This window comes from Macrococcus sp. GL_134 (genome assembly GCF_057834705.1).
In genome coordinates this window covers 1,672,476-1,730,146 of record NZ_CM174409.1, presented here as the reverse complement: position 1 = coordinate 1,730,146, position 57,671 = coordinate 1,672,476, and the positions used below count along the sequence as shown (strand labels likewise).

Sequence of the window (57,671 nt, the reverse complement as noted above, 5' to 3'; positions counted from 1 at the left end):
AGTGGAAGCCGTCTCCTTCACTATAAGCACCAGGGTCAAGCCATGAATGGATTCGACCGAGCTGATACGTCTGTATACCTAGTACTTTTTCGACCCAGTCAGGGCGATAAATAATCCCTGCGATCAATGTCGTTCCGACTGCTGCGACACCGATTAAAAAAGGAGCAAGAATGCGCCAGCTGACGCCTGACACAACGACTGTTCCTAAGATAATCGCGAGCAGAACAAGAGTGGTTCCTAAGTCATTCTGCAGTAGAATGAGTCCCATCGGTAAAATCGAGACTGCAAAGATTTTGACGAGCAGCACCGCATCTGACTGGATGGTTTTATTGAATGTAAAGCGGTTATGCCGGTAAATGACATTTGCTAATGCGAGCATGAGGATAATCTTCATGAACTCAGAGGGCTGCAGGCTGATAGGGCCGATTCTGTACCAGCTCTTCGCCCCGTTGATGATCGGTGTAAATGATGATTCCGGCAGTACGTACAGGCCGAACAGCGCCAGATTACCCGCCAGATAAATCGGCCATACCCATTTTCTTAAAGTGTGCGGACTGATGAACATTAATGTCAATGCAATAATGAAGCCGAGGACATAATAAAAGCCCTGTCGTTCAGCAAAGTTTGTCTGATACTGCTGACCTGCCATCGCCGACATAATGACTGTCATACTCACAGTGCCAAGCATGATGAGCAGTATTAACAGCCACCAGTCTATCTTCTCAAGCCAGTTACGTTTGCGTGTTGAGACCATGAATAGCTCCTTACTATAGATAATGGTTATATTATACCTTATGAGATATGAAGTTTGAAATGTAGTTATGATAAAATAATGCATCACAACTTTTATCGTGATAATATTACTATATTAACATGTTGGAGGAAGATTATGTCTAAAGAAAATATTTGTCTTGTTTACGGCGGTAAAAGTGCTGAACATGACGTTTCTATATTAACTGCTCAATCTGTCATCAATGCGATGGACAAAGAAAAATATGCGATTGATATCATCTATATCACTAACGATGGTGAATGGATTAAAGGCGACCCCGTAACAGCAGATGTTGAAGATGCGGAATCGCTTCGTCTGACAAAAGCTGCTGACGCGCCGATCACTCATTTACTCCGTCAATCGGTGGACGGTGGAACATATGATGCGATTTTCCCGCTGCTTCATGGACCTAACGGTGAGGATGGAACGATTCAAGGTTTATTTGAAGTGCTGGACCTCCCTTATGTAGGTAACGGTGTACTTGCAGCTTCTAGTTCAATGGATAAGCTCGTAATGAAGCAGTTGTTTGCGAACCGAGGGCTGCCTCAGCTGCCATACGTCAGCTTCCTGCGCAGCGAGTTTGAAACATATCGCAGCAACATCATTGAACTCGTCAACACAAAATTACAATATCCCGTGTTCGTCAAGCCGGCGAATCTCGGTTCGTCAGTCGGCATCTCTAAATGTACGAACAAGGAAGAGCTGGTACAAGGTATTGAAGAAGCCCTTCAGTTCGACCGTAAGTTAGTCGTGGAACAAGGGATTGAAGCACGCGAAATCGAAGTTGCCGTACTTGGCAACGACCATCCTGAGACGACTTTGCCGGGAGAAGTGGTCAAAGACGTCAGCTTCTATGACTACAAAGCAAAATATCAGGACGGCAAAGTTAAGCTCCAGATTCCTGCTGACCTGCCGGATGATGTAGCAGAGACGCTGCGCAACATGGCGGTCGAAGCATTCAAAGCGACGGACTGTTCAGGACTCGTACGCGCAGACTTTTTTGTGACAGAAGACCATACGATCTATATCAATGAGACGAACGCAATGCCGGGCTTCACGAAGTTCAGCATGTATCCATTGTTATGGCAGAATATGGGGATGTCATACAGCGACCTGATCACTCGATTGATTGAGCTCGCTAAAGAACGCTATGCAGACAAGAAAAAAATCAAATATAAAATGGACTGACTTATATGATTAAACGTAAATTATCAGCAATTGCAGAGATGGCCGGCGGTTCGGTCGATCAACAGTTCGGCGCTCTTGAAATAGCAGGTGTCGCCATTGATTCAAGAAAGATAGCAGACGGCGTATTGTTCGTCCCTTTTAAAGGAGAGCATACGGACGGTCACCGGTTTGTAGAACAGGCGATAAAGAGCGGTGCAGCTGCGAGCTTCTGGCAGCGTGGTGTTGAAGAGCCGCCTGCCGGTCTTCCGCTCATCTTCGTCGATGACTGCCAACAAGCACTGCAGCAATTAAGTTCCTGCTACCTTCAACAAGTGAACCCGAAAGTCATCGGTATTACAGGTTCAAACGGCAAGACGACGACTAAAGATATGGTCAGTACGGTATTATCACAAGACTTCAAAGTCAAGAAAACAATCGGCAACTACAATAATGAAATCGGCCTGCCGTTAACCATCTGTCAGTTAGATGATGATACTGAAGTGTCCATTCTTGAAATGGGAATGTCCGGGTTCCGTGAAATCGCCTTGTTGTCCACCATTGCACGACCTGATGTTGCGGTCATTACTAATATCGGAGAGAGCCATATGCGGGACTTAGGGTCACGTGAAGGCATCGCTAAGGCGAAGTTTGAGATTACTGAAGGGCTTAATGGATTGTTCATCTACGACGGTGATGAGCCGCTGTTGAAGCCGCACGCAGAACATTATGACGGTGACAAAGCGTCGCTCGGCTTAAATGACGATAATATGCATCAGATCACATCAGTTAATATGACCGACGGCAGCATTCATTTCAAGGTGACACCGGGTGAGACGGTGTTCACAGTGCCGATGCTCGGCATTCATAATGCCCGCAATGCTGCTATCGCAATCGTCATCGGCCGTTATTTCGGTCTGACTGACGACAGAATCAATGCTAATCTGCAGCATCTTGAAATGACCGGTATGCGGATGGAACAAATCAACGGGCCGCATGGTAGTCTGCTCATCAATGATGCTTATAACGCGAGTCCGACCAGCATGAAAGCAGCGATTGATACAGTGGAGAACATGACGGGTGACAAATATATCGTGTTAAGTGATGTTCTTGAACTCGGGCCGGATGAAGAAGCGTATCACCGAGAAGTCGGCAAGTATTTTGAAGGCAGACATATGACTGTACTGACGGTAGGCAGTGCCGCCAAATATATTCATGAAGAAGCGGCAGCATTCACTGAAGCGCATCATTTTGAAGACAAAGCAGCGATTGCCGACTATTTAAAACCACGATTGCACAAAGGCGTGTCCGTGCTCTTTAAGGCAAGCCGCGGGATGGAACTTGAAACAATCATTGAAAATATTTTACAATAAATTTGTAAGCGTATACGAACGTTAGCTGTCCACTGATGGGCAGCTTTTTTTTGTTGCTGGAACGCAATAAACAAAGCTCGGTCATTTGCTATTCACTCGTACAGATGGTAGTATAGAGAAGTTAACGCGTGAGCATAGTGAAAAATCACACATAAATGTTTAGTAACAAGCGAATAAAAGGAGAAAATAATTTTGCAAAAATTTAGAGAATTAGGTATCAGCGAACCTACCATCAATGCGCTGGAAAAACTAGGATTTACAGATCCTACACCTATCCAGTTGGATAGTATTCCCCACACAATGGCGGGTAGAGACGTACTTGGTCAAGCACAGACAGGTACAGGTAAAACAGGTGCATTTGGTATTCCGCTGATCGAGAAAGTAAAGAACAATGAAGGGATTCAAAGTTTAATCCTTGCACCGACTCGTGAACTTGCTGTCCAAGTAGCTGACCAGCTAAAAGCATTTGGCCGTGGACAAGGGATTCAAGTCGTGACGATTTTCGGTGGGATGCCGATTGACCGTCAAATCAGAGAATTAAAGAAAAAACCTCAGATTGTTGTCGGGACACCAGGACGTGTTATCGACCACTTGAACCGTCGCACATTGAAGACTGACCAGATCAACACATTGATTCTTGATGAAGCAGATGAAATGATGAACATGGGCTTCATTGATGATATGCGTTTCATCATGGACAAATTACCTAAAGAAAACCGTCAGACTTTATTGTTCTCAGCAACAATGCCTAAAGCGATTCAAGAACTTATTCAGAAGTTCATGAAAGATCCGGTCGTTGTTAAAACAATGACGAACACAGATTCTGATCCACAGATTGATGAGTATTACACAATCATCAAAGAACTTGAGAAATTTGATACATTCACAAGCTTCCTTGATGTTCACAGCCCTGACCTTGCGATTGTCTTCGGTCGTACGAAACGTCGTGTGGACGAATTGACAAGCGCGTTAATTTCAAAAGGTTACCGTGCAGAAGGACTTCACGGTGATATCACACAGGCGAAACGTCTTGAAGTGCTCAAAAAATTCAAGAACGATGCCATCGATATTCTTGTCGCAACAGATGTTGCGGCACGTGGACTTGATATTTCAGGTGTTTCACACGTCTATAACTTCGATATTCCACAGGATGTTGAGAGTTATACACACCGTATCGGACGTACAGGCCGTGCCGGTAAACATGGTATGGCGATTTCATTCGTCAACCCGATTGAAATGGATTATATCCGTCAGATTGAAAAACAGAAAAATCGCACGATGAAAGCTCTTCGTCCACCAACACCTGGTGAAGTCATGAAAGCTCGTGAAAGCGAAGTTAAGAAAAAAGTGGCTGAATGGGTAGCAAAACCTTCTGAAGAACGGGTTCAATCAATCGCTGCGAATTTAGTTGAAGAATATGGTGACGTTAAACTGGTTACTGCATTGCTTCAAGAATTAATCCAGTCAAACAATGACGTGGACGTTCAGTTGACATTCGAAAAACCACTTGGCCGTAAAGGTGGAAAATCATCTTACGGACGTCGCGGTAATAATTCAGGTGGCAGCCGCAACTTCAAATCAGGGCAGAAACGCCGTGACAGTAAGGATGGCGGTCGTCGTAAGTCTTATGACCGTGGTGCGGGCTCAAGTAAACCTAAAACATTCAAAGGCCGTACATTTGCGGACCACAAAAAATAGTCTCATTTCAAAAAGTTAAATGCCGATAACAGGCGTTTAACTTTTTTATTTTTGTTATAATTTAACTTAAGGAGGGATGACATGCGATCAATTCAAGAAATGCGTAAAGAACCAGTCACTGTTATTGAGCTTAAACGCTGCCATTATTTAATGTATATGCTTCTGCTCTATATACCAGTAGTGGCGATGCATTATTTTATTAATCATTACGACTGGACGTTATGGCTCTTAGCACTGTATGCGATACCGCTGTTCGGCATGCTGTTCATGCTGCTCGCACCTGGCGTTCGTTATCGGCATACGGCATTCTATATTCATCCGTTGATGATAGAAACGATGCGCGGTCTCTATTATCACAAGCGCACTGTAACACCGCTTGACCGTATCCAGCATGTGAAGATCACACAGGGGCCGATTGCCTCAAGATTCGGGCTTGCCAAAGTGACGTTGGTAACCAGTGGTGATCAGCTGAATCTTCCGTATGTGTCGACTGCTGAAGCAGAACGGCTCGCCCGCCTCATCATTGAACGCATAAAAGAGGTGACGGCCTATGTCTGAGCCTCAAAAACTGCATGTAGTCACTTATTTATCCAAAACAGTGAAAGCCATCAAAGATAATTTGTTTACGATAGCGATTGCCTTATTTCTTTCATTCAGAGATGGCTTTGATTTTACGAACTGGTGGCAGCTGACATTTCCTCTTGTGCTGCTGTTATTAACTGTCGTTTCTATTTTGACAGCGGTCATAGAAACTATTAAAACGACTTACTGGATTGAAGACGACAAGCTGGTCATGAGGAATGGTGTGTTTAAGACGACAGTCAAAGAACTCTATATTTCGCGGATTCAGTCTATTGAAGTGACGAAGACCATCGTCAATCAAATATTCGGTGGTGTTGTCCTTGATGTCAAGACGCCGGGTGACGGCATTAAGCTGGATAGTATAGCAGAAACGTCGGCACATGCACTCACTGATTATCTGGAGTCACGTAAACAGACGTTATTGACTGATGACAACGACATGGAACAGGAGGAGAGAGTTACACCTTCTTTCCGCGAAGTCTATGCATTGAAATTAAAAGACATCATGTTAATGAGTGTGACGAGTGGAGCGATGGGGACCGTTCTTGCGGTCAGTTTCGGTCTCTATACACAGCTGGATGAAGTATTTGACTTAAGCGGCCGTATAGAGCCGATTGAACAGCTGGTTGCAGAGAGTTTAGTATGGCTGATCGGTGGTATTATAATGATTCTTATCATCAGCTATCTCATCGGTATCATCATTACTGCGCTGAAATATTATAACTACCAGCTGACTTATGATGGTGAACGTCTGAAAATCACACACGGTCTATTTGAGCGTAAGGAAAAACTAGTAGTCGTCGAGCAAATTCAGGCCGTGACGGAAGAGAAGTCGTTCTTAAGACAGTTGTTCGGATATACATCGTTCAAAGCAACGATTACGAGCGACGCAAAAGATAGGGAAGAACTGCTTGGCACGGTTGAAATTCTGCCGTTTATTAAACGAGATGAAGGACTGGAAGTCATGCGTCATCTCGTGCCGGATTACCGTTACGAAGAAGTGAACAGAATCATTCCGAAGCGTTCATTCAGACGTTATGTCCAGTTCTACTGGTTGTTCATCATCGCACTGACAGCTGTCGTTCAATACTATTGGTTTGATAAGTCGTGGATCATTGGACTGATTCTTATAGTCATAACTGGATTATCTGCCTGGATGCGCTGCCGGTTCTCCGGCTATAGAATCGATGATAATCAGATTACAATACGCAGTGTCGGGCTGTTGACCAGTAAAACAGCGCTGATTAAAGAAGACAAGCTGATCGCAGTTAATATTCGGGACAATGTCTTCCTTGAAAAGGCGCGGCTGGCGACTGTTGAAGTGAAACATTCAGCAGGTGCGCTCAATGCATCGAATACGCTGAAGATAGTGGACTTTAATGATGCGGCCCGTATTTACGCTTGGTTCATGCATCAGGAAGGAGCGGAATATGAAACACGTTAATCCTTCAGCAGTCCGTGTGTGGCAGATCACTAATAGTATCGCTGCCTCAATCGTACTGCTTGTGACGACCGGCATATGGCTGCTTAAATATTTTTACTTCGACTGGATTCCGATGTGGGTCATCTATATTCTGCTCGTAGAAGTAGCCGTTCAGGTCATCTGGTTTGTCCTCATTGAACCTGTCATCACCTATAGGAAGTACCGTTATGACATCAAGGACGACGAACTGATTATTCAGCAAGGTGTTTTTATCAACAAGACATCAATCATTCCGTTCACCCGGATTCAAAATGTCGAAACGACAGTCGGCCCGATTATGAAGCGCTACGGGCTGAAGACCGTGGATATTACGACAGCGGGCGGCGGCGCTTCTATTCATTTGATTGACGACGATGAAGCAGAACAGATTAAACATGATATTGCGCAGGTAGTCAAGCGTCTTGAGAGGAGAAGATGGCAATGATAGCAGGGATCGGAACAGATGTTATAGAAATTGAGCGTATCAGAAACTTGATGAGCGAGAAATTCATCAAGCGGATACTGCATCCTGAAGAGATCGAGCTCTTAAAAGACATGTCACATGACGACCGCCGGGTGAGTTTCACGGCTGGTAGATTTGCGGTGAAAGAAGCCTATTCAAAAGCCTATGGAACAGGTATCGGCAGCAAGTTCCGCTTCAATGAAATCTGCTGTTTGAACGATGAGAAAGGTAAACCTTATATTGATGATGACCACTACAAAGTGCATGTGACCATCGCCCACTCAGCAAGCGTCGCAACAGCATTCGTCGTACTGGAAAAACTATGAGTCCGAGTCATTTTCTCTTAGTTGATAAACTATGTTAAAATCTATGTAATTCAATTTGAGGTGAGGACATGACCACAAAATATTATCGACCCAGTTATATCAATGTTGATCTAGATGCTATCGCTCAAAACTTCAAAGCAGTACAGCGGCTGCATCCTAATAAAACCGTTATGGCTGTCGTCAAAGCCAATGCTTATGGGATGGGTGCTGTACAAGTGGCTGGCCATCTGATGGAACAGGGCGCGGAGTTTTTTGCGGTGGCCACGCTCGACGAAGCGATTGAGCTGAGAATGCATGGCATTAAAGCCAAAATTCTGATCATGGGCATCATTGAACCGAAAGATATCAGCAAAGCAGTGCGTCACCGGGTAGCATTGACTGTTCCAGGACAAGACTGGCTTGATGAGGCACTGTCATCTTTAGAAGATGGCAATGATAAGCCGCTTTGGCTGCACGTGAAGATTGATACCGGCATGAACCGGATTGGTATTCATACAGCGGCTGAATACCGCGACGTCGTTGCAGCGATTAAACAGCACCCACAATTAGTATTTGAAGGCGTGTTCACACATTTCAGCTGTGCAGATATAGACAGTTCGGCGACCGCTAAGGCGTATGACCAATTCATGACGATGGTGAAGATGACAGATGAGCCGCCTTTTATTCACTGTCAGAATTCTGCTGCTGCACTGCGCTATGATATGTCAGAATGCAGTGCGATCCGCTTCGGAATTAGTCTGTACGGCTATTATCCATCACCATTCATCAAAGAAAAGACACCTCTGAAGCTTCAACCGGCCATGCAGCTCGTGAGTACTGTGAGTTTTGTCAAACAGCTGTCCGCAGGAGAAAGTGTCGGCTACGGAGGCGTTTATACAGCGCAGGATGACGAGACGATTGCGACGTTACCGATCGGCTATGGTGATGGTTTTCTGCGTAGTATGGAAGGCTATACAATCAATATTAACGGATCAGACTGCCCGATTGTCGGCCGTATCTGTATGGATCAGTTGATGGCAGTTGTACCGCCGGGCATCAAAGTCGGTGACAAGGCGATATTGATTGACCACCATAGTGATGGCCAGTCTATGGAACGCGCTGCTGCCCAACAGCAGACCATCAGCTATGAAGTGATGTGTAACCTCAGCAGAAGGCTTCCGAGAATTTATCACACGAATGGCTCGCAAGTTGTTTATAATGAATTACTCAAATAAATATAGTTTTTATGATATTCATTTGATATGATTATGTTAATTCGTTGTTTGAATGGAGGATAATCATGAAGAAGTTTGAACAATTATTGGCAGAAGGATATCAATCAATGGCTGAACTGAACTTGATGATTTCTTATGAGCAATTTGCACTGGAATGTGAGGCAAGCGAACAGAGTGATCGCTGCTGCGCTTCTGAAGATGGTGAATAAATGAAACGCGGTGATGTTTATTTAGCAGATTTATCGCCTGTCAAAGGATCGGAGCAGGGTGGCAAGAGACCAGTTGTCATTATACAGAATGACGTCGGGAATAAGTTCAGTCCAACCGTGATTGTTGCGGCTATAACTGCAAAGATAAATAAAGCGCGAATCCCGACTCATGTTGAGATTGGTGGAACCAACCATCAATTAGATAAAGACTCAGTCATTCTACTTGAGCAGATCAGAACAATCGATAAGAACAGATTGATAGATAAGCTCACTGTGCTGTCAGCTGAGAAAATGGGTGAAGTTGATCATGCGCTGGAAATCAGTCTTGGACTGCAGGGTCATGATCAAGAATAATGGTGTCATGTTAAATGTCTGAGACTTTAGGAGACTAAAGTCTTTTTCATTGGAATGAGTTAGGGGGTACTAAATGAATCATATAGATACGCTCGTAGAGAAGTACAATATTATTTTTGATAAATATATTGCTTCGAAGAACGAAAAAGATCTGGATGGTCTTCAGGATTTGAGCTTTGAAGCCATCGAGAACGACGTTTCTCCGGAAGAAATCGTGTCACTGCACAAAGATTTGATGCTGGAGAAAGAACTGACTGCTGAAGAAGCGAAGTACTCTATGGACGTACTGCTTGAAATGATTATAGGGTTTGGTTTTTCTTACCGTGATTACAAAGCACTTGTCCGCAAGATGGAAGCGCATGACAAAGAGATGGATGTCGCTGTCAGTCTGCAGTCAATGATGCTGAAGACATCGATTCCTAAGCTTGACAGCATTGAAATCGGAGCGATCAGTGTGCCGGCTCAGCGGGTTAACGGGGATTACTTCAACTTGATTGACCATAGAGATGGTACGATGAGTTTTGCTGTGGCCGACGTCATTGGCAAGGGAATTCCTGCAGCGCTTGCGATGAGCATGATCAAGTTCGGTATGGATTCCTATGGTCATTCGCAATTGCCGAGTGACGGCTTGAAACGACTGAACCGCGTCGTTGAGAAGAATGTCAATCAAAATATGTTTGTCACCATGTTCTACGGACTATACGAAGAAGTAAATAGTAAGTTTTATTACAGTTCCGCGGGTCATGAACCAGGCTATATTTATCGTGACAACAGTGATACATTTCAGGAATTGTCGGCACGAGGCATCGTACTCGGAATCAATCCTTCAACGCGCTATGATCAGGAAGAGCATCAGCTGGAGATAGGTGATATGATCATCGTCTTTACGGATGGATTTTCTGAAATACGAAGATTGAACGGAGAATTTGTCAGCACAGAAGAACTGCTTGAGATCATCCGTGAATACAAACATCTGCATCCACAGGATATTGTGCAGGTGGTTTATGAAGAACTGCTGAAACAGCAGGATCCGAAAAAACGGGATGATTTAACGATACTCATCATTAAGAAGATTCAATAACTGTTATAAGTTTATAACAAAGTCTGCCGGGTATAACAAATAGATTATAGAAACTGCAAAGTTAATTAGGAGTGTATAAGATGAACTTGACTATTGAGACAACTGAACATGAAACCTACTATAATATAAATGTAGCAGGGGAACTAGACGTATATACAGCACCTGAACTACTAGAAGTACTGCAGCCGCTTCGCCAAAAGGGCACACATGATATCCATCTTAACATTGAAAACGTCAGCTATATGGATTCTACAGGGTTAGGATTATTTGTAGGGACTCTCAAAGAATTAAACAAACATGACCATGAGCTATTTGTTCTTGGTGCTAACAGCCGTATTGAGCGTCTGTTTGACATTACCGGTCTAAAAGAGTTGATGCATGTGAACGATGGAACGGGGGTTGAGTGATGTCAAATTATGATTATGTTGAAATGCACTTTCCGGCATCAGCTGAGTATGTAGGTTTAGTCCGCTTGACATTATCAGGTATTTTGAGCAGAATCGGGGCTTCTTATGATGACATCGAAGACTCAAAAATTGCGGTTTCTGAAGCAGTGACTAATGCAGTGAAACACGCGTATCAAGATGAAGTGAAAGGTGACGTACTAGTAGGTTACGTCATTTTTGAAGACAAAGTAGAAGTCATTGTGTCTGATTCAGGGCAGAGCTTTGATTATGAGAAGGCTAAGGCAGAACTGGGACCATATAATGAAGATGAAAATGTCGACTTTATTCGTGAAGGTGGCTTAGGCTTGTTCTTGATTGAATCTTTAATGGATGAGGTCAATATTAAAAAAGATGCAGGTGTAACAATCAGTATGACGAAGTACATCGCAGGGGAGCAGGTGCAACCTGATGGCGAAAGACTTAGCAGGCTATAATAATGTAACGCCAGAAGAAATCAATGCCTGGATTAAATTGTATCAAGACACTCAGGATGAAATGGCTCAGACTACTTTGGTGGAGCATTATCAGAAGCTCGTTGAGTCACTGGCTTACCGCTATTCAAAAGGGCAGAGTCATCACGAGGATCTTGTGCAGGTCGGTATGGTCGGACTTCTCGGTGCTATTAATCGGTTTGACGTATCGTTTGAACGGAAGTTCGAAGCCTTTCTTGTGCCGACAGTCATCGGTGAGATCAAACGCTACTTACGCGACAAGACATGGAGTGTCCATGTGCCGAGACGTATTAAAGAAATCGGCCCTAAAATTAAAAAAGCAACAGATGAACTGACAAATTCATTAGGACGTTCACCGAAAATCTCTGAAATCGCAGCCTTTCTGGAAGTCACTGAAGAAGAAGTGCTGGAAGCGATGGAAATGGGACAGAGCTATAATGCGTTAAGTGTCGATCATTCAATCGAAGCGGACAAAGATGGCTCTACGGTCACTCTTCTTGATGTCATGGGCAGACAGGAAGAAGGCTATGAACTGACTGAGAAACGAATGATTCTTGAGAAGATCATCCCTATTCTATCAGATAGAGAACGTGAAATTATTCAATGTACCTTTATCGAAGGCTTAAGCCAGAAAGAAACAGGTGAAAAAGTCGGCTTGAGTCAGATGCATGTGTCACGGCTGCAGCGCACAGCCATTAAAAAATTGCGCGATGCAGTTCAGACGAGCGAATAAATTCAGCATGTGTCGATGAGACACATGCTTTTTTATGTTACACTCGTTATGAATCAAGGAGGTCATTATGGAACAGCATATTATTAAACTGATCATCGACAAACTGTCCTTCAAAGAGGAACAGATAAAAGCAGTGCTGGCACTGCTGGAAGAGAAGAATACAGTGCCCTTTATCGCGAGATACCGGAAAGAAGCGACAGGTGGACTTGATGAAGTGGCGATCAAAGAGATTGAAACGGAATACATGTATATGGCTGCCCTGCAGAAACGTAAAGACGAAGTGATCCGTGCTATCGATTCGCAGGGACTGCTGACTGAAGAATTAAAAAAAGATATTCTTCGCCAAGTTAAATTGCAGCGTGTGGAAGATTTGTACCGCCCTTTTAAACAGAAGAAGAAAACCCGGGCAACAGAGGCGAAACGCAAAAATCTAGGGCCGCTTGCAGACAGACTGCTGGCATTCAACGATATGGATATTGACGCTGCTGCAAGAGAATTTCTGAGCGATGAAGTACTTACTACTGGCGATGCATTGAACGGCGCAAAGGATATCATCGCTGAACAGATTGCTGACGAACCTAAATATCGCAGCTATATTTTGAAATTTGTACAGGACAACGGTAATATAACCGCTGCAAAAAAACGAGGTGCAGATGATGAGAAAGGCATCTTTGAGATGTATTATGCTTACGAAGAACCAGTCAAGTCCATCGTTCCTCATAGAGTGCTTGCTATTAACAGAGGTGAAGACGCAGGAGTTCTGAAGGTAAGTATCAATGTCGATCTGGACAGGCTGGCATTATACTTACGAAATCAAGTCATCGAACGCCGGACCAATACGATTGGTTTATTTGAAGCGGCTGTTATGGATAGTCTGAAACGCTTGATTATGCCGTCCATTGAGCGTGAAGTAAGAAATGAACTGACGACAAAAGCCGAAACTCAGGCGATTGACATTTTTGCGGTCAACTTAAAAAACCTGCTGCTGCAGGCACCGCTTAAAGGCAAGGTGATTCTTGGAGTCGACCCTGCCTATAGAACAGGATGTAAGCTTGCTGTGATCAATGAGTATGGAACATTTGTCGCTAAATCAGTCATGTATCCGCATCCGCCGGTCAACAAAAAAGATGCCGCTGAAAAAATATTTGTCGACATGATTAAGCAGCATGATGTGGAACTGATTGCAATCGGTAACGGCACAGCAAGCCGTGAAACTGAGCAGTTTACAGCAGAGATGATCAATAAGCATCATCTCGATGTATCTTTTATCATCGTTAATGAAGCAGGTGCATCGGTGTATTCTGCAAGTGAGCTCGCGCGCCATGAATTTCCTGACTTCAAAGTGGAGGAGCGCAGTGCAGTGTCTATCGGCCGCCGCGTGCAGGACCCGCTCAGTGAACTCGTCAAAATCGATCCGAAATCTATCGGCGTCGGCCAGTATCAGCATGACGTGAACCAGAAGGCATTGAACGATGCACTGACGTTTGTTGTTGAGACGGCAGTCAACCAGGTTGGTGTCAATGTTAATACAGCGTCAGCTCCGTTACTGCAGTATGTCTCCGGATTGTCGAGCACTGTTGCAGACAACATTATCCAATACCGCGAATCTGCCGGACCGATCAAACATTCAAAGGAAATTGCGAAAATCCCGCGTCTCGGCAAAAAAACATTTGAGCAGAGTATCGGCTTTCTGCGGATACTTGACGGCACAGAACCGCTTGATACAACCGCGATTCACCCTGAGAGCTACAAAGCTGCCTATACATTACTCGATGAGATCGGTTCTTCTATTGATGACCTCGGCAGCGATTCATTGAAACAGCAATTGAGTCATATAGACAAACAGGCGATGAGTGTTAAGCTTGATATCGGTGTTCCTACTTTGGAAGATATCATCGCTGCACTTGTAGCACCGGGAAGAGATCCCCGGGATGCTTACCATGTCCCGTTGTTAAAGTCAGATGTATTATCAATGGAAGACTTGAAGCAAGGAATGAAACTGTCCGGCACAGTGAGGAATGTAGTTGATTTCGGCGCATTTGTTGATATCGGTGTCAAACAGGACGGGCTTGTTCACATTTCGAAGTTGTCCAATAAATTTGTGAAGCATCCGACAGATGTAGTGAGTGTCGGCGATATTGTTGATGTCTGGGTAGAGCATGTCGACCTGGATAAAGGGAAAGTAGCGCTGACGATGAAGGCGCCTAAGTGACAAACGAAGAACTTCAGCAGCTCGTCGAAGAACTATCCTTGCAGTACTTCGACCGCCCATTCCGCCATCAAGCCGTCTTCAATCATAGACTGAGAACAACAGGAGGACGCTATTTACTGCGTTCGCACCATCTGGAATTCAATGTCAAACAGTACGAAACGTTCGGTAAGGAGGCCTTGATCAGTATCATCAAGCATGAACTGTGTCATTATCATCTTCATATAGAAGGACTAGGATACAGACATCGTGACAAGGACTTCAAAAACTTAAGCTTCAAAGTAGGAGCCCCCAGGTATTGCAGCCCGTTACCTGAGCCAAGAGTTAACTATGAGTATCAATGCACTAAGTGCGGTCAGGTTTATTATAGAATGAGGAGAGTTAATCTCGACAAATATGGTTGCGGCAAATGCCGAGCGAAGTTACAGCTGACACGTAAAGTATAATTTTACGTGTCAGCTGTTTTTGTATTGACTTATCATGCGTTTCGTCTTATGATTATATTCGTTGTTGAAATAAAGGCCCCTTGGTCAAGCGGTTAAGACACCGCCCTTTCACGGCGGTAACACGGGTTCGAATCCCGTAGGGGTCACTTTTAAAAAGTTTTGAAAAAAATAATTAAAAGTGTTGACTTAACAACTGATAAGTAATATAATAAATCTTGTCGCTAAAACAGACAAACATAGTAATGCCGACTAACGCGCGGTCGTGGCGGAACGGCAGACGCGCTAGGTTGAGGGCCTAGTGGGAGTTAATCCCGTGGAGGTTCAAGTCCTCTCGGCCGCACTAATCATTTTAAATAAGCGGGTGTAGTTTAGTGGTAAAACCTCAGCCTTCCAAGCTGATGTTGTCGGTTCGATTCCGATCACCCGCTCCATATAAACTTATTGATGAACATTGAAAACTGAATGACAATATGTCAACGTTAATTCCAAATAAGACTGCGATTTTAATCGCTAGTCGCATTTGCGAACTCGGGCAGCCGAGTTTGTACAATGTCAAGAGTGATTGGCTCAACCAATCAAAGAGCTTTTATCAAACAAACTATTATGGAGAGTTTGATCCTGGCTCAGGATGAACGCTGGCGGCGTGCCTAATACATGCAAGTCGAGCGGACAGACAGGAGTGCTTGCACTCCTTAAAGTCAGCGGCGGACGGGTGAGTAACACGTGGGTAACCTACCTATAAGACTGGGATAACTTCGGGAAACCGGAGCTAATACCGGATAATATGTTTCACCTCATGGTGAAACAGTGAAAGACGGTTTCGGCTGTCACTTATAGATGGACCCGCGGCGCATTAGCTAGTTGGTGAGGTAACGGCTCACCAAGGCGACGATGCGTAGCCGACCTGAGAGGGTGATCGGCCACACTGGGACTGAGACACGGCCCAGACTCCTACGGGAGGCAGCAGTAGGGAATCTTCCGCAATGGACGAAAGTCTGACGGAGCAACGCCGCGTGAGTGAAGAAGGTTTTCGGATCGTAAAACTCTGTTGTAAGGGAAGAACAAGTACGTTAGTAACTGAACGTACCTTGACGGTACCTTACCAGAAAGCCACGGCTAACTACGTGCCAGCAGCCGCGGTAATACGTAGGTGGCAAGCGTTATCCGGAATTATTGGGCGTAAAGCGCGCGTAGGCGGTCTCTTAAGTCTGATGTGAAAGCCCCCGGCTCAACCGGGGAGGGTCATTGGAAACTGGGAGACTTGAGTGCAGAAGAGGAGAGTGGAATTCCATGTGTAGCGGTGAAATGCGCAGAGATATGGAGGAACACCAGTGGCGAAGGCGGCTCTCTGGTCTGTAACTGACGCTGAGGTGCGAAAGCGTGGGGATCAAACAGGATTAGATACCCTGGTAGTCCACGCCGTAAACGATGAGTGCTAAGTGTTGGGGGGTTTCCGCCCCTCAGTGCTGCAGCTAACGCATTAAGCACTCCGCCTGGGGAGTACGGTCGCAAGACTGAAACTCAAAGGAATTGACGGGGACCCGCACAAGCGGTGGAGCATGTGGTTTAATTCGAAGCAACGCGAAGAACCTTACCAAATCTTGACATCCTCTGACAACTCTGGAGACAGAGCGTTCCCCTTCGGGGGACAGAGTGACAGGTGGTGCATGGTTGTCGTCAGCTCGTGTCGTGAGATGTTGGGTTAAGTCCCGCAACGAGCGCAACCCTTATCTTTAGTTGCCATCATTCAGTTGGGCACTCTAGAGAGACTGCCGGTGACAAACCGGAGGAAGGTGGGGATGACGTCAAATCATCATGCCCCTTATGATTTGGGCTACACACGTGCTACAATGGATGGTACAAAGGGCAGCAAAACCGCGAGGTCAAGCAAATCCCATAAAACCATTCTCAGTTCGGATTGTAGTCTGCAACTCGACTACATGAAGCTGGAATCGCTAGTAATCGTAGATCAGCATGCTACGGTGAATACGTTCCCGGGTCTTGTACACACCGCCCGTCACACCACGAGAGTTTGTAACACCCGAAGCCGGTGGAGTAACCTTTTAGGAGCTAGCCGTCGAAGGTGGGACAGATGATTGGGGTGAAGTCGTAACAAGGTAGCCGTATCGGAAGGTGCGGCTGGATCACCTCCTTTCTAAGGATTATACGGAAAAGGAATCCATGAGATTCCTTCGGAATTGACGTCTGACATATTGTATTCAGTTTTGAATGTTTATACATTCAAATGGGCCTATAGCTCAGCTGGTTAGAGCGCACGCCTGATAAGCGTGAGGTCGATGGTTCGAGTCCATTTAGGCCCACCATTAATAGTTTAATATATTCCAGTGATTTGGGGGCTTAGCTCAGCTGGGAGAGCGCCTGCTTTGCACGCAGGAGGTCAGCGGTTCGATCCCGCTAGTCTCCACCATTATTTTAAAATGTACCTTGAAAACTAGATAAGCAATGAAGAAGAAAAAAGATTTTACCAAGCAATACCGAGTGAGTTCATTTTATGAATTCTTGAAATCGCGCGTCTGCATTCATGCAGACATCACATTATTAATAACAGATTAAGTTATTAAGGGCGCACGGTGGATGCCTTGGCACTAGAAGCCGATGAAGGACGTTACTAACGACGATATGCTCTGGGGAGCTGTAAGTAAGCTTTGATCCAGAGATTTCCGAATGGGGAAACCCAGCATGAGTCATGTCATGTTATCCATATGTGAATACATAGCATATGAGAAGGCACACCCGGAGAACTGAAACATCTAAGTACCCGGAGGAAGAGAAAGAAAACTCGATTCCCTGAGTAGCGGCGAGCGAAACGGGAAGAGCCCAAACCAGAGTGCTTGCACTCTGGGGTTGTAGGACACTCAATACGGAGTTACAAAGGAACAGTTTAGACGAATGATTTTGGAACAATCAACCAGAGAAGGTAAAGGTCCTGTAGTCGAAAAACTGTCCCCTCCTGAGTGGATCCTGAGTACGGCGGAACACGTGGAATTCCGTCGGAATCCGGGAGGACCATCTCCCAAGGCTAAATACTCTCTAGTGACCGATAGTGAACCAGTACCGTGAGGGAAAGGTGAAAAGCACCCCGGAAGGGGAGTGAAATAGAACCTGAAACCGTGTGCTTACAAGTAGTCAGAGCCCGTTAATGGGTGATGGCGTGCCTTTTGTAGAATGATCCGGCGAGTTACGATTTGATGCAAGGTTAAGCAGTGAATGCGGAGCCGCAGCGAAAGCGAGTCTGAACAGGGCGAATGAGTATCAGGTCGTAGACCCGAAACCAGGTGATCTACCCATGTCCAGGTTGAAGTTCAGGTAACACTGAATGGAGGACCGAACCGACTTACGTTGAAAAGTGAGCGGATGAGGTGTGGGTAGCGGAGAAATTCCAATCGAACCTGGAGATAGCTGGTTCTCTCCGAAATAGCTTTAGGGCTAGCCTCGCATGATGATTACTGGAGGTAGAGCACTGTTTGGACTAGGGGCCCCCCTCGGGTTACCGAATTCAGACAAACTCCGAATGCCAGATAATTTAATGCGGGAGTCAGACTGCGGGTGATAAGGTCCGTAGTCGAGAGGGAAACAGCCCAGACCACCAGCTAAGGTCCCAAAATATATGTTAAGTGGAAAAGGATGTGGCGTTGCCCAGACAACTAGGATGTTGGCTTAGAAGCAGCCATCATTTAAAGAGTGCGTAATAGCTCACTAGTCGAGTGACGCTGCGCCGAAAATGTACCGGGGCTAAACATATTACCGAAGCTGTGGATTGTCCTTACGGACAATGGTAGGAGAGCGTTCCAAGGGCGTCGAAGCATGACCGCAAGGACATGTGGAGCGCTTGGAAGTGAGAATGCCGGAGTGAGTAGCGAAAGACGGGTGAGAATCCCGTCCACCGATTGACTAAGGTTTCCAGAGGAAGGCTCGTCCGCTCTGGGTTAGTCGGGACCTAAGCCGAGGCCGACAGGCGTAGGCGATGGATAACAGGTAGATATTCCTGTACCACCTAAGATTGTTTGAACGATGGGGGGACGCAGAAGGATAGGCGATCGTACTGTTGGTTATGTACGTCCAAGCATCAAGACTGAGCATCAGGCAAATCCGGTGCTCATCAAGGTTGAGATGTGACGGGGAGCGAAATTATAGTAGCGAAGTCGTTGATTTCACACTGCCAAGAAAAGCCTCTAGTTAGAAATTAGGTGCCCGTACCGCAAACCGACACAGGTAGTCAAGATGAGAATTCTAAGGTGAGCGAGCGAACTCTCGTTAAGGAACTCGGCAAAATGACCCCGTAACTTCGGGAGAAGGGGTGCTTTTTAGGGTGCAAGCCCTGAAGAGCCGCAGTGAATAGGCCCAAGCGACTGTTTATCAAAAACACAGGTCTCTGCAAAACCGTAAGGTGACGTATAGGGGCTGACGCCTGCCCGGTGCTGGAAGGTTAAAAGGAGTGGTTAGCATCTGCGAAGCTACGAATTGAAGCCCCAGTAAACGGCGGCCGTAACTATAACGGTCCTAAGGTAGCGAAATTCCTTGTCGGGTAAGTTCCGACCCGCACGAAAGGCGTAACGATTTGGGCACTGTCTCAACGAGAGACTCGGTGAAATCATAGTACCTGTGAAGATGCAGGTTACCCGCGACAGGACGGAAAGACCCCGTGGAGCTTTACTGCAGCCTGATATTGAAATTCGGCACAGCTTGTACAGGATAGGTAGGAGCCTTTGAAGCGTGAGCGCCAGCTTACGTGGAGGCGCTGGTGGGATACTACCCTGGCTGTGTTGACTTTCTAACCCGCACCACTTATCGTGGTGGGAGACAGTGTCAGGCGGGCAGTTTGACTGGGGCGGTCGCCTCCTAAAGAGTAACGGAGGCGCTCAAAGGTTCCCTCAGAATGGTTGGAAATCATTCGCAGAGTGTAAAGGCACAAGGGAGCTTGACTGCGAGACCTACAAGTCGAGCAGGGTCGAAAGACGGACTTAGTGATCCGGTGGTTCCGCATGGAAGGGCCATCGCTCAACGGATAAAAGCTACCCCGGGGATAACAGGCTTATCTCCCCCAAGAGTTCACATCGACGGGGAGGTTTGGCACCTCGATGTCGGCTCATCGCATCCTGGGGCTGTAGTCGGTCCCAAGGGTTGGGCTGTTCGCCCATTAAAGCGGTACGCGAGCTGGGTTCAGAACGTCGTGAGACAGTTCGGTCCCTATCCGTCGTGGGCGTAGGAAATTTGAGAGGAGCTGTCCTTAGTACGAGAGGACCGGGATGGACATACCTCTGGTGTACCAGTTGTCGCGCCAGCGGCATAGCTGGGTAGCTATGTATGGACGGGATAAGTGCTGAAAGCATCTAAGCATGAAGCCCCCCTCAAGATGAGATTTCCCAACTTCGGTTATAAGATCCCTCAAAGATGATGAGGTCAATAGGTTCGAGGTGGAAGCACAGTAATGTGTGGAGCTGACGGATACTAATCGATCGAAGACTTAATCAATTTTATAGATTATCGGCATTGCCGGTTGAATCTCTTCTTCATGCCTATCTAGTTTTGAGGGTATATTCCCCGTCTGTCTGGTGACGATGGCAGAGAGGTCACACCTGTTCCCATACCGAACACAGAAGTTAAGCTCTCTAGCGCCGATGGTAGTTGGACTGACGTCCCGTGAGAGTAGGACGTTGCCGGGCAGAAATATGATGCGATGAGCCGCACTCGAGACCGTTCAGGTCTCTTTTTTTTGCGTTCTTCCGATTGATCTGTGATAAGGCCGCGACTTTTCAATCAATTTGTCATCAACAATGGCCAAATCATAAGATGTTCAACCCTTCAAGATGTTACAATAGATATTATTAATTAACGTAGGTGAATGTATGAAACTGATAATCAACTCTTTAGAAGAAATGAAAACACTATCATCACATTTGGCGCATCTTGCATCGCCTGATGATGTTTATTTATTGAAAGGTGATCTTGGAGCAGGGAAGACGACGTTCAGTCAGTTTTTCGGTCAAGCACTGGGTGTGAACAAAACAATCAGCTCACCGACCTTTACGATTATTAAAAGCTATTCAGGACGGCTTCCTTTTCATCATATGGACTGTTACAGACTAGAGGATAGTGATGAGGATCTAGGTTTTGATGATTACTTCTACGGTGAAGGTGTGACGCTTGTTGAATGGCCGCAGATGATTGAAGAATTTCTGCCCCCCGGCTATTTAACGTTGACTATTGAACGGATTTCAGATGATTCACGCCAAGTGACTGTTGAAGCGCACGGGGCGCATTACGAAAATTTACTGGAGGCTTTAACTCATGAAATTACTCCATATTGATACAGCGAATCAGCCGTTATCTGTCAGTGTCAGTGATGGTATCGAAGTACTTGCTGAATTCAACAGTGCCAAAAAGATCAATCATTCTATTACATTGATGCCTGCAATTGAATATGTGATGACCTATGCAGGACTTCAGATGAGTGATCTTGAAGGTATTGTTGTCAGCAAGGGGCCGGGTTCTTATACTGGACTCCGCATTGGTGTGACGACTGCTAAGACGCTTGCTTATACACTTAATATTCCATTATATGCTGTTTCATCATTGAAAGCACTCGCGGCTACGGTCAGAATGCATGAATTTCTGCTGGTTCCTGTCATTGATGCACGACGCGACGCGATTTATACGGGGATCTATCGATACAAAGGTATCCATATCGAAACTATTAAGGAAGACAGCTACATGACGATTGATGAACTGAATGATTATTTAAAGGTACAGCATTTACCCTATATGTTTCTTGGTATGGATGCCATCAAGTTGAAAGATCAGTTAAAAGGGCCGTATTTCTACTGTATTCCTAGAAGTGTGGAAATGCGCCGCTTAATTGACACCACACAAGATGCAGTCGATGTTCATACATTTGAACCGACTTATTTAAGAATATCGGAGGCAGAACGCAATTGGCTGAACAATCGGGATTGACTATAAGAAAAATGACTGTCCATGATGTCTCTGCAGTCTACGATATTGAACAGAAGAGTTTTCCGTCCGGCTCATGGACGCAGGATGCTTTCTATCACGAACTTGAGAAAAATGAGTTTGGTCATTATTTTGTCATGACTTTGGATGAACGAGTGATCGGTTACCTTGGGCTGTGGATTGTCATTGACCAAGCACAGATCACGACGGTAGCTATCGATGAATCACTGCGTGGTTATGGATACGGGCAGCTGCTTCTTGAATACGTGATGAACTACGCACGCGAAAGTTGTGAAATGATGAGCCTTGAAGTCCGCGAAGAAAATGTCGCGGCAAGACATGTGTATGAAAAATTAGGATTTTCGTATGGTGGTATAAGAAGAAATTATTACGGTGAAGGCCAGGATGCGAAAGTCATGTGGGTGAGGTTAAGAGATGAATGATATAACAATTCTAGCAGTAGAAACTAGCTGTGATGAAACAGCGGTCAGTGTGGTTAGAAATGGCCGTGAAGTGTTAAGTAATAGTGTGAACAGTCAGATTGAGTCACATCAGCGTTTTGGTGGGGTTGTGCCTGAGGTTGCGAGCCGTCATCACGTCGAAAATATTACGCTTGTCATTGAAGATGCTTTGAACGCAGCGGATGTATCGATGGATGACATCGATGCGGTTGCAGTCACTGAAGGTCCGGGTCTCATCGGTGCGCTGCTGGTCGGTATCAATGCAGCAAAAGCACTCGCCATCAGTCATAATAAACCGCTGATTCCCGTCCATCATATTGCCGGTCACATATACGCGAATCATATTGTAACGCCGTTGACATTCCCGCTTCTGGCACTCATCGTCTCAGGGGGACATACAGAACTAGTTGTGATGCGTGATCATCTTGATTTTGAAGTGATCGGTGAGACGCGTGATGATGCAGTGGGAGAGGCTTATGACAAAGTGGCCCGCACTATCAATCTCCCGTATCCAGGCGGGCCTCAAGTCGATCGTCTGGCGGCTGCAGGGCGTGATACATTGAACTTTCCGAGACCGATTCTTGACGGCTATGACTTCAGTTTCAGCGGCTTGAAGAGTGCTGTCATCAATACACTGCATAACAAAAAGCAGAAGGGGGAAGAAGTGGACCCGGCAGACGTCGCAGCCAGCTTTCAGGCAAGTGTGGTCGATGTGCTGACTCAGAAGACATTCGAAGCACTTGAAGCATATCAAATTCAAGAATTGATTGTCTGCGGCGGCGTTGCAGCTAACAGTGGTCTGCGACAGCGTCTGACTGAAGCAGCAGGAGACCGTATAGTGCTGCATATTCCACCGCTCAATCTCTGTACAGATAATGCTGCAATGATCGGTGCTGCCGCTTATTTCTTATATCTACAGCAGCAGTTCACAGATTTCAGCTTAAACGGCAAAAGTTCAATGGATTTATAAGACATGGAGACATGTCTTTTTTGTTGATTTTCATCATTTGTAAACAGAACATACGTACCTGTACACAAGTTGTTAACATATTGTGTATAAGTTCAGCGCTGTTAGTCATTTTACACGAAAATAAACCGATGAAATTAGTAATAATCTGTGGATAACTAGGATAACTTTGTGGATTGCTTTATTTACCTTATTTAGTTTGTGGATAACAATGTGTACAAAAAAAGAACCGGAAATTACTCCGATTCTTCAAGAATTGCTTCAAGCTCTGCCCATTGGTCCATGGCAGATTCCAGCTTTTCCTGCGCAGCTACCATTTTTTGGTGCAGTTCATAGCTTTTCTGACTGTCATTGAATATATCCGGCAGCGTCAATGTCTGTTCGATATCTGCAATCAGTGCTTCCTGTGCTTCGATATCCTGTTCGAGCTTAAGCCGCGTACGCTCCATCTTGCGGCGCTCTTTTCGCATCTGTTTGTTATCTTCATAGCTGGTCGACTCAATTAAAGCCGCGTCTATTTCACGTTCTTCAAAGGCTTCATGGGCGGCACGTTCTTCTTCTTTTTCGGTGAAGTATGTGTAATCGCCGAGGAATATGGCCGCACCTTCTGAAGTTACATTGAGTACTTTTGTGGCGATACGGTTGATGAAGTAGCGGTCGTGCGATACGAACAGCACAGTTCCAGCATAGTGGATGAGTGCTTCTTCCAGTATTTCTTTTGCATCGATGTCCAGATGGTTGGTCGGTTCATCAAGTATGAGAACATTGTTATTTTCAAGACTGAGTTTAGCGAGCTGCAGCCGTGCTTTCTCGCCTCCTGATAAGTCATTGATGGCTTTCTTGACGTCGTCCTGGACGAACAGGAAGCGGCCGAGTACTGCGCGAATATCTTTCTCCGGCATCGTCGGATAATACTGCCACAGTTCTTCCAGCACTGTATTCGTAGAACTGAATTCTGCCTGTTTCTGATCATAGTAGCCGATAGACACATTGGCACCATATTTAATATCGCCGCTAAGAGCAGGGAGCCGTTTCGCGATTGTCTTGATCAGCGTTGTCTTACCGATACCGTTCGGGCCAATGACAGCAATCGCATCCTGTTTTTTGACGTCAAATGAAATCGGTGCTGTAATCGGCGCATCGTAGCCGACTTCCAGCGCAGTTGCCGTCAATACGTCGTTGCCTGATTCACGGTCTATTCTGAAATTCAAGTTGAGGGAATGGTCATCGAGTTTAGGCGCTTCGATCCGGACCATCTTCTCAAGAACTTTGCGCCTGCTTTTTGCCATGCCTGATGTCGAGGCACGCGTAATATTTTTCTGTACGAACGTTTCAAGACGCTCAATTTCCGCCTGCTGCCGCTCGTATTCCGCTGTCATTTTTTCATAGAAAGCATCACGTTCTACTATGAATTTCGAATAGTTGCCGACATATTTTGTGACGCGGCCGAGTGCTACATCATATACCGTGCTGACCACTTTGTCCAAAAAGAAACGGTCATGAGATATGACGATGATCGCACCTTGATAAGTCAGTAAATAATTTTCGAGCCATGCAGTGGTCTGCATATCCAGATGGTTGGTCGGCTCATCGAGCAGCAGCAGGTCTGGTTCCTGCAGCAGCATTTCAGCGAGTGCAAGACGTGTTTTCTGACCCCCGGAGAAATAATCAATCTTCTGATTGAAGTCATCTTCAGTGAAATTCAAGCCGGTCAGCACCGTTTTGATTTTATGATCGTATTTATAACCATCTTCTGCTTCGAAGGCGGCCTGTAGTTTTTCGTATTCTGCCAGCTTGTTCTGATAGGCTTCACTGTCAGCATGTGCACTTTGACCACTTAAATAATCGGCGATACTCTGTAATTTCTTTTCCATCTCAACAAGATGAAGAAATGGTTTCATCATGGCTTCATACACTGTACCATCAGCATTCAATGTCATCTGCTGCGTCAAATAGCCCATGCGGATGTTTTTCGCGAGCATTAAGTGACCGCTGTCGTAGCTTTCCACACCTGCTAATATTTTCATCAATGTCGTCTTACCGGCACCATTCCTGCCGACTATGGCAACGCGGTCATTGGTTTTTATTTCGAATTTGACATCGGTGAACAGTGTGTCACCTGCAAATGATTTAGTTAATTGGCTTGCCTGTAAAAGAATCATGTTTTCCACCTCTATTGTATTTTACATGAATAATGCGTGAGTGGGAACGTCAAACCATGTCACATAACTTTCACATAGTAAACAGCCGTGCTGCATGGTATAATGAAGTGCTGTGAATTATATCACATATTTATAGAAACTGGGTGATCAGGATGTCCAAAAATGAAATGAAAATTCCTAAAGCCACCCTTAAACGATTACCGCTTTATTATCGATTCGTGGACACATTGTATAATTCCAATGTGGACCGCGTCTCATCCAAGGAATTAAGTGAAGGCCTGCAGATTGATTCAGCGACCATCAGACGGGATTTTTCTTACTTTGGTGAACTCGGTAAGAAAGGATACGGCTATAACGTCTCTTACCTGCTTAATTTCTTCAAGACGACGTTGCAGCAGGATGTGATAACGAAGGTGGCAATCATTGGAGTGGGTAACCTTGGAACTGCTTTAGTCAATTATAACTTCACGGTCAGTGACCGTATGCAGATTGCGGCGGCTTTTGATGCTGATCCAACTGTGATTGGCAAGCAGATAGGCAATATCAACGTTCAAGATATCGAACACTTTGAGGTCAGTATTGTTGAGCAGAATATTCAAATTGTGATTCTCACAGTTCCAGGAGCTGCTGCCCAGTCACTAGCAAATCGAGTGACAAAAGCAGGAATAAAAGGTATATTAAACTTTACACCGGAACGTTTGACAGTACCTGCTGGTATATACGTTCATCATATTGATTTAGGCATAGAATTACAGTCGTTAATATTCTTTATGAAAAATCATTAGGAGGAAGATAGATGTTCTTGATCTCTACATTAGGTTTTGCTTCACCAACGATTCTCGTATTTCTTGGTATCATTGCCTTGATTATATTTGGTCCTAAGAAATTGCCGGAATTCGGCCGCGCTATGGGTTCTTCACTGAAAGAATTCAAAGATGCGACAGACGGCATTATGAAAGACCATGACAAAGACGATAAAGACGTTCGTAAATAAGCTGAAAACGGCAGGTGTTTGCCGTTTTTTTTATGAGGAGGGAGATACCTCAAATGAATAAAGATGATTTAACCATTGTAGAACATTTAGAAGAGTTGAGAAAACGATTGATGATCATCGCTTATTTTCTTGCAGGTGGTGTACTCATCGGGTTCTTTTTCGGTAAAAGAGTCACTAAGTTTTTAACGAAAGATGATCTGCCAAGTGAAATCACATTGAACTATTTCAAAGTGACAGATCCATTGACCATCTATATTACGGTGATCATGCTGATTGCGATCATCATCATTTCACCCGTCATTCTATACCAGTTATGGGCATTTGTATCGCCCGGCCTGCATCCGAAAGAACGAAAAGCGACGCTCAGCTACATTCCTGTCAGCATCGTGCTGTTTCTGATCGGACTGACGTTCAGCTATTTGGTCATCTTCCCGTACATGATTCACTTTACGATTGGTCTCGCGTCTGAAATGGGAGTCAATCAATTGATCGGCGTCAGGGAATACTTCAATGAACTGCTGAAGTTCACCATTCCGTTCGGGTTTGTCTTCCAGCTGCCGATTTTATTGTTGTTTTTGACGAGACTGGGTATTATTTCACCGGCATTTCTTAAGAAAAACCGAAAATATGCTTATTTCATATTGATGGTACTCGCAGCTATTATCGCACCACCGGATGTCATCACGTATATCATCTTTGTGCTGCCGATGATGCTGCTGTATGAAGTCAGCATCCATATTAGTAAGATTGGGTACAGGCAGTTCTTAAAAGGGGAACAACAGCAGCTTGAAGAAGAACTCAATAAAGATTAACCATCTCGAAGCGGGATGGTTTTTTTTTGTCTTCATGCTAAAATGATAATGAGATCACAAGAAGGAGTCATGACAATGGAATGGACGAGAGAGATGCGTTACAGAAAGTTGACCGAAGTACCTGAAGCGGAGTATCAGGAGCTGCTCGAGCAGACAAAGCGTGCACCGTGGCGTCAGCATTATCATATTCAGCCGCCGACAGGACTACTGAACGATCCCAATGGTTTTGTCTATTATAACGGGGAATATCATCTATTCTATCAATGGTTTCCACTAGGTGCAGTTCACGGAGTCAAATACTGGTATCACCTGACTTCACAAGACTTGGTGACTTTTACATCGCACGGGGTGGCACTGGCACCAGACACAGCATTTGATTCTCATGGCGTATTCAGCGGGTCTGCCATCGTGGTAGATGATGAGTTGAACCTCGTGTATACAGGGAACCATAGAACAGCTGACTGGGAGCGGATTCCTTATCAGCTCACAGCGGTACTTAATGCAGATGGTGATTTCATTAAGCGTGAACGCCCGATCATTACAGGTCCGCATAAAGGATATACGGAACATTTCAGAGACCCAAAAGTATGGTATGAAGACGGATACTATGCGGTAATCGGTGCGCAGCGCAGCAACGAGACAGGAACTATTGTAGTGTACCGCTCTAATGACTTTAAGGACTGGGCATTTGTCTCTGAACTGAAGACAGATTATACAGATTTCGGCTACATGTGGGAGTGTCCTGATTACTTTGAACTGGATGGTCATGATGTTGTCCTGTTCTGCCCGCAAGGCATTGATAAATATGAAGATCAGTTCTGGAATATATATCAGTCAGGTTATTTGATAGGTAAGCTGGACAAAGAGAATTTCATTATGACTCACGGCGACTTCACTGAGCTGGATAATGGCTTTGATTTCTATGCGCCGCAGACGACATGCGACAAAGACGGCAGACGGATTCTTATCGGCTGGATGGGTCTGCCTGATACTGATTATCCAACTGATAAAGATAATTGGGCGCATTGTCTGACATTGCCGCGTGAGTTGACGATTGAACAGGGCAGGCTGAAACAACGGCCGCTGAAATCGCTGGAGCGCCGCCGCGGCACTGTCGAGACGGCGGAAGGTTATGCTATGAAACATAACATCAAACTGCATCCGTATGAAGGTCACTGCTATGAGCTGATTGTTGATATTCTGGATAATGAATCGACGGAATTTTATATTGAACTCAGAGTATCTAAACGAGAAGCGACCCGGCTTATCTATAACACATTAGAGCGCCGGTTCACACTCGACCGCACAGACAGCGGTGCTCTCAGCCGGGACGTTGACGGAACTACACGTTCAGTCGTGCTGGACAGCGATCTAAAGCAGCTGCAAATATTTGTAGATGAGTCGAGCATTGAAATCTTCCTGAACGACGGAGAACGGGTGATGACGTCTAGAATCTTCCCATCTGACGATGCAACAGGAATCAGAACATCGACCGAATCAGGGCAAGTGTACTTCAAATTTACGAAATACGATTTATCAAATCCACCTGAGTCATCAAGGAGGTAGCTGGATGTTCTCGGTATGGCATGAGATATCAGAGAAGAGTGTGACCTTTACCCCTGCTGATAAGAAACTGGCAGCTGTCATTATGGTATGTCCGGAACAAGTGATTGAGCTGACCATCAAACAGCTGGCAGAACGTGCAGAAACGAGTGAAGCGGCTATCGTCCGTTTCAGCCGCAAAATAGGGCTTTCCGGCTATCGTGAGCTGAAGCTGAAGCTTGCACGTGAGCTGGACGATACGCATGTCGAACTGAACAATCATAAAGTAATGCTGGAAGACAGTACACAAGTACTGACACAAAAAGTATTCAATAATGCGATCAGTGCTCTTGCTAGAACCGAGAAACTGATGAAGGCTGATGATCTACAGGCGGCAGCAGAATTGATCAGTGGTTCCAGCCAGCTGCTGCTGGTAGAGTCAGCAGAAATGACTGTGATGAGGGATTTCAAAACAAAGCTGATGACACTGAATAAACGGGCAGATGTCGTCACTCATTACAGCACAGCGGCAGTCATCATGGCACACATGAAGCAGGAAGATACAGTGATTGTATCGGTCGCAGTCAATGATGATAGTCAGCGCGCAGTGATAGAACAAGCTGCAGCCAAAGCATTGAATATCATCATGCTCTGTCAGACAGAACAGCATCCGCTGCGGCCATACGCAGACGTTGTCCTCCTTACATCAGCTGAAGAAAATCAGCAGCATATCGCGATGATGAACGGCCGTATCATCCAGTTCGTTGTTCTCGACTGTCTGTACATGAAACTGCGGCAAATGATGTCAGAAACGGTGACCCATTACATATCGGGAATGACCCGTCCCACTCATGCAAAATAAACAGGCAGCCTATCAGGCTGCCTGTTTGACGTCGTACAAAGATCAATTATTTTTTGATGATCAGACGGTTTTCTACTGGTGCGATTTCTTTAGGACCTGGCGCTGAACCAATTGAACCGAATGGCATTTGAGCAATCAATTTCCAAGTTTTTGGTAAGTCGAATGCTTCGTATACTGCTTCGTCGATAACGCCGTCGTAATGCTGCAGTGAAGCACCGAGATCTTTCACAGCAAATGCTGTCCAGATGCCGTATTGGTGCATCGCATTTGTTTGCTGGCTCCATACAGGGAATTTATCTGCATAGTCAGGAGCTTGTTCCTGCATTCCTTTGATGACGCCTGTATCTTCAAAGAATAATACAGTTCCGTAACCTGCTTTGAAGCTGTTGATTTTTTGTTCAGTTGCTGAGAAGTCACGGTCCGGTCCCATGATGTCTTTTAATGCATCTTTTGTTAAATCCCAGAGTTTTTTGTGGTTATCGTTCAAGAGCAGAACGATTCTTGTACTTTGTGAGTTGAATGCTGAAGGCACAAATTTAATAGCTTCTGTTAATACTTGTTCAATTTCTTCATCGGAAATAGGTGATTTTGGTTCAAGATGATAGATTGAACGTCTCTTCTCCATAGCACCTTCTAAATGTTTGTAATCTGCTTTGTCTGTTTTTTTGCTGAATAATCCCATTATAGTCGCTCCTTAGTAGTGTTAGACTGATGCTGCCCTTTCCTGTACATGACTCGGATACCGATACCATTCGGATCTCTTACTAGTTCTGAATTCCCGTCACGTTCAGTTGTTAATCCTAATTCCGTCAATTTATTTTTGAAATACTCAAAATCTTCACCATTCGGGAAGTTGATTTCGTATTTGCGAAGACCTGGATCGGTCAGTTCTGGTGAGTTTACTGCATGACCCCATGTGTTTAAGCCGAGATGGTGATGATAACCAGCGGCACTCATAAATGCTGCTTGTGCACCGTACGTCGTCATAATATCGAATCCGAAGATATCTTCGTAAAACTTGATAGTCTGTGGTAATTCTTTTGTTGATAAATGCACGTGACCCATGATTGTCTCAGGAGGAAGTCCAGCAAAAGCTGTCCCATCATTGGCATCAAGTACTCCTTGATAGTCCATCTCAACAGTGCCCATATCAATATGACCGTTGTCCTGATAAGTCCAGTCAGTTGCAGGACGGTCATGATAAATTTCAATACCATTCCCTTCAGGGTCCTGCAGATATAGTGCTTCTGATACAAAATGGTCACTTGCTCCGCTTAACGGGTACTGTGTCTGAATCAAGTGTTTAAAGATATTACCGAGCGCTGTCCGTGACGGAACGAGAAATGCCATATGATAGAGACCCGCCTGGCGCTCTTTTCGAGGTGCTGCTGTTTCGTAAAGATAAACGAGAGGTTGTTCATCTGCACCGAGCGCTATATAATCCGCCTGACGGTCAAGTACTTTCAATCCAAGGATCTCTGTGTAAAATTTAATGGAATTATCCATAAAGTTAACGTTCAAATGCACGGCACCTATATGAGTGTCAGTGCTGAAATATTTGATGTCCATAAGCACTCCTTGATATATATTTTATACTTGATATATTTATTATACTATATAACTTTGAATTGTAAAGAGGTTAACTCAAATATTTTAAAAAGTTTATTTAAATTTACAATAAAGATGTGTCAGAAGTATATACATTATTAAGAATAGATAACAAAATACCATCTTTATGGAAATAGGTAATTTTATCTTATATAATTGGGATAACCATAAATTGGAGGAATCATACATGCATAAGTTCAACTATAATATTTGTTTAACAGTGCTTTTGTCTGGTGCGCTGGTGAGTTCTACAACTTATGCTGCTGAATCAGAAAAAAACATAACACCGAGTGATACTATGGAGATCGTTGCTACTGAAGTTGCAACAGCCGAGGACAATAATGAAGCTATTGAAGTCGTTTCAACTGAAATTCCAGTGACAGAATCGTTAACAACAGACGAACCTGACAATGACACTGTTACGGAACAGGAGACTTCAGAACTCCCGGAGACTGCAGAACCGGAAACAGCAGAACCAGAAACTGAAGTCGTGACAACACCTGAGGTACAACCTGAGAGCGAAATACCACCGACTCAGCCGGTACCATCTGTGCCGACAGAGTTACCCGTCACTGAACGTCCTACGACTGAAGAACCTCAGACTGAAGAACCATCGACAGAACCACCCGTCTCTAATGAAGCAGTAGAACATCCAGCTGCTCCTACTACCGAAATTCCTACAGTAGAACCACCGGCAGCACATATACCGGAACCGACTCCTGCACGCGAGACGGATAACAAGCATCAGATCAAACCCGGCAAGTTTTCTCCTCATGCAGGAGAGCAGTATTACCGTTCATTAGATGAGAAAGTCAGCCAACTCGTCACGCAAAAAGTAGACAAAATTGACGAAAAGAAATCTAAAGTGAAAGACAAAGACAGTAAGAAAGATAGCAAAAAAGACAAAAAACAGGACAGTAAGCAGAAAAAGATGACAGCACTCCCTGATACAGGTGAGAATGCAGGCATTGCACTGCTCGGTTTCGCCCTGCTTTCAATCGGCCTGTTATTCCTGCGCAGAACAACCGCTGAGAAATAACAAAAACGGAAGTCCCAATAGCGGGACTTCCGTTTTTGTAATTAAAACTGTGAATCATCGATATTGTCAATATAGTCTTCAAGGTAGTTCATAATATCTGATAATGTTCCTTGTTCAAATGGTGAATTCAAATGCGCTTCTTTGACAAGTGCATTGAACGGCAGCGATCCACCTAATCGACATAACTTCAAGTAATCCTGCCATGCTGAATCGAAATCTTCACGGCTGCGTTTAAAGAACTGGAACGCACAGACTTGTGCAAGAGTATAGTCAATATAATAGAAAGGTGAATTGAAGACATGTCCTTGACGGTGCCACAGTGATCCTTCTGATAATGGATAAATACCGTCGTAGTCGCGGTGCGGTAAATATTTCTCTTCAAGTTCTGTCCATACTTGGCGGCGTTCTTCAGGCGTCATCTCAGGGCGTTCGTAAACGCGGTGCTGGAACTCATCGATAGCAACACCGTACGGAAGAAACTGTACTGCATCTCCAATATGCTTATATTTGAATTTGTCAGCGTTATTGAAGAATAGGTCAAGCCATGGGTATGTGAAGAATTCCATGCTCATCGAATGGATTTCACATGATTCGTGTGTCGGCCATAAATAATCCGGTACTTCCTGGTCGCGTGATGAGTAGACTTGGAAGGCATGACCTGCTTCATGTGTCAGCACGGTGATGTCATGATCAGTCGTATTGAAGTTCGCAAAAATAAATGGTGCATTATAGTTGTCGATAAACGTACAGTAGCCGCCTGCTTCTTTGCCTTTTTTCGCTTCGACATCAAACAATTGGCGGGACATCATGAAATGATAGAATTCACCCGTCTCAGGGCTCAGTGCTTCATACATTTTTCGCCCGTTCTCCAATATGACAGCCGGTTCGTCTTTTGGATTTTCATTTCCGCTGAGGAAGAGGATCGGTTCGTCATAATATTTGAGCTTGTCAACACCGATACGCGCTGCCTGACGGTCATATAATTTTGTCGCGAGTGGCACGACATGTTCTCTGATCTGATCGCGGTAACTGCTGACCATATGCTGATCGTAGTCGATACGCTGCATACGCATATAGCCGAGCTCAATAAAGTTATCGAACCCTAGCTTCAAGGCAATGTCATGACGAACTTTGACAAGTCTGTCATAAATATCATCAAATGCTTCGAGGTTGGCACTCATGAACTCCTGCACTTTTAACGCTGCTTCTTTGCGGACAGCACGGTCTGTTGACTGCGTGTATGGCCCCATCTGTGCAAGGTTTAACTGCTTGCCGTCATAGTCGATTTCTGCACTGGCGATGAGCTTTGAGTATTCACTGCTGATTTTGTTTTCCTCATTGATCAAGTCCTTGACTTCATCAGAATATGAATTGACGATGTTATAAGCAAGACTGAATAGCTGCGAACCTAATTGTTCTTCAAGTGCATCTTTGAACGGACTTGATGTCAATGCTTTGAAGTAATCTGCTTCCAGCGCAGCAAGCTGTGCCGCATTGTTATCAAAATAATCACGTTCATCAGAATAGAACTGATCGTTGGTATCAATCGATGCACGAATCATAGCGAGTGAATAGTTCGTATTGATATCGTTGCGGACGTGATTCAATTCTTTGATCACTTCAAGCTGTGCGTCGGCTGAATCTGCAGCGTTAAATTTATCGATCAACGCATCAAATGCTTTTTTAGTCGCACCTAGATCAGGACGAGTGTAAGTGTAATCATTAAAAGTCGTAGTCATGAAAATCCTCCTTTGTTTAGCTAACTTAATCTTACAATATTCGTTCGGGTTTTGAAATGTTTTAAAAACATTTTTTAAAATGTGTCATGTGATATGATGATATGAAAAGGGGATGATATGATGACAAAAATCAATGAAGAATTGGCGGTTAGAACAGCAGAACTGATTCGATTGACACATGATGCCAAAATACCGGTCATGATTTTATTTGAAGGCGTCGCAGCATCGGGTAAATCACGGTTGTCTAATGAACTACTGCTAACACTGGATGCGAAATATACTCAGTTCTATGCCACTAAGACGCCGACTGCTGAAGACCTCCGCATGCCGTTTCTATTTCCTTACTGGAAGAGCCTTCCTAAAAGAGGGGATGTAACGATATATTTCCGGAGCTGGTATGCGAGTCTACTCGACTATGAGGTGCAGGGCTTAAAGAAAGAGCTGTACCAGGGTTACACCATTCTGCTGAAAGAAATCGCAGGCTTTGAGAAGATGCTGTTAAATGACGGCTATGAAATCATTAAATTCAATGTTGAAATCAACGATAAAAAGCGTGAGGAACATATTCAGAAAACTAAGGACAATCCGCTGACACGCTGGAAAGCTGAAGAATTTGAACACGCTATTCCGACAGAAACTTATCTTAAAGGCATGAAAAAATTAATCAAAGCGACAGATGATATTTCACCTTGGACAAATATCACTTATGATGAGCGCAATCAAGCTATCAACGACATGTACGAAGTCATCATCGAACGTCTGGAAGCAGCGCTTAAAACGCATGACGAACAGCAAAAAGAGGCTGTGGACGGCAAGTTCACTGAAGATTTCAAGACCGAGCTATTTGTCGATGCTGAAGACAAAATATCTAAAAAAGATTATAAAAAACAGCTGCCTGAACTACAGGACCGCATGCGTGAACTACAGTATGCACTCTATGATAAAAAAATCCCGCTCATCCTTGTCTATGAAGGGATGGATGCAGCAGGAAAAGGCGGTAACATTAAACGCGTCCGTGAACGACTCGACCCGACAGGTTACGAAGTAAATGCTATTTCTGCACCGACAGAAACAGAGCTCAGCTATCCATATTTATGGCGATTTGCGGTCGATCTCCCGAGAACAGGTCATATCGAAATTTTTGACCGCAGCTGGTATGGACGCGTGCTTGTGGAGCGTGTCGAAGGCTTTGCGAGTACAGCAGAATGGCAGCGGGCGTACGATGAAATCAAAGATTTTGAGGAGAGCCTCATCATAGAAGGGGCGATTGTCATCAAGTTCTTCCTTGTACTGGACAAAGAAGAGCAGCTGAAACGTTTTGAAGAACGTGAGAATACGCCTGAAAAACAATGGAAGATTACAGAAGAAGATTGGCGTAACCGTGAGAAATGGGACATTTATCTGGAAGCGAGTCATGATATGATCAAGAAGACATCAACTGATGACGCGCCGTGGGTGATCATTCCGGCCAATAACAAAAAAGCAGCGCGTATTAAGGCATTGAAGACGATTATTGAACAGTGTGAAAAACGACTCGATATTAAAGATGAGGATAAGAACAAAAAGTAATGACAGCAACTCAAATCTCGTCAAAGGAAGTCCCGGTGGGTTCACCGGGACTTCCTTTGACGAGATTTTTATTAAGCTATGAATAATCTGGCTGCTGCCCAGATGAACTGCGTAGAGATCTTGGCCTTTTCCGCTGCATCTTCAAGCTGTTCACTGAAACCGAGTTGAACCAATACGACAAATGAATTCATTGCCATATGTGCGGCAATCGGCACTATGATCCGGCGTGTCGCTACATATAGTCCGGCAAAGACAAATGCCATCCCCATGTAGATCAACGTATGGTCAAAATCATTGTGAGCAGCTGAAAAGATGAATCCGCTGATGGCACCGGCAATAATGAATGCCGCAAAGCGTGGGAGTTTGATCCATTCGTAGAGTTCACCGAATATCACTTTGCGGAAGACGAATTCTTCTAGAATCGGTCCAACAACTGCAATCAGTATAATGAATACAGGGAACTGCTGGGCGATGGACAGAATGTCAGTCGTATTCTGACTTTCGATCGGCTGCTTCAGAAGATAGACATTGATCATATTCATGATCATCTGTACAAAGAGCGCTAGAAATAGCCCTGCAATCATCCAAGTGATAGTATACCGCCAGTTTTCTTTTGAAGAGCGTTCCAATCTCGTCTCATTGACAATCGCCCGGTTGATGAAAAATACGAGGATGGAAGCGACGATGAAGCCGCCGACAAGAAACGGAATGGTTTTTGCGAATAATTCATCAGATGTAAGGCCGGCATTTCTATATAAGAACACTGGGATTAATGATGACAACTGAGATGCAGCATAAATAAGGACAATTAAAATGTTTGCAAAGAGACGTCTGATTTTCATGGTTTGCTCCTTTAATTCAATATACTGTCTTATTGTACATGATATTTTGTGAGCCGTAAAAAAAATACAGCAAAATAATTGCTTTTTTGACCTTCTTTGATTATTATTTAATTGTTAGCACTTCAAATAAAAGAGTGCTAAGTCATTTTAAAATTCTGAGGAGGAACTATCGTGTTAAAACCATTAGGTAATCGAATCGTAGTTGAAAAAACTGAAAAAGAACAGACAACAGCAAGTGGTATCATCTTGACTGAATCAGCTAAGGAGAAGTCAAATGAAGGCACTGTCGTCGCTGTAGGACCCGGACGTTTATTGGATAACGGAACACGGGGTGAAATGGAAGTTTCAGTTGGCGACCGCATCGTTTATTCTCAGTTCGGCGGTACTGAAGTAAAACTCGGTGAAGAGACATATTTAGTACTTTCAGAAGATGACGTCATAGCAATTGTACAATAATGATTAGAAAATTTCTTAATAGAGTGATGATCAAACAGGAGGAATGACTATAATGGCTAAAGAACTTAAATTTTCAGAAGATGCAAGACGCTCAATGCTTGCAGGTGTTGATAAATTAGCAGACGCAGTAAAAGTGACATTAGGACCAAAAGGACGTAACGTCGTTTTAGACAAAAAATTCGTAGCTCCGTTAATTACAAACGACGGTGTGACTATCGCGAAAGAAATCGAACTTGAAGATCCCTATGAAAATATGGGCGCTAAACTTGTTGCAGAAGTAGCGAATAAAACCAATGAAATCGCTGGGGACGGTACCACAACAGCGACAGTACTTGCACAGGCAATGATTCAAGAAGGCTTGAAAAACGTGACAAGCGGTGCTAATCCTGTTGGTATCCGTCAAGGAATTGACAAAGCAGTCGCAGTGGCTCTCGAAGAATTAAAAGCGATTTCTAAAGAAGTGTCAAGCAAAGAAGAAATCGCACAAGTCGGTGCTATCTCAGCTGCTGACGAAGAAATCGGTCAGTTCATCTCTGAAGCGATGGAAAAAGTCGGTAACGACGGTGTCATCACTATCGAAGAATCTAAAGGGTTCAAAACAGAACTTGAAGTCGTAGAAGGGATGCAGTTTGACCGAGGTTACGCGTCACCTTATATGGTCACAGACTCAGATAAGATGGTCGCAGACCTCGATAATCCTTATATTTTAATTACAGATAAGAAGATATCTTCATTCCAGGATATTCTGCCGATCTTAGAGCAGATTGTTCAAACATCACGTCCATTATTGATTGTTGCTGAAGATGTAGAAGGTGACGCACTGACAAATATCGTCTTGAACCGCCTGCGTGGCACATTCACAGCAGTCGCAGTTAAAGCACCAGGCTTCGGTGACCGCCGTAAAGCAATGCTTGAAGATTTAGCGATTTTGACAGGCGGTCAAGTCATCACTGACGATTTAGGTCTTGAACTGAAAGAAACTTCTATTGACATGCTCGGTACAGCAGCAAAAGTTCATGTCACTAAAGACGATACAACAATCGTTGAAGGTGCAGGCGACTCAAATAATATCGATGCACGTGTCGGACAATTAAAAGCACAGATTGAAGACACATCTTCTGAATTCGACAAAGAAAAATTACAGGAACGTCTAGCGAAACTAGCAGGCGGTGTAGCAGTCATCAAAGTCGGAGCAGCAACAGAAACAGAGCTGAAAGAACGTAAATTACGTATCGAAGATGCACTGAATTCTACACGCGCAGCAGTAGAAGAAGGTATTGTCGCAGGCGGTGGTACAGCATTAGTGTCTATCTACAACAAAGTAGCAGCAGTAGAAGCAGCAGGCGACGTTGCAACAGGTGTGAAAATTGTCTTGAAAGCACTTGAAGCACCAATCCGTCAGATTGCTGAAAATGCAGGTCTTGAAGGATCCGTCATTGTTGAGAAAATTAAACATGCTGAAACAGGTGTCGGTTACAACGCAGCAACAGATGAATGGGTGAACATGATTGAAGCAGGTATCGTCGATCCTACGAAAGTGACACGTTCAGCATTACAAAACGCAGCATCCGTCGCAGCAATGTTCCTGACAACAGAAGCGGTCGTCGCAGAAATCCCTGAAAAAGAAGCAGCACCAGACATGGGAATGGGCGGCATGCCGGGGATGATGTAGTTCAGCATCGTCTTTATACAAAAGAAACCTCTTTTCAATGTCATTGAAAAGAGGTTTCTTTTGATTTACTTAACGATGGTTAGAATTATTCGGAAATGATGAGATACTCACAATTTATAAGGCTGTTTGCCGATTACATACTTAAACAACAGGAAGTCACGTAATAGTGTGCCAATACCAATACAGCAGGCGACGACAATAAATGCAGAGAAAGGAATGAACACTAACGTATCCCTCTGAAATCGTTCAGTGTACGTAAATATCGAATCTAATATAATCGGATGGAACAAGTAAATGAATAAGCGTTGATCTGAGCAGTGGTTTTCGGCATAAATGCTATCAATGTCGTACTGAACCGAAGTATTAACAGAAACATTGCCATCGTAAACAAAATAGTCCCATAATTAAAGATGCTGACCATCAGACGCCGTCATTATACCGCTCTATATCAAGAGGCGTGTTGTCTATTTCCCTGATGACCTGAAAAATTTTGAGCCGCACCACTACGGTACATTCAAATATGAACGCATCATCAAGACGAAATAAATATTAAGCCTGTTGTTCCAGTCCACTTCTTTTCAAGAAGAAGGTCAATATAAATGAAATGAGAATGATAACTGAGGCAACGATAAATGAAAAGTTGATGCCTGAAAGAGTCGCCTGACGCGTCAATTCATCGATGTTATCACGACCGAACTGCCCGATGAGCTGCTGCAGCTTCGTATGCGTATAATTCTGCATTAATGTAATGAGAAGCGCTGTTCCTACAGCCCCCGAGACTTGATTCAACATGGAATTAATGGCAGAACCATGAGGCATCAAGCGGTTGGGCAATGAGTTCAGACCGTTCGTCATCACCGGTGTCATCACAAGAGACATACCGAATGCACGTAAAGAATAGATGGTGATGATATGAGCATAAGACGATTCGAAATTCAGACGACTGAACAAAAATGTCGTCACCGTGGTAATGAAAAGACCCGTCATGGCAAGTTTTCTTGGACCGAGCATATCAAATAATTTGCCGGAGATGGGGCTCATCAGTCCCATAATAATAGCTCCAGGAAGCAGCAGCAGTCCCGTGTCCACCGGACTGAATGCTCTTAAATTCTGTAAGTAAATCGGCATCAGCAGCATACCTGAAAAAAGTGCCATGTTCATGGTGCCGACAATAAGAGAGGCTAATGTAAACATCGAATATTCATACACTCTGAAGTCCAGCATTGGTATTGATAAGTTCAGCTGACGCTTCACATAGTAAAATAATGTGACAAAGCCGACAACTACGGCGACAATGACATCAGGCTGCAGCCAGCCTTTGTTCCCGGCTGCACTGAAACCATATAGAATACCACCGAATGCGAATGTCGATAGAACGATAGACAAGACATCGATGTTAATTGAAGTTGTGTCACTATGTTTCGGCAGCCGTATATAGGCTACAAGAAGTACGATTAATATAATCGGTATGATCATGTAAAACAAGTAATGCCAGCTATAATACTGTACGACAAATCCCGATAATGTCGGTCCGATAGCCGGAGCAAAGAACATCACTAATGTGAATATCCCCATAACAGTGCCTCGTTGCCTTGGAGGGAAGCTGGTCATCATAATATTCATGAGCAGCGGCATCATAATCGCCGCACCAGCAGCCTGGATCATTCGTCCTAATATTAGTATTGAAAATACAGGTGAAAACCCAGCAATGATTGTTCCGGCCAAAAACAGCAGCATAGCGGTCAGGAACAATTGTCTGGCAATGAATCGCTGCATCAAGAAAGCAGTGGTCGGTATGACTATACCATTGACCAGCATATAGCCGGTAGTAACCCACTGGACAGTTGCGGTCGTCACATTGAAATCATCCATGATAGATGGAAGTGCTACGTTCAGAAACGTATTTGAAAGAAAGGCGATAAAGGCGCCTGACATTAAAACAGCAATCAGCTGGTAATCTGGTTTGTTCTGCATATAAGTATCCTCTCTTAGTTTCATGTGAGCCACATATTTTAACTTATTACCATGATAACAAATTTCAGTGGCAAAGGCTGTTAAGTGAGCCGTTCTGGTAAAGAAAGAGGGTTGAAGAAATAAAAGGAAAATGACATGATGGTTTCTTTTATGCTATAATAGAGCCGAACAGGATTCATTCTAATAACACCAAATCCCAGGTCGAGTGCGAGTCGACCTGGGATTTTTTTGTGGTGTTGTCGTCATTATTGATCATTGTTATCCCGGTGATTGAGCCAGTAACCGAAATAAGTGATCGCTATTCCGCTCAAGAGAGCAGGAACCAATCGAACAAGGATTTCATCCATCATAACACCTCCTCCCGCTAAGCATATGACCAGCGAAAGTGACGACACATTCATTATAACATAAAATAGAACACATGTTCGCATAAAATAGTGGTAATTTAATGTTATATCAAAATAAAGAGGCGGATTAATGAATGAATTACTATATTGTAGGAGATATTCACGGATGTTATCATACACTCAAAAAGATTCTTAAACATTGGGATGCTGAGATAGAACAGCTGCTCTTCGTCGGAGATTATATTAACAAGGGGAAGCATTCCAAGGAAGTAGTCGCTCACATTCGAGCGCTTCAGCAGAAATATCCAAATACTGTCTGCATTAAAGGCAATCATGAATACGAGATAGTCAAATATATTGAAGGTGGTACATCACTTAAAGACATGAAAGAAAATTATAGAAATACATTCAAGAAGTATGATCTAAAAGGAAAGCATCGGGATGATGTGCGCTGGATGGGTGAACTGCCATTATTTTATGAGAATGAAGTACTCTATATTTCACATGCGGGTGTTAATTTTTGGGGGATACGAAAATTCAGACAGGATTCGTGGTGGAGTGTACTTAGATTCCGTGGTAAATTGAAGCGGATGAAGAAATTACAGATCATCGGACATACCCCGACGTTAAGCGGACGGCCGGAATATAACGCTAAGTCTCATAGTCTGAATATCGACAGCGGTGCAGGTAATTTTGATTATTTATCGGCTGTACTGATTGGACAGGACGGAAGATTGATTCAAACGTTCAGAGAAGAAGTAGACAAAGACGACCGCTCATAACAGCCGTCTGTTATTCTTGAGGATATTTAGTCTGATAAATATAGCGATAGACAAAGAAAATCATCGTCGTCACTATTGCTGTTGAGATAGGCAGTGTATACGGCGCATCTTTCAGAAGATATTCGATGAGAAACCCAGCTGCTAGTATCACAGCTACGATGATGATTAAATGTTTGTCATAGTTGAATTTTTTGTGAGAATAATTCAGTGTCAGCAGCAGTCCTGCAAAATAACTGGCAAGCGCACTATACATCAGCTGAACTTTGAATAGATTCGTCACATCATTGCTGGCATCGAGTACAAGCGACGCATTGACCATACCGAGCCCTATGAGTATGAAGAAGTGAGCGATAGTGATTGTCATACCGGAAGCATAGTCTTCATCACTAATAAGTCTGTTTGTCTTCATCCAGTAGCAGCCGAATAATGTAATGATGATGATGAATAATAACACATCAGTGATTTTTAAATCACTGAGTTTGAAAATATTGGTCAGACCGATGATCGTTTCTCCGAACATAATGATGGTAAGCAGTGTGTATCGTTCCACCATATGAGGTACATTGACTGCCGACTGTTTTAATGCTTTCCTAAACGGCATAGGGCTGAAGCAGGCAACAGCAAGTGCGCATCCGAACGTGACATACATCCACGGCGATGGGATGAATATCGCGATAGTGGCAAGCACGGCACTGCTGAACATAGTTGTTCCGAAGACAACAGCAGCGAACTGGTCTTCTATATTCGTCTTATCCAGTAGACTCAGAAAAAACTGCAGGCTGGTTGAGAAATAAAGAATGGCGATACAGACATTGACCGGATCGAATACGTCTGAAAAATCTTTCGACAGACTGATTGCAAGGAATATCGCGATGAACATATTGAACATCAGGAACATCACATCTTTTGCTCTGATTAATCCAAAGCGATTTGTGTAGGCAGTTTGATAAGACCATACGGAATAAAATATGAGTGTCATAACTATATATTTCATAAATGCATCCAGAGGAATGTCGCCATTTTCTGCATGTAGTATCGTATGAGAAATCTGTGCGATGGCGTAGACATATACAAGGTCATAGAATAGTTCAGTCAATTCAACGCTTTTTTCTTTTTCATCATGTCTATCGGTCAAATCCTTATTAATAAAATGCTCTTTCATTGAACGCCTCCTGATTTGAGTATAAAAAAAATCAGCGCAAGCTGATTTTTATAGTGTATGGATATCTCTTGGTGTTAATTTCAAAATTCTATCGACATTGATTGCTGATACTTCTTCGCCTTCTTTAATAGCGATAAATCCATTGGTATTGCGGTTGAATTTAGCGATGAAGTTGTTGAATGTAATACTTTCAGTCGTTGTCAGACGTTCAAAGTGGCTCACAGTGACATTGCCTTCCATAACAATATCAATTTTTAAATAGTCATTACTTGCAGTCATTATTCAAACTCCCTTTGTACTTTGTCTTTTTTTCTATACCCTGATTGCTGAAGAATAACACATATTAATGGGGCGGATCGATATCCAGTGTGAGATAATCCCTGATTTCATCAGCCAGTTGTTGCTCGTTAATCTCATCTTCAATGTGAAGGTCAAGGTCCTGTATGATTCCGCTTGTCATCATCAACTGTCTGTTAGCTACTTGTTGTGTGAAATAAGTATCATGACTAACAAAGATAATGGAGCCGGTGTAAGTCATCAACATCTGTTCTACAATTTCCTGCATCTCGATATCAAAATAGTTGGTCGGCTCATCCAATACAAGTAAATTCGCTCCCGAAAAATACAGCATTACAAACGCTAAACGACATTTCTCGCCCATGGATAAGTCCTTGATAATATCGTCCATACGGTCTGCCTTGAATCTGAATGACGCAAGAATCGTCCGTGCTTGACTGATAGTCATATCATCTAATGACAGTACTTCGTCCAATACGGTGCGGTCGAAGTTCAGAACATCCAGTTGCTGAGAGAAATAGCCGATTTTAGTGCCTGGATTAATCCGTATTCGTCCTGTAGTTGGCTGGTACTCATTGACTAAGATTTTAAGTAGAGTGGACTTGCCGCTGCCGTTACGGCCGGACAAGGCGATTTTATCGCCACGGTTGATTATAAAAGTAGCGTCTTTTATAATGTCATAATCTTCAATCGATAAGCCAATCTGTTCAAATGACGCAAGCTGTTTCGCTTCTATAGGACTGCTTGCAATGGAATAATCAGTCCGCTGATCTTTTTTTGAGATACCTTTGAATTGATCCATTTTTTGTTCCAGCTGACGAGACTTCGTTTTATAGCGTTTTGCGATTTTAGCAACTTTTTTCTGTTCTCCGACATCTCTGACACCTGCATGATGGTTGGCCTTATTATGCCATTCTTTCATTTCCTGGATCATTTGTTTCATCCGCTGCTTTTCTTTGCGTTCTTTGTCCAGCTGGAGTTGATTTGATTGCTCTTCAATTTCTTTTTGCTGCCTAAAATCATCGTAATTCAGCTGGAAAGTGCGCACGCCGTCTGCTGTCAGTTCAATGATCTCATGTGCGGTCTCGTTAATAAAAGAACGGTCATGTGATGCATAGATGATGGTCTTCTTAGCCTGCTTCATCCATGATATAAGCCACGTTTTTGTCTCTTTGTCCATATGGTTCGTCGGTTCGTCGAAAATAAAAATCGGCTTATCTTCAATTAGCAAACGTGTCAGTGCGACTTTTGTCTGTTCTCCTCCAGATAAAGTATGGATACTGCGGTCAAGATGTTCTTCAGTTAGACCGAATTTCTTCAACTGAAGTATGATTTGCTGCTCCAGCTCATAGCCGCCTGCTTCGATGTAGTCACTGATTACTTCGTAGTCCTCAGTCATTATCTGCTTGATGCGATATACATCCGGATGTGACATCAATATGAAGTTCAGTACTGTAGTGTTGTCGGTAATAGTCTGCATCAGCATAGCCGCATCAAATCGATTATGGATGAGTTTCAACAAAGTAGATTTTCCAATACCATTGTTACCGATCAACGCAGCATGAGTGCCCGTTGTGATAGTCAGATGAATGTGTTTTGCCAGTCGTTTATCACCAGCAATTAAAGGTTCGTTAATTGTTAACATAAGATTGCCTCCAAATAAAAAATAGTCTCATCACATCATGTGAAGAGACTACGGGCATCATAAATAAGCCGATAACAACGTATAGGCTTCACGATTTAGACAGATTTATCCCGATCATCAATTTCACATGATATGCAGTTCGCATGTGTTTCATGTTATCGGATATCCATCGTCTTAAGTGACGCCTCCTTTTAATTAGTTAGTTACAAATTACCATAGCATCATATGGATGTCAAATGGGTATAGTGTCAATAAAGGAGGTAGTGCGATGCTGAGCAACGGAGAATTGTTTTGGCCGAAGACATTTGATCATACACATTATCCTGCACTGACAGGAGATGAGACATGCGATGTGCTTGTCGTCGGCGGAGGTATGAGCGGTGCTATCACTGCGTTTACGATGGCCCGCGCAGGTTACCGGACGATACTGATCGATCGGGGAATGGTTGCTTCTGAAAGTTCGGCGGCTAATACAGGCCTGCTTCAGTTTATGAGTGACAAGACACTGGCAGATTGTATCAAAGATTTCGGAGAAGAAGAAGCTTTTGAATTTTATCAGTTATCATTTCAAGGACTTGAGTATATTCGTGAATTGTGCAATGATTTACCGGCTGATGTTGAGTTTCAAAATCGTGACAGCGTGTTGTACGCATCAAAAAAACGGCATGACAACAAGCTCCGAGAAGAATATGTGGCACTCAGAAAGTTTGGCTTTAAATGTGATCTGCTGAATAGTCGTCAACTATCAGAGACTTACGGAATCAACCGGTCAATGGGACTTGTCACTCATGGAGATGCAGAAATTAATCCATATGTCTTTATCCAGCGCTTGTTGGACAAGGCAGTGAATACGTATGATTTACATATATATGAACAGAGCGAATTGCTGGACTGGCATGAAGGAAGTGACGGAGTGAATTGTCACATAACAGGCGGTAGAATTACTGCACGGCACGTCATCTATGCCGGTGGTTATGCTGATAACACATTCGTCAAATCAGTGAAGAAGAAGCAGTTTGTCCGCTCATTTGCAGTGGTCACTCGACCTATTGAAGACGGTGCATTCTGGGCTGAGAAAGCGATGATCTGGGAGACTGCGCGACCGTATCTCTACATCCGTCATGTCGAAGGTAATCGAATCATTGTCGGTGGACTCGATGATAACAACAAGCGTGTCCCCTCCGAACGCTTCATCCGCAAGAAATCCCGGCGGTTAGTCCGTGAGTTCAGGAAGTTATTTCCGGACATAGAGATAGCAGCTGACGACTGCTACGGTGCAAGATTTGGTGAAACAACAGACGGAAAACCTTTTATTGGGCGAGTCCCTGATATGTCTCACTGCTATATGCTCCTTGGATACGGTGGTAATGGCACTGTATATTCTGCATTTGGAGCGAAAATGCTGCTTGAAATGATACGCGGGGAAAAACATCCGCAGCATGATATATTTAAGCTTGACCGTTAACCTGATAGAACCCATATCAGGTTATTTAGTGTGCTTCCGATGATCTGTTGTTTCACTCATTTCAAATGAACATAGGGAGGCAGCAGATGATTCTCAAGGACACGACAACAGAATTTATTGTATGAGTTGGCCCTTAACGCAACATAGATCATTGCATCATAAACAATGATATAGACACATCATATAAGAGGAGAGCCGTTATGAGATCGTCGTTATTGAAGGAAATCGAGCAACTTAAAATAGGGGAAGGAGCTTCAGCGATAGGATTCGCGATGTTATGGATAATGATTGCTGTCATTGATGAAGAAGCGCGCGTGTATTTAATAGACCCGATGTTCTTTGTTCCCTTTAGTGCGATCTGCATCACGTTAGCGACAGGCAGCTACTTCTGGTCTATTATGCTTGAACACGTCAAACATCAACGTAAACTTATATTGACGGACAAGCAGAAGAATTATTTCAAGATGCTGCACCTTTTGATTGTGAGTCTGATGATCGGTGCAACAATACTCATCATCATCAATCTGCCTGTTGCATCATCAAGTGTGGGGCTGCTTGTATTGATCTATGGGTTCATGTGGCTCGAATATATCAATTACTTCCACATCAGATTATCTTATCTAACGCCGCGTGAATTCAAACAACTGTTGATACATAAGCCTGCACGTGCGCATCTATCACGCGTGCTCCGGTCAAAATAGCTGTTAATTAAGCATGAATCCGCTAAAATAGTAGTATTGCAAAGGAGAATGTTATGGTTTCAAAAGATAAAGAAACGCTGCATCTTAAAGGTGTGATCAGTCTGATTGATGTCATTCATGACGAACTGACTGGTGAGTTGTCACGGACTACCGGTGAACTGATTGAAGAGCGACGGTTTGCGCTTGCTGAACTCGGTTCAGAAATTTCTGATGATACACAAATTGAATATTCACAAGTATTACCATCGTTAAAAATGCAGGAAGAGCTGCAGGTCAACCGCCAGGATGTGGCGGATAGTCTCGGTAAAATGAAAGAGCGTCCGTACTTCGGAGCGGTGACTCTTACTGACGCTGAAGTGGGGCAAGAAAAACTGTACATCGGACTTAACAGCCTGAAAGACCCATCCACCAATGATCTGATTATCTATGACTGGCGGACGCCTGTTGCAAGTACATATTATGCCAACCATCTTGGCGCAGTGACTTATGATGTTCCTGACGTCGGTCCAAGAACAGTCGATGTGAATGAACGAATTCAACTCGTAATTGAAGACGGGACACTGCTTGACGTCTTCGACTCGGAACTCTATATCGGTGACGACGCCCTCCAGCATCTGCTCGTTGACACAGCGAAAGATAGAATGAAATCTATCGTGTCCACCATTCAGCAGGATCAAAATGAAATCATCAGACAGACGTCTGCCAAAGATATGCTTGTCCTTGGTCCGCCAGGAAGCGGCAAGACGTCCATTGCCATGCAGCGCATCGCTTATTTGCTGTATTTACATCGCCATAAAATGTCGGCGGAGAATATGCTGTTCATCACACCGAACGAAATGTTCGGTGATTACATCGGAGAAGTGCTGCCGGAGCTCGGTGAGGCAACTATTAATGCAACAACGTTCTATCGTCTCAACGATAAACTCGGAACTAGAAATAGTTTTGAGGCATTGTTCGCACATATCGAACGGATGAGGCAGGCATCAGTTGAAGAACAGCATGATTTTACTTTGAAATCGTCACAGCGCCTGCTCGATGCACTTGATGAGACGCTGACGCTTCTTGCAGAACGGCAATTGAAATTCAGAACCGTGCGGATTAAGGAGGAACCCTTTGTTACGACAGAGGAACTGAACACGTGGTTCTATGATAAGTTCAGAACATCTCCTATTGACACTCGGCTGAAGAAAATTCAAGTACAGCTGCTGCCGCGCTATCAGGATGCCCTTGACCGTGCCATTAAAGAACGGACGAAAGCACTGAAAAAAGTCCATACATATATCGGTACGGACAAAGAACTGGAACGTCAGGCAAAACGCGAGAAGACGAAGCAGTTCAAAGCGCTTAAACGTTATATCACGCAACTGCAGTTTGTGAATGTCGAGCGGATTTACTTGGATGTATTGAAACAACTGGACAGTGCGACGCGTCAGCGGACGATGGAATCATTGCAACAGAAGACGCTGAACTATGAGGATATCGCACCGCTGCTGTACCTCAACATTAAGATTAAAGGACTGCACAAAGAACCGAAGATTCAGCACTTGATTATTGATGAAGTCCAGGATTACAGCCCGGTGCAGCTCGCCTGTATTTCAGCTGTTTTTCCGAATGCACGGAAGACGATGCTCGGTGACAAACATCAGATGGTCCACCCGATACCGGTCAATACTCTTGATCATCTGAAAGCAATTGAACTCGTCAAGTCATATCGTTCAACCGTTCAGATTACAGAGTTCACTAAGCAGTTGATCGGCAATGACACTACCGAATCGCTCGGTGTCACAGGTGACGCAGTACGGCAAATGTCATTTGATGCATTTAAGGACGAACTGAAGACACTCGAGTCAGAAAGTGTTGCTATTATCACGAGAGATGCAGCGCACGCAGCTGAGGTTCATACCGCCATCGATCAGTCAGATGTGACACTTTTGACACATGACCAGTATACATTTACAAAAGGTAAGCTCATCATGCCGAACTATATGTCCAAAGGCTTTGAGTTTTCCCATGTCTATATTATCGATTACGACGCGTACGACCAAGTCAAAGATAAGTATCTGCTCTATACGACTGCCTCTAGAGCAACGCGTCATTTAACACTTGTCGGAAAAGAGGGATGACATGCAGCAATCACTGAATCCTATATTCAGCCAGCTCAAACTTCAAGTCGAGAGCATTAAAGAACTGATTCACTGTGTCAGTTTCTTTTCGATGGAACAGGAGATTTATCCAGGCGGACGCACTTGTCTTCAGCTGCTGCATCACCTCGTGCTGATACCTGACGCAGATTACAAGTTAGCACAAGGTGCGACAGCTGAAGAAATCAGCCAGTTTTACTTCTACTGGGAGAAAGAACTGACCACTGTAGAGATGCTCGAGGCGCGGATGGATTTGAGTTTCAGTATTCTGGAAGATGCTTATAAAGACCTGGAACAGGAAGATCTGGATGCAAGGTCTACGAGCTACTGGGGGACGACATATAGTCAGATTGAATGGCTGCTTATGATTCTGGCACATTTAAGTCATCATCGCAGTCAGCTGTTCAGCTTTCTGAAAGTAGAAGGAGAGCATTTAAATTCAATCAAGCTGTTTGAATAACAAAGGTTGTAATTATGGATTTTATTTGACGGAGGTTACTATGCTGCAAGCGATGACGCATGCTTTTCTTCTTGCCATCGGGCTGATTATGCCGCTCGGTGTGCAGACAATATTTGTCTTTAATCAAGGCGCTTCACAGAAACATTTAATGCAGGCACTTCCAGTTGTATGGACGGCGGCTATTATCGGCGTCATCTGCCTGCTGGTTAATCAGCTGCCGGAACTCGTCATATGGTGACCGATAGATTGTGTATTCGACCGCTGGAACAGCCGTGGATTAATGAAATGACGGCAGATTACACGGCACATCAGCGATTGCTGAATCGTGTGGCCAAGCTGTCCATCGATCCTACATTAGCAGATTGGGAGATGTGGATGGTTCAGCTGAAAGACCGAACCTATATCGGAGACATCGCTTTAAAACGACAGCATGATACCGTCGAGGTAGGCTACTTCTTTCAAGAAGATTATCGCAGTCAGGGTTATGCCACTGAAAGTGTAGGCGCATTGCTGAATGAGCTCGTGCAGCATGCCCCTGTTATATTCAAAGCGGAATGTCTGAAATCAAACATCGCCTCGCAACGCGTACTCGGGAAGTTAGGCTTTACAGTAACCCATGAAGATGGCAACTTAATGTATTGGAAAAAATAATGAACGCCTTTGTTACAAAAAAGGCGTTCATTATTTGATTTCTTTATATTAACTTTTGAAGCGGGTGTCATTGTTCGAAGTATGATTCACAGCTCAGTTAAATTATGCATGAGTCAGTCGTTCGATGATTGACTGATAGACTTCCTGCCATAGTTCCGGAGAATTTTTATATGTTTCATGAATCACTTGATGTTTTTCTTTGCTTTTCTCCTCGAACGTCGGATCTTCTTTGTCAGGCAGGTCGCTGCGTAGTTCGGTGACTAAATCCTGTACTTTCTGTGCACGTGGTCCCCAGACAGCAGTTTGATGATGGTCTTCATCAAGGAAGACGAAGATTGGAATTGAACGCGCAGTGCCGTTCGTCAAATATTGATCCATTAAGTCAAGATTTTCATCGCGCAGCACGAAACGGACATCCATTGCTATCTGTTCAGCGATTTTCAATAGAACAGGGATGTTCATCATGGCATCGCCGCACCAATCTTCAGTGATGACAATGGCTTTCAAATGCTTATCTTTAATTTGAGACAACCGTTCATCTTCAGGAAGTTCGAACTGATCATAAATAGCCTGCATGTCTTCTTTGTTTACCTGCATATGATCGATGTATGCTTCTGTTGTCAGTCCGTTCTCAAAATAAGTTTTTAACGTGGTCATGTAAATTCCTCCTTTAACAGTCAAACATATTATAGCAGTGTCATGGATGCTCTCAAAATAATCTGATTTTTATAAATTTTGCGGTAAATACTGATGTATTTCTGTCCACTCATTGATAAGCTGAAGACAGCTAATTTTTCATACAGCAAGACTCCTTCTGAGACCAGTGCGCACTGGTCTCTTTTTTTCTCCAAATTTATTTCGTTTTCCGATATAATAGAATTAATACTTATAAGGAGTGAGACGATGAATTACGAAGAAACAGTGAAAAAATATGCAGAGCTCGTTGTTAAAGTTGGATTAAACGTACAACCAGGACAGCGTGTTGTATTAAATGCAGATATCGATGCGATTGACTTTGTGCGGGAATTAACACGTGCCTCATACGAAGCAGGAGCAAGAGAGGTCATCCAGAAATTATCAGATGGTCCGTCTACGCAGATGAAATATGAACACGCACCGATGGAAGTATTTGAAACAGTGGAACAGTACCGTATCGATGAAACGAATGCTTATGTTGCTGAACGCATTGCCAACTTGAAGATCTATTCTCAGACACCGGAACTGTTGAAAAATGCAGACCCCGCTAAAATTGCTGCTTCAGCTAAAGCACTGGGCGAGGCAAACCGTGACTATGCACGTGCAGTCGGGCGTTTTGATTTCACTTGGAGCATCGTTGCTTTTCCGAACGTTGCATGGGCGGAACTTGTATTCCCTGATTTAAAAGGGGAAGAAGCGCGACTTAAATTATTAGATGAGATGATCAAAGCGGTACGGGTAGATCAGGAAGAGCCAGTGGAAGCATGGAGACTTCACAATGAGAAATTAAACGCAAGAGCGAAGCTGCTCACTGAAAAAGCCTATGACAAACTGCACTATCAATCAGATAGAACAGATGTTGAAATAGGACTGAATCAAGGGCACGTCTGGCTGGGTGCTAGTGCTGTCAATGCTGATGGTGTCGAGATTCAAGTCAACATGCCGACAGAAGAAGTATTTACATCTCCTGATTTCCGCCGTGTCAACGGGGTGATCGGCAATACGAGACCGCTGAGCTATAACAGCGCGATTATCGATGATTTCAAATTGACTTTCAAAGACGGTGTTGTCACTGACTTTGAGGCAGGACAAGGCTATGAAGTGCTGAAAAATATGCTGGACAATGATGAAGGTGCAAGACGTCTCGGTGAAATTGCTTTAGTTCCTGACGATTCACCGATTTCAAACTCCAAAGTATTATTCTATAATACGCTGTACGATGAAAATGCTTCCTGCCACGTTGCGCTTGGCCGTTCATTCCCGAACGCCATTGATAACGGTAAAGCATTGTCAAAAGAAGAACTGCTTGAAAAAGGGATGAATTCATCGATTATCCACGTCGATTTTATGATCGGTGGGCCTGATCTATCCATCGATGGGATTAAAGCTGACGGCACATCAGAACCAGTATTCCGTAATGGTAACTGGGTCATTTAACAAACAAATCCGGATGTCTCAGGACATCCGGATTTTATTATTCACCTTTTAAGTTGGCAGTACCTTCGAATGGATCGACAGTCACTGTTTTTTCCATATTATCATCAATCATTTCAATGTTATAAACCGTAATGCCGTCTTCAGTTTCAAGAGACCATTCTTTCACCTGTGCGCTGTCACTTGTTTTGTCCTGTGCCTTCTTTAGTGCTTCGTCAAATGACACAATTTCATCGTAATCGAATGTCTGATCCTCTTTGTCAATCATCTCTTCTTCCGTATTCAATAATTTTTTGTCTTTCATTGAATACGTATATTCCATGTCTTTATCATCTTCGTTCTGGCTGATTTTATAAACCCATTCGCCGTTTTCTTTCTCGAAGTTAATGCTTGTCAGCTCACCTGTTTTACCATCACTTTCAAGGACTTTGATGATATCATCAGGTGTTGCTGTAATATCGTCTACAGCGATAGGTTGGTCATCTTCATTTCCTGTAGCTGAAGATGCCTGCTCATCATCTTCTTCAGCGTCATCAGCATCGTCCTCATCGTTTGAGTCACTGTTCGTTGTAGTATTTGAATCTTCATCTTCTTTCACATCATCAGATTGATTTGCTTCAGAAGAATCCACCTCAGATTTGTTCTTGTCATCAGGACTCGTCGCTTTATCATTACTGTTATCTGCGTCACATGCTGCAAGTGCAAGGCCTGCTGTCAGCAACAGACTTAATATTTTAAATTTCATAATCATTTCCTCCTTGTGTATATTTATTAGTACTCTAGCCTATTTAACAGCGGTTTAAACGTATTATCTATATAAAATGAATAAATTCTGGAAAATGTGGTATATAAAATTATCATTGAAAGGGGAGAAAATGAATGTGGACGACACAGGATTATCCAAATAGCTGGAAGAACCTTGATGAACTTGAGCGGAAAAAAGCAATCGATATTGGCAATGCAATGCTGACTAATGGTTACAAAGAAGATGACGTCATTCCTATTGCAACGAGCCAGGCCGAAAAGTGGTACAAAGATGCGACTGATGATGAATTAAAAGAACTGAAGAACAAAAAGATTTCAAAACATGATAAAGATCAGTCAGCTAATCCTGAGCTGATGGATGAAAGTGTTGAAGTATATTTTGAAGATGATCAGTGGAAAGTAAAAACTACTGGTGCGAAACGTGCAAGCAGTACGTATGATACGAAAAAAGAAGCGGTGGAACGCGCTGAGGAAATCGCTGATAACAAGGGTACAACAGTTATTAAGCATAATAAAGATGAATAGATAATTCTTCTGACATATTCACAAACTAAAAACCAGGACTGTTGATGGTCCTGGTTTAGTGCAGCTTAATGATCTTTTAAATAATCGCTCAGTTCCTGGACAGATTCAACGATCTTACTCGGCTTTTCGTCTTCCAGTTCGACTAATGACCCATAGCCATACAGCACACCGATTGCATCCATATCATTACGACGTGCGCCGATTAAATCATGTTTTCTGTCTCCAATCATGACGCAGTCTTCAGCATTCAGGTCATAGTGCTGCATGACATGACTGATGACTTCGTGCTTTTGAGCTCTCGTACCATCGAGCTCACTTCCGGCAATCGCCTCAAAGTAACTGCCGAGATGAAAATAATCAATGATCTGTTCAGCGAAAGTGACAGGTTTGCTCGTCGCAACGAACAGTCGACGTCCCTCTGCTGTCAACGTTTTTAGCAGCTCTTCGATTCCTTCATATACTTTGTTCTCATAGAGCCCTTTATCCGAAAAATATTCCCGGTAATAATCGATGGCCAGATGATTCCTGTCACCGGTCAACTGGTAAGTCGATTCATAGCTCTCGCTGAGCGGCGGGCCGATGAAGTGCACAAGGTCATCATTATCCGGTGCTTCTATCTTTAACTTATTCAACGAGAAGATAATAGAATTTGTAATGCCGAGCTTCGGGTCAGTCAGTGTACCGTCTAAGTCGAATAAGATATTTTTGTATGTCACTTTTATCTAATCCCTCGTTCATATTGTTTCGGTACAATGATATCGTCTCGCAGTGCTTTCACTGCATGTATCGGCCAGTAAGGATCGTCCAGCAGGCCGCGACCGATAGCGATTAAATCTGCGTCGCCGTTTTTCAGTACCATTTCAGCGACTTCCGGAGATTCGAGTATGCCGACAGCGATGACCGGCACATTCAATTCTTCTTTGAAACGCTTGGCAAAAGGCACTTGATAGCCTGGATAATTGCCGGGTTTTTCTTTGCCGGCGGGTGCTTCACCGCCTGATGAGATGTCGAATATATCGACACCTGCTTCCTGGTACTTCTTACCGAGCTTAAGCGCATGTTCCAGTGAATAGCCGCCATCCATATACTCACGGGCCGATATTCTGAATATGAGCGGCATATTTTCAGGCATGACTGACTTCACAGCTTTGATGACCTCGACACCAAACAGTGATAAGTCTTTGCCGTAGTCATCATCCCGTTTATTGATGCCCGGTGAATGGAACTGGTGAATCAAATAGCCATGTGCCCCGTGAATTTCAATAGCATCGAATCCTGCTTCGACCGCACGGCGGGCAGCCTGTTTGAATTTGTCGACCATCGCTTTTACTTCATCGGTCGACAGTGCTCTTGGATAGCGCATTTCACCGAATTCTGTCAGTACTTCAACCGGCATTTCCGATGAACTGACCGGCGTTTCGATATGTGTTGCCTTACGACCTGCATGGGCAATCTGAATGGCTGCTTTAGCGCCTTGTGCATGAATGGAATCTACGATGCGTTTGTAAGCTGGTATTTGCGCATCATCCCATAGTCCCAGGCAGTTGGCTGTAATTCTGCCGTCCGGTTCTACATTGGTCATCTCGACGATGATCAGCCCCGTCTGGCCGACTGCGCGTGACGTATAATGGACAAAGTGCCAGTCATTTGGTGTACCATCTTCTTTAACGACCGAATATTGACACATCGGTGCCATAACGGTTCTATTTTTTAGTTCAAGCGTGTGATATGTAAAAGGTGTATTCAATAATGTTTTCATGTGGATTCCCCCTCTACCAATATTATAGGCATTGATATCGTGATAATAAAATGAACTGCTTGAATAGACGTTACAATTTATACTGATAATACTAGTTGTTATAATGATATTTGATCATTCTCAATGTGTAGTCAGCGGTTGAGACATGCAATCATTGCCAATCTTTTCTATAATGAAAGTAAGACCATAAGATTGGGCGTGGGATTATGTATGAAGTGAAAACAGAAGTTAAAATTATTCCAGATGGATTTGAATCGGTGAATCGTTTTTTTCATGAACATGTCTTCCGCAGTTATATTGAGCTTGGGGCAAAACTTAGAGGTAGATGGGTAGATGAAGATTGTACGTTGATCACTGAAATATGGGCATTTCATGATAAGGCACATTATCAGCAGTTCTTTGATTTGAGAAAACAGACTTCTCATTACAAGAACAGCGTGGCAGAGAAACTGGCAAATGATAAGTGGATTATCTCGAAGAAGGAAACACATATGGAGCCGACCGGCGAATATTTTCAGCCGTTATACAGTGTATCCGCCAGTGTCTTTGCACAGAATGACAAAGGTGAAACACTGCTCGTCCGCAGTCTGCATAGGAGTGACACTTTGGAACTTCCTGGTGGTGTTGTGGACTACGGCGAAAGTCTGAAAGAATGCGCCATCCGAGAGGCGAGGGAAGAGACAGGGCTGGATGTTGAAATTGTGGGTCTCGTCTATGTCTCGCAGAATATTTCAAACGGAGTAGTGGCGTTTGTTTTCCACGGAAAAATCCTAGGCGGAGAGCTGACTGACGCAACTGAAGAAACGAAAGATGTCGGATTTTATGATACATCAGAAGAAACGATTGATCGCTATGTGAAACGCACGCATTTCAAGGAGCGAGTGCTGCAATCACAGAAGCTGGAGTATATACCGATGGATATTGTAGCCAACAGACCTTATAGTATTATTGAACGCATGAACTGACGCGGAATTACTCATTTCCGCGTCAGTTCAAATGTTTAGAGATAGTTTATTCGCTTGCAAATGTCAATTCAGTGTCAATCTGTCCGGTAATTTCGGTGACCGGCAGTGGAACACCTTGCAGCCACTTACCGAAATCAAGTACAACAGGTTCGGCATCGCCGCCGAGTGCTATCCATGCAGTGAGTTGTTTCGGGAAATAGCAGCTTGTATGAATAGTACCGCTCCAGCTGGAATATTTGTCGCTGAAAATACCAGCAGTTGTGTTGTTCATTGCAGTGAATGCTTGTTTAGCGGTCAGGCCGCTGTTGACTTGCGCTGTCATGGCCTGCATCCGTTCTTTGGAGTCGGTCAGTACTTTTCTGTTTTCATGAGTTAATACTTCAAAATGATTCGTACAGTAATGGTGTTCTCTTATATTAATATCACGCGGTGTCACTTCAACAATTTGAGTGATGCCTTTTTTGTCGAGAAGAATATAGGAGAAGCTTGAGCGGTGCGGGATAGCTTTTAAGAGTGTGACTGCTTCATCGACATCTCTGCACGTTTCAAGAATCAGCCGGCCGATCATATAACAGACAAAGCCGTCTCCTGGTTTTTTGCGGTGCATGAAGTTATAGCCCATCGTCAAACCGTGTTCGTTAATGCCGTCCATCCGGCCGGTCACTCGTGATACGGGCGCCATCGTTGCATATCCGCCGTCATTCGGCTGGAAGAATGTCAGCCGGCCGTCATAAGTCGCCGGGTGGTAGTCATAGTTACGCACGAGGAAATCTTCAGCAGTGAAGACAGAGCAGCCTGAATCTTTTGCGTAAACTCTGTAGCCCCCAAAGTTCTGCAGCACTTGTTCCAGCCCCATATCAAGAGAATCTTGTAGCCCCGTCAGCTCGTTCCATATTTGCGGGGCGAATTCGTTGAATACACGCTTTGTTTCCTCAATATCGATATCAAATCGCGGGCGTCTAATGCGCCATTCGCGTTCACGGTTCTTCATCATTAATGTTCCTTTCATCCATTCTCCTTGAGAATAGCCGAAATCATAATGATTGCCGCGGAATTCTGTAATGATACTTTTTACGTTCTGCACACTATCACACCTTTTAACAGTTTTATTCAGTCTAACATAACTGGGCATTTGTTATGGGTAAGCGGGCTTTTGCTATACTGAGAATTGAGGTGACATAATGAAGCATAAATCCTATGTGCTGCTGCTCGGCGTTATAT

General features: G+C 43.9%; 55 protein-coding genes, 5 tRNA genes and 3 rRNA genes (1 of these 63 only partly in view). 47 read left to right on the top strand and 16 right to left on the bottom strand.

Features of this window, described 5'->3' with window-relative positions; all coding sequences use genetic code 11:
* Positions 1-754, bottom strand: partial view of an FtsW/RodA/SpoVE family cell cycle protein gene (locus AC3IPL_RS09070; protein WP_489240746.1) — the 5' portion only. The gene continues 410 nt to the left of window position 1, outside the view; the window shows 754 of its 1,164 coding nt (coding positions 1-754); it begins with the start codon at positions 752-754; the stop codon falls past the left edge of the window.
* A gap of 135 nt (positions 755-889) precedes the next feature.
* Here AC3IPL_RS09070 and AC3IPL_RS09065 point away from each other — a divergent pair, with 135 nt between their 5' ends.
* From AC3IPL_RS09065 to tsaD, 28 genes are all read left to right on the top strand, one after another.
* On the top strand, positions 890-1,960 hold the full coding sequence (locus tag AC3IPL_RS09065) for a D-alanine--D-alanine ligase (RefSeq protein WP_489240745.1): 1,071 nt from the start codon (positions 890-892) through the stop codon (positions 1,958-1,960).
* Between the two features lie 5 nt (positions 1,961-1,965).
* Positions 1,966-3,309 carry a UDP-N-acetylmuramoyl-tripeptide--D-alanyl-D-alanine ligase gene (locus AC3IPL_RS09060; RefSeq protein WP_489240744.1) on the top strand — a complete coding sequence of 448 codons (1,344 nt, stop codon included), beginning with the start codon at positions 1,966-1,968 and terminating at the stop codon, positions 3,307-3,309.
* Positions 3,310-3,501: 192 nt separating this feature from the next.
* Positions 3,502-5,007 carry a degradosome RNA helicase CshA gene (cshA, locus tag AC3IPL_RS09055; RefSeq protein WP_489240743.1) on the top strand — a complete coding sequence of 502 codons (1,506 nt, stop codon included), beginning with the start codon at positions 3,502-3,504 and terminating at the stop codon, positions 5,005-5,007.
* 81 nt (positions 5,008-5,088) lie between these two features.
* Positions 5,089-5,565, top strand: coding sequence for a PH domain-containing protein (locus AC3IPL_RS09050; protein ID WP_489240742.1), 477 nt, complete (start codon positions 5,089-5,091; stop codon positions 5,563-5,565).
* Entirely contained in the window at positions 5,558-7,033 is a 1,476-nt protein-coding gene (locus AC3IPL_RS09045) for a PH domain-containing protein (RefSeq protein WP_489240741.1), read from the top strand. Before AC3IPL_RS09050 ends, AC3IPL_RS09045 begins: the two co-directional genes overlap by 8 nt.
* A complete protein-coding gene (locus tag AC3IPL_RS09040) occupies positions 7,020-7,496 on the top strand; it encodes a PH domain-containing protein (protein WP_489240740.1) in 477 nt (158 codons plus the stop codon). Before AC3IPL_RS09045 ends, AC3IPL_RS09040 begins: the two co-directional genes overlap by 14 nt.
* Positions 7,493-7,840 (top strand): holo-ACP synthase, encoded by a 348-nt coding sequence (acpS, locus tag AC3IPL_RS09035; RefSeq protein ID WP_489242338.1) that lies wholly within the window; start codon positions 7,493-7,495, stop codon positions 7,838-7,840. Before AC3IPL_RS09040 ends, acpS begins: the two co-directional genes overlap by 4 nt.
* A gap of 68 nt (positions 7,841-7,908) precedes the next feature.
* Positions 7,909-9,054: an alanine racemase gene (gene alr / locus AC3IPL_RS09030; RefSeq protein WP_489240739.1), complete on the top strand. Its 1,146-nt coding sequence runs from the start codon at positions 7,909-7,911 to the stop codon at positions 9,052-9,054.
* A 65-nt stretch (positions 9,055-9,119) separates the two neighbouring features.
* Entirely contained in the window at positions 9,120-9,263 is a 144-nt protein-coding gene (locus AC3IPL_RS09025) for a type II toxin-antitoxin system antitoxin MazE (protein WP_489240738.1), read from the top strand.
* Positions 9,264-9,617, top strand: coding sequence for a type II toxin-antitoxin system PemK/MazF family toxin (locus AC3IPL_RS09020; RefSeq protein ID WP_489240737.1), 354 nt, complete (start codon positions 9,264-9,266; stop codon positions 9,615-9,617).
* An 82-nt stretch (positions 9,618-9,699) separates the two neighbouring features.
* Positions 9,700-10,698 (top strand): SpoIIE family protein phosphatase, encoded by a 999-nt coding sequence (locus AC3IPL_RS09015; protein ID WP_489242336.1) that lies wholly within the window; start codon positions 9,700-9,702, stop codon positions 10,696-10,698.
* Positions 10,699-10,778: 80 nt separating this feature from the next.
* Complete coding sequence (locus AC3IPL_RS09010) at positions 10,779-11,105, top strand: anti-sigma factor antagonist (RefSeq protein ID WP_489240736.1); 327 nt, start codon at positions 10,779-10,781, stop codon at positions 11,103-11,105.
* A complete protein-coding gene (gene rsbW / locus AC3IPL_RS09005; protein ID WP_489240735.1) occupies positions 11,102-11,578 on the top strand; it encodes an anti-sigma B factor RsbW in 477 nt (158 codons plus the stop codon). Before AC3IPL_RS09010 ends, rsbW begins: the two co-directional genes overlap by 4 nt.
* Positions 11,553-12,329, top strand: coding sequence for an RNA polymerase sigma factor SigB (sigB, locus tag AC3IPL_RS09000; protein WP_489240734.1), 777 nt, complete (start codon positions 11,553-11,555; stop codon positions 12,327-12,329). Before rsbW ends, sigB begins: the two co-directional genes overlap by 26 nt.
* A 67-nt stretch (positions 12,330-12,396) precedes the next feature.
* On the top strand, positions 12,397-14,541 hold the full coding sequence (locus tag AC3IPL_RS08995; RefSeq protein ID WP_489240733.1) for a Tex family protein: 2,145 nt from the start codon (positions 12,397-12,399) through the stop codon (positions 14,539-14,541).
* On the top strand, positions 14,538-14,984 hold the full coding sequence (locus AC3IPL_RS08990) for a SprT family protein (protein ID WP_489240732.1): 447 nt from the start codon (positions 14,538-14,540) through the stop codon (positions 14,982-14,984). Before AC3IPL_RS08995 ends, AC3IPL_RS08990 begins: the two co-directional genes overlap by 4 nt.
* 74 nt (positions 14,985-15,058) lie before the next feature.
* A tRNA-Glu gene (locus AC3IPL_RS08985) sits at positions 15,059-15,130 on the top strand.
* A gap of 110 nt (positions 15,131-15,240) precedes the next feature.
* Positions 15,241-15,324, top strand: a tRNA-Leu gene (locus AC3IPL_RS08980).
* A 17-nt stretch (positions 15,325-15,341) separates the two neighbouring features.
* A tRNA-Gly gene (locus tag AC3IPL_RS08975) sits at positions 15,342-15,415 on the top strand.
* Between the two features lie 169 nt (positions 15,416-15,584).
* Positions 15,585-17,139, top strand: a 16S ribosomal RNA gene (locus tag AC3IPL_RS08970).
* 92 nt (positions 17,140-17,231) lie between these two features.
* Positions 17,232-17,308 (top strand) — tRNA-Ile (locus AC3IPL_RS08965).
* Between the two features lie 28 nt (positions 17,309-17,336).
* A tRNA-Ala gene (locus AC3IPL_RS08960) sits at positions 17,337-17,412 on the top strand.
* Positions 17,413-17,552: 140 nt separating this feature from the next.
* A 23S ribosomal RNA gene (locus AC3IPL_RS08955) occupies positions 17,553-20,477 on the top strand.
* A gap of 76 nt (positions 20,478-20,553) precedes the next feature.
* Positions 20,554-20,668: ribosomal RNA gene (gene rrf, locus AC3IPL_RS08950) — 5S ribosomal RNA — on the top strand.
* Together the 16S, 23S and 5S rRNA genes with 5 tRNA genes alongside form the textbook arrangement of a ribosomal RNA operon.
* Before the next feature lie 183 nt (positions 20,669-20,851).
* On the top strand, positions 20,852-21,313 hold the full coding sequence (gene tsaE, locus AC3IPL_RS08945) for a tRNA (adenosine(37)-N6)-threonylcarbamoyltransferase complex ATPase subunit type 1 TsaE (RefSeq protein ID WP_489240731.1): 462 nt from the start codon (positions 20,852-20,854) through the stop codon (positions 21,311-21,313).
* Entirely contained in the window at positions 21,294-21,959 is a 666-nt protein-coding gene (gene tsaB, locus AC3IPL_RS08940; protein ID WP_489240730.1) for a tRNA (adenosine(37)-N6)-threonylcarbamoyltransferase complex dimerization subunit type 1 TsaB, read from the top strand. Before tsaE ends, tsaB begins: the two co-directional genes overlap by 20 nt.
* Positions 21,960-21,970: 11 nt before the next feature.
* On the top strand, positions 21,971-22,399 hold the full coding sequence (rimI, locus tag AC3IPL_RS08935; RefSeq protein ID WP_489242335.1) for a ribosomal protein S18-alanine N-acetyltransferase: 429 nt from the start codon (positions 21,971-21,973) through the stop codon (positions 22,397-22,399).
* Positions 22,392-23,387, top strand: a complete 996-nt coding sequence (gene tsaD, locus AC3IPL_RS08930; RefSeq protein ID WP_489240729.1) for a tRNA (adenosine(37)-N6)-threonylcarbamoyltransferase complex transferase subunit TsaD — start codon at positions 22,392-22,394, stop codon at positions 23,385-23,387. Before rimI ends, tsaD begins: the two co-directional genes overlap by 8 nt.
* 233 nt (positions 23,388-23,620) lie before the next feature.
* On the opposite strand, the gene AC3IPL_RS08925 is transcribed toward tsaD, so the two are convergent.
* Positions 23,621-25,546, bottom strand: coding sequence for an ABC-F family ATP-binding cassette domain-containing protein (locus tag AC3IPL_RS08925; RefSeq protein WP_489240728.1), 1,926 nt, complete (start codon positions 25,544-25,546; stop codon positions 23,621-23,623).
* Between the two features lie 152 nt (positions 25,547-25,698).
* Between AC3IPL_RS08925 and AC3IPL_RS08920 the strand changes: the two genes are divergently transcribed.
* The 5 genes from AC3IPL_RS08920 to AC3IPL_RS08900 all read left to right on the top strand — a co-directional run bounded on the left by AC3IPL_RS08920 (position 25,699) and on the right by AC3IPL_RS08900 (position 29,756).
* Positions 25,699-26,331, top strand: a complete 633-nt coding sequence (locus AC3IPL_RS08920) for a redox-sensing transcriptional repressor Rex (protein ID WP_489240727.1) — start codon at positions 25,699-25,701, stop codon at positions 26,329-26,331.
* A gap of 11 nt (positions 26,332-26,342) precedes the next feature.
* Positions 26,343-26,540: a twin-arginine translocase TatA/TatE family subunit gene (gene tatA, locus AC3IPL_RS08915; RefSeq protein ID WP_489240726.1), complete on the top strand. Its 198-nt coding sequence runs from the start codon at positions 26,343-26,345 to the stop codon at positions 26,538-26,540.
* A gap of 53 nt (positions 26,541-26,593) precedes the next feature.
* Positions 26,594-27,352: a twin-arginine translocase subunit TatC gene (gene tatC / locus AC3IPL_RS08910; protein WP_489240725.1), complete on the top strand. Its 759-nt coding sequence runs from the start codon at positions 26,594-26,596 to the stop codon at positions 27,350-27,352.
* A gap of 75 nt (positions 27,353-27,427) precedes the next feature.
* The gene (locus AC3IPL_RS08905; protein ID WP_489240724.1) at positions 27,428-28,918 is read left to right on the top strand and encodes a glycoside hydrolase family 32 protein; all 1,491 of its coding nucleotides are present in this window, start codon (positions 27,428-27,430) and stop codon (positions 28,916-28,918) included.
* A gap of 4 nt (positions 28,919-28,922) precedes the next feature.
* Complete coding sequence (locus tag AC3IPL_RS08900; protein WP_489240723.1) at positions 28,923-29,756, top strand: MurR/RpiR family transcriptional regulator; 834 nt, start codon at positions 28,923-28,925, stop codon at positions 29,754-29,756.
* Between the two features lie 46 nt (positions 29,757-29,802).
* On the opposite strand, the gene AC3IPL_RS08895 is transcribed toward AC3IPL_RS08900, so the two are convergent.
* Positions 29,803-30,438 (bottom strand): nitroreductase family protein, encoded by a 636-nt coding sequence (locus AC3IPL_RS08895; RefSeq protein ID WP_489240722.1) that lies wholly within the window; start codon positions 30,436-30,438, stop codon positions 29,803-29,805.
* A complete protein-coding gene (locus tag AC3IPL_RS08890) occupies positions 30,438-31,325 on the bottom strand; it encodes a VOC family protein (protein WP_489240721.1) in 888 nt (295 codons plus the stop codon). Before AC3IPL_RS08890 ends, AC3IPL_RS08895 begins: the two co-directional genes overlap by 1 nt.
* Positions 31,326-31,551: 226 nt before the next feature.
* Between AC3IPL_RS08890 and AC3IPL_RS08885 the strand changes: the two genes are divergently transcribed.
* Complete coding sequence (locus tag AC3IPL_RS08885) at positions 31,552-32,403, top strand: LPXTG cell wall anchor domain-containing protein (RefSeq protein WP_489240720.1); 852 nt, start codon at positions 31,552-31,554, stop codon at positions 32,401-32,403.
* Positions 32,404-32,444: 41 nt separating this feature from the next.
* Here the strand turns inward: AC3IPL_RS08885 and AC3IPL_RS08880 are convergent, their stop codons facing one another.
* Complete coding sequence (locus AC3IPL_RS08880; protein WP_489240719.1) at positions 32,445-34,142, bottom strand: M3 family oligoendopeptidase; 1,698 nt, start codon at positions 34,140-34,142, stop codon at positions 32,445-32,447.
* 120 nt (positions 34,143-34,262) lie between these two features.
* On the opposite strand from AC3IPL_RS08880, the gene AC3IPL_RS08875 reads away from it, so the two are divergent.
* Positions 34,263-35,711, top strand: coding sequence for a phosphate--AMP phosphotransferase (locus tag AC3IPL_RS08875; protein ID WP_489242334.1), 1,449 nt, complete (start codon positions 34,263-34,265; stop codon positions 35,709-35,711).
* A gap of 71 nt (positions 35,712-35,782) precedes the next feature.
* Here the strand turns inward: AC3IPL_RS08875 and mroQ are convergent, their stop codons facing one another.
* Positions 35,783-36,553: an intramembrane glutamic endopeptidase MroQ gene (gene mroQ, locus AC3IPL_RS08870; protein ID WP_489240718.1), complete on the bottom strand. Its 771-nt coding sequence runs from the start codon at positions 36,551-36,553 to the stop codon at positions 35,783-35,785.
* A gap of 171 nt (positions 36,554-36,724) precedes the next feature.
* On the opposite strand from mroQ, the gene groES reads away from it, so the two are divergent.
* Together groES and groL are read left to right on the top strand one after the other, a co-directional pair.
* A complete protein-coding gene (gene groES, locus AC3IPL_RS08865; protein WP_489240717.1) occupies positions 36,725-37,009 on the top strand; it encodes a co-chaperone GroES in 285 nt (94 codons plus the stop codon).
* A gap of 52 nt (positions 37,010-37,061) precedes the next feature.
* Complete coding sequence (groL, locus tag AC3IPL_RS08860; protein WP_489240716.1) at positions 37,062-38,681, top strand: chaperonin GroEL; 1,620 nt, start codon at positions 37,062-37,064, stop codon at positions 38,679-38,681.
* Between the two features lie 549 nt (positions 38,682-39,230).
* Here the strand turns inward: groL and AC3IPL_RS08855 are convergent.
* Together AC3IPL_RS08855 and AC3IPL_RS08850 are read right to left on the bottom strand one after the other, a co-directional pair.
* Positions 39,231-40,655 carry an MDR family MFS transporter gene (locus AC3IPL_RS08855; RefSeq protein WP_489240715.1) on the bottom strand — a complete coding sequence of 475 codons (1,425 nt, stop codon included), beginning with the start codon at positions 40,653-40,655 and terminating at the stop codon, positions 39,231-39,233.
* Between the two features lie 245 nt (positions 40,656-40,900).
* Positions 40,901-41,005, bottom strand: a complete 105-nt coding sequence (locus AC3IPL_RS08850; RefSeq protein ID WP_489240714.1) for a type I toxin-antitoxin system Fst family toxin — start codon at positions 41,003-41,005, stop codon at positions 40,901-40,903.
* Positions 41,006-41,136: 131 nt separating this feature from the next.
* Between AC3IPL_RS08850 and AC3IPL_RS08845 the strand changes: the two genes are divergently transcribed.
* On the top strand, positions 41,137-41,784 hold the full coding sequence (locus AC3IPL_RS08845; protein ID WP_489240713.1) for a metallophosphoesterase family protein: 648 nt from the start codon (positions 41,137-41,139) through the stop codon (positions 41,782-41,784).
* A gap of 10 nt (positions 41,785-41,794) precedes the next feature.
* On the opposite strand, the gene AC3IPL_RS08840 is transcribed toward AC3IPL_RS08845, so the two are convergent.
* The 3 genes from AC3IPL_RS08840 to abc-f all read right to left on the bottom strand — a co-directional run bounded on the left by AC3IPL_RS08840 (position 41,795) and on the right by abc-f (position 44,888).
* Positions 41,795-42,946: a low temperature requirement protein A gene (locus AC3IPL_RS08840; protein WP_489240712.1), complete on the bottom strand. Its 1,152-nt coding sequence runs from the start codon at positions 42,944-42,946 to the stop codon at positions 41,795-41,797.
* Between the two features lie 48 nt (positions 42,947-42,994).
* Positions 42,995-43,225 (bottom strand): hypothetical protein, encoded by a 231-nt coding sequence (locus tag AC3IPL_RS08835; RefSeq protein ID WP_489240711.1) that lies wholly within the window; start codon positions 43,223-43,225, stop codon positions 42,995-42,997.
* Positions 43,226-43,289: 64 nt separating this feature from the next.
* Positions 43,290-44,888, bottom strand: a complete 1,599-nt coding sequence (gene abc-f / locus AC3IPL_RS08830) for a ribosomal protection-like ABC-F family protein (protein WP_489240710.1) — start codon at positions 44,886-44,888, stop codon at positions 43,290-43,292.
* Between the two features lie 268 nt (positions 44,889-45,156).
* Here abc-f and AC3IPL_RS08825 point away from each other — a divergent pair, with 268 nt between their 5' ends.
* The 6 genes from AC3IPL_RS08825 (at position 45,157) to AC3IPL_RS08800 (ending at position 50,306) form a co-directional block, all read left to right on the top strand.
* Positions 45,157-46,353 carry an NAD(P)/FAD-dependent oxidoreductase gene (locus tag AC3IPL_RS08825; protein ID WP_489240709.1) on the top strand — a complete coding sequence of 399 codons (1,197 nt, stop codon included), beginning with the start codon at positions 45,157-45,159 and terminating at the stop codon, positions 46,351-46,353.
* A gap of 200 nt (positions 46,354-46,553) precedes the next feature.
* Positions 46,554-47,054, top strand: a complete 501-nt coding sequence (locus AC3IPL_RS08820; protein WP_489240707.1) for a hypothetical protein — start codon at positions 46,554-46,556, stop codon at positions 47,052-47,054.
* Between the two features lie 53 nt (positions 47,055-47,107).
* Complete coding sequence (locus tag AC3IPL_RS08815) at positions 47,108-49,177, top strand: HelD family protein (protein WP_489240705.1); 2,070 nt, start codon at positions 47,108-47,110, stop codon at positions 49,175-49,177.
* Position 49,178: 1 nt separating this feature from the next.
* Entirely contained in the window at positions 49,179-49,655 is a 477-nt protein-coding gene (locus tag AC3IPL_RS08810; RefSeq protein WP_489240703.1) for a DinB family protein, read from the top strand.
* 40 nt (positions 49,656-49,695) lie between these two features.
* A complete protein-coding gene (locus AC3IPL_RS08805; protein ID WP_489240701.1) occupies positions 49,696-49,893 on the top strand; it encodes a hypothetical protein in 198 nt (65 codons plus the stop codon).
* 8 nt (positions 49,894-49,901) lie between these two features.
* The gene (locus AC3IPL_RS08800) at positions 49,902-50,306 is read left to right on the top strand and encodes a GNAT family N-acetyltransferase (RefSeq protein WP_489240699.1); all 405 of its coding nucleotides are present in this window, start codon (positions 49,902-49,904) and stop codon (positions 50,304-50,306) included.
* Between the two features lie 102 nt (positions 50,307-50,408).
* Here the strand turns inward: AC3IPL_RS08800 and AC3IPL_RS08795 are convergent, their stop codons facing one another.
* Positions 50,409-50,963, bottom strand: a complete 555-nt coding sequence (locus AC3IPL_RS08795; protein ID WP_489240697.1) for a thioredoxin family protein — start codon at positions 50,961-50,963, stop codon at positions 50,409-50,411.
* A gap of 246 nt (positions 50,964-51,209) precedes the next feature.
* Here AC3IPL_RS08795 and AC3IPL_RS08790 point away from each other — a divergent pair, with 246 nt between their 5' ends.
* Positions 51,210-52,439 (top strand): aminopeptidase, encoded by a 1,230-nt coding sequence (locus AC3IPL_RS08790; RefSeq protein WP_489240695.1) that lies wholly within the window; start codon positions 51,210-51,212, stop codon positions 52,437-52,439.
* Between the two features lie 37 nt (positions 52,440-52,476).
* On the opposite strand, the gene AC3IPL_RS08785 is transcribed toward AC3IPL_RS08790, so the two are convergent.
* Positions 52,477-53,181 (bottom strand): PepSY domain-containing protein, encoded by a 705-nt coding sequence (locus AC3IPL_RS08785; protein WP_489240693.1) that lies wholly within the window; start codon positions 53,179-53,181, stop codon positions 52,477-52,479.
* A 134-nt stretch (positions 53,182-53,315) separates the two neighbouring features.
* On the opposite strand from AC3IPL_RS08785, the gene AC3IPL_RS08780 reads away from it, so the two are divergent.
* The gene (locus AC3IPL_RS08780) at positions 53,316-53,726 is read left to right on the top strand and encodes a DUF2188 domain-containing protein (protein ID WP_489240692.1); all 411 of its coding nucleotides are present in this window, start codon (positions 53,316-53,318) and stop codon (positions 53,724-53,726) included.
* A gap of 65 nt (positions 53,727-53,791) precedes the next feature.
* On the opposite strand, the gene AC3IPL_RS08775 is transcribed toward AC3IPL_RS08780, so the two are convergent.
* Both AC3IPL_RS08775 and AC3IPL_RS08770 read right to left on the bottom strand, forming a co-directional pair.
* Complete coding sequence (locus AC3IPL_RS08775) at positions 53,792-54,442, bottom strand: HAD family hydrolase (RefSeq protein ID WP_489240690.1); 651 nt, start codon at positions 54,440-54,442, stop codon at positions 53,792-53,794.
* A 2-nt stretch (positions 54,443-54,444) separates the two neighbouring features.
* Positions 54,445-55,485 carry an NADH:flavin oxidoreductase/NADH oxidase gene (locus AC3IPL_RS08770; protein WP_489240688.1) on the bottom strand — a complete coding sequence of 347 codons (1,041 nt, stop codon included), beginning with the start codon at positions 55,483-55,485 and terminating at the stop codon, positions 54,445-54,447.
* A 206-nt stretch (positions 55,486-55,691) separates the two neighbouring features.
* On the opposite strand from AC3IPL_RS08770, the gene AC3IPL_RS08765 reads away from it, so the two are divergent.
* A complete protein-coding gene (locus AC3IPL_RS08765) occupies positions 55,692-56,450 on the top strand; it encodes an NUDIX hydrolase (RefSeq protein WP_489240686.1) in 759 nt (252 codons plus the stop codon).
* A gap of 46 nt (positions 56,451-56,496) precedes the next feature.
* On the opposite strand, the gene AC3IPL_RS08760 is transcribed toward AC3IPL_RS08765, so the two are convergent.
* Positions 56,497-57,534 carry a C45 family autoproteolytic acyltransferase/hydrolase gene (locus AC3IPL_RS08760; protein ID WP_489240684.1) on the bottom strand — a complete coding sequence of 346 codons (1,038 nt, stop codon included), beginning with the start codon at positions 57,532-57,534 and terminating at the stop codon, positions 56,497-56,499.
* Positions 57,535-57,671: the final 137 nt, after the last annotated feature.

Coding starts and splice junctions, on each gene's coding strand:
- AC3IPL_RS09065 (WP_489240745.1), top strand. CDS start 890: ATGTCTAAAGAAAATATTTGTCTTGTTTACGGCGGTAAAAGTGCTGAA.
- AC3IPL_RS09060 (WP_489240744.1), top strand. CDS start 1,966: ATGATTAAACGTAAATTATCAGCAATTGCAGAGATGGCCGGCGGTTCG.
- AC3IPL_RS09050 (WP_489240742.1), top strand. CDS start 5,089: ATGCGATCAATTCAAGAAATGCGTAAAGAACCAGTCACTGTTATTGAG.
- AC3IPL_RS09045 (WP_489240741.1), top strand. CDS start 5,558: ATGTCTGAGCCTCAAAAACTGCATGTAGTCACTTATTTATCCAAAACA.
- AC3IPL_RS09040 (WP_489240740.1), top strand. CDS start 7,020: ATGAAACACGTTAATCCTTCAGCAGTCCGTGTGTGGCAGATCACTAAT.
- acpS (WP_489242338.1), top strand. CDS start 7,493: ATGATAGCAGGGATCGGAACAGATGTTATAGAAATTGAGCGTATCAGA.
- alr (WP_489240739.1), top strand. CDS start 7,909: ATGACCACAAAATATTATCGACCCAGTTATATCAATGTTGATCTAGAT.
- AC3IPL_RS09025 (WP_489240738.1), top strand. CDS start 9,120: ATGAAGAAGTTTGAACAATTATTGGCAGAAGGATATCAATCAATGGCT.
- AC3IPL_RS09020 (WP_489240737.1), top strand. CDS start 9,264: ATGAAACGCGGTGATGTTTATTTAGCAGATTTATCGCCTGTCAAAGGA.
- AC3IPL_RS09010 (WP_489240736.1), top strand. CDS start 10,779: ATGAACTTGACTATTGAGACAACTGAACATGAAACCTACTATAATATA.
- sigB (WP_489240734.1), top strand. CDS start 11,553: ATGGCGAAAGACTTAGCAGGCTATAATAATGTAACGCCAGAAGAAATC.
- AC3IPL_RS08995 (WP_489240733.1), top strand. CDS start 12,397: ATGGAACAGCATATTATTAAACTGATCATCGACAAACTGTCCTTCAAA.
- tsaE (WP_489240731.1), top strand. CDS start 20,852: ATGAAACTGATAATCAACTCTTTAGAAGAAATGAAAACACTATCATCA.
- tsaB (WP_489240730.1), top strand. CDS start 21,294: ATGAAATTACTCCATATTGATACAGCGAATCAGCCGTTATCTGTCAGT.
- rimI (WP_489242335.1), top strand. CDS start 21,971: ATGACTGTCCATGATGTCTCTGCAGTCTACGATATTGAACAGAAGAGT.
- tsaD (WP_489240729.1), top strand. CDS start 22,392: ATGAATGATATAACAATTCTAGCAGTAGAAACTAGCTGTGATGAAACA.
- AC3IPL_RS08925 (WP_489240728.1), bottom strand. CDS start 25,546: ATGATTCTTTTACAGGCAAGCCAATTAACTAAATCATTTGCAGGTGAC.
- AC3IPL_RS08920 (WP_489240727.1), top strand. CDS start 25,699: ATGTCCAAAAATGAAATGAAAATTCCTAAAGCCACCCTTAAACGATTA.
- tatA (WP_489240726.1), top strand. CDS start 26,343: ATGTTCTTGATCTCTACATTAGGTTTTGCTTCACCAACGATTCTCGTA.
- tatC (WP_489240725.1), top strand. CDS start 26,594: ATGAATAAAGATGATTTAACCATTGTAGAACATTTAGAAGAGTTGAGA.
- AC3IPL_RS08905 (WP_489240724.1), top strand. CDS start 27,428: ATGGAATGGACGAGAGAGATGCGTTACAGAAAGTTGACCGAAGTACCT.
- AC3IPL_RS08900 (WP_489240723.1), top strand. CDS start 28,923: ATGTTCTCGGTATGGCATGAGATATCAGAGAAGAGTGTGACCTTTACC.
- AC3IPL_RS08895 (WP_489240722.1), bottom strand. CDS start 30,438: ATGGGATTATTCAGCAAAAAAACAGACAAAGCAGATTACAAACATTTA.
- AC3IPL_RS08890 (WP_489240721.1), bottom strand. CDS start 31,325: ATGGACATCAAATATTTCAGCACTGACACTCATATAGGTGCCGTGCAT.
- AC3IPL_RS08885 (WP_489240720.1), top strand. CDS start 31,552: ATGCATAAGTTCAACTATAATATTTGTTTAACAGTGCTTTTGTCTGGT.
- AC3IPL_RS08880 (WP_489240719.1), bottom strand. CDS start 34,142: ATGACTACGACTTTTAATGATTACACTTACACTCGTCCTGATCTAGGT.
- AC3IPL_RS08875 (WP_489242334.1), top strand. CDS start 34,263: ATGACAAAAATCAATGAAGAATTGGCGGTTAGAACAGCAGAACTGATT.
- mroQ (WP_489240718.1), bottom strand. CDS start 36,553: ATGAAAATCAGACGTCTCTTTGCAAACATTTTAATTGTCCTTATTTAT.
- groL (WP_489240716.1), top strand. CDS start 37,062: ATGGCTAAAGAACTTAAATTTTCAGAAGATGCAAGACGCTCAATGCTT.
- AC3IPL_RS08855 (WP_489240715.1), bottom strand. CDS start 40,655: ATGCAGAACAAACCAGATTACCAGCTGATTGCTGTTTTAATGTCAGGC.
- AC3IPL_RS08850 (WP_489240714.1), bottom strand. CDS start 41,005: ATGATGGATGAAATCCTTGTTCGATTGGTTCCTGCTCTCTTGAGCGGA.
- AC3IPL_RS08845 (WP_489240713.1), top strand. CDS start 41,137: ATGAATTACTATATTGTAGGAGATATTCACGGATGTTATCATACACTC.
- AC3IPL_RS08840 (WP_489240712.1), bottom strand. CDS start 42,946: ATGAAAGAGCATTTTATTAATAAGGATTTGACCGATAGACATGATGAA.
- AC3IPL_RS08835 (WP_489240711.1), bottom strand. CDS start 43,225: ATGACTGCAAGTAATGACTATTTAAAAATTGATATTGTTATGGAAGGC.
- abc-f (WP_489240710.1), bottom strand. CDS start 44,888: ATGTTAACAATTAACGAACCTTTAATTGCTGGTGATAAACGACTGGCA.
- AC3IPL_RS08825 (WP_489240709.1), top strand. CDS start 45,157: ATGCTGAGCAACGGAGAATTGTTTTGGCCGAAGACATTTGATCATACA.
- AC3IPL_RS08820 (WP_489240707.1), top strand. CDS start 46,554: ATGAGATCGTCGTTATTGAAGGAAATCGAGCAACTTAAAATAGGGGAA.
- AC3IPL_RS08815 (WP_489240705.1), top strand. CDS start 47,108: ATGGTTTCAAAAGATAAAGAAACGCTGCATCTTAAAGGTGTGATCAGT.
- AC3IPL_RS08810 (WP_489240703.1), top strand. CDS start 49,179: ATGCAGCAATCACTGAATCCTATATTCAGCCAGCTCAAACTTCAAGTC.
- AC3IPL_RS08805 (WP_489240701.1), top strand. CDS start 49,696: ATGCTGCAAGCGATGACGCATGCTTTTCTTCTTGCCATCGGGCTGATT.
- AC3IPL_RS08795 (WP_489240697.1), bottom strand. CDS start 50,963: ATGACCACGTTAAAAACTTATTTTGAGAACGGACTGACAACAGAAGCA.
- AC3IPL_RS08790 (WP_489240695.1), top strand. CDS start 51,210: ATGAATTACGAAGAAACAGTGAAAAAATATGCAGAGCTCGTTGTTAAA.
- AC3IPL_RS08785 (WP_489240693.1), bottom strand. CDS start 53,181: ATGAAATTTAAAATATTAAGTCTGTTGCTGACAGCAGGCCTTGCACTT.
- AC3IPL_RS08780 (WP_489240692.1), top strand. CDS start 53,316: ATGTGGACGACACAGGATTATCCAAATAGCTGGAAGAACCTTGATGAA.
- AC3IPL_RS08770 (WP_489240688.1), bottom strand. CDS start 55,485: ATGAAAACATTATTGAATACACCTTTTACATATCACACGCTTGAACTA.
- AC3IPL_RS08765 (WP_489240686.1), top strand. CDS start 55,692: ATGTATGAAGTGAAAACAGAAGTTAAAATTATTCCAGATGGATTTGAA.